The sequence below is a fragment of the Paraglaciecola sp. genome (genome assembly GCF_051252315.1).
Taxonomy (GTDB): Bacteria; Pseudomonadota; Gammaproteobacteria; order Enterobacterales; family Alteromonadaceae; genus Paraglaciecola.
The window spans coordinates 1-57,671 of sequence record NZ_JBPOFP010000004.1 but is presented as its reverse complement, the minus strand read 5'-3'; the positions used below and the strand labels follow the sequence as shown (position 1 = coordinate 57,671).

Below are 57,671 nucleotides of genomic sequence, written 5' to 3'. Positions count from 1 at the left end.
CCACCAGAGCAGGCTCAGTCTTTGATTGACGTATCTATTGGTTCAGTAGGAGTAGGGACAGGTTGGGTGGCTTACGAAAGTTTAAATCCAAATAATGACTTAACTGTAGCTGATAATGTTTTGTACCCTGATGCACAATTTATGTTGCCTCTGGCAGAGGAGAATATTGGTTTAGGCCAAGCTGTAAGTGTTGAAGATATTCAACCGGTTTATTTGCGAGACAAGGTGACGTGGAAGAAGTTACCAGGTAGAGAGTAGGGATTTTTTAAAGTACCTTTTGCCTCAGCAAAAGAAAACGGTTATAAAAGAACAGCGCAGAGGATGTGTAAAAATATGGCCTGAATATTAGACGGTCATAGTTTTTATAAGTATTAAGTTTACATCAAACAGGGAGTGAATATGTCAAACAGTTGGAAGTGCCCAAAATGTGATTGTAGAGATTACGAAACAGATACTATTGCGACTACAGGGAGTGGGTGGTCTAAAATATTTGATATGCAAAATCGTAAATTTACTGCAGTTATTTGCTCTAATTGTACTTACACCGAATTTTATCGCGGCAAAACCAGTACCTTAGGTAATGTATTCGACCTGTTCACCAATTAAAAACATTGGCTAGTACTTCTCTATTTGAGCCAAATTCAATTCCCCCATTAACGATGGGTTAAGCAGAAAGGAAGCATATGCGTTTACTAAACTTGGTATTGGTTACATTACTGTTGGCTGGTTGTGAGGACAAAGATAACCTTCCATTAACCAAATATGAATTATCTCCAAAGTTCTCCGATTTTAATTTAAGTGAAGATTATATCTATTGGGAAGTCAGGCGTGGAAATATGGCTGGCCAAGATGCGTCGGAAGATACCGTACAAATAAGATATGACGACGATATGTATATTAATCTCTCGGAGTATCAGTTGGAATTGTTAACTAATTCGGATACTAATAATGGCTTTAAAGGTGAGTGTCTTCCTTCTTACTGTCCAATTTATGGTGTCGGATTACTTGTAGACTCCGTATTTGTAATTGAATCTAAGGATGATCTATTAACGTTTCTGGGGTCTATTGATACACCAGCAGAACTCGCCCTTTGGTCGTCTGCTCAAGGGTACGAGTTGCTTAAATACGACATTACTGAGTATGGCTACAGAGCATTAGTATCTTGGGATAATAACTGTGGTAAAAAAGGAAAGGATTTAGTTGATGTTTATAGTGATGGGACCATTTCTTTAGTTAAAGAAATATCATCAGAAGATACTAACTACTGTGTATAACCTGACTTTATAATAACTTAAAAGGTGGCTGGTAAACTTTTACTCAGCCTCCCTTAAGGTTAAATAAATAAGCAAACAAATAAGTTATCCCAAAAAACGAATAACCCTTCCCCTTTTTATGTATGTTCTTGAGCTCAGCCAACACATATTGGAACGATTCTTGTATTTATTTCAGTTTTACGGCAATTTTTTGCCATGTAAAAGAATTTGTTTCACTCGTTTAAAGTTAAAGGAACGCGTTTTTGTCAATTGATTCGTTGTCGTCATCTGCCTTAAGAGCCTTAGATGTTGCTCGTACTCATCGGGATAAACCCCGTGAAGTTAAGCCTGTGGGTGACAAAAATGAACAGGTCTCTAGTTCTCAAGTTACCGTTATTCGCCCCGGCGATGAAGAAAGTTTAAAAAAAGCTGAAACTTTTCGTAAGCAACCCCACTCTCAATCCAATAAAAGCTTAAATGAACAGCAAGCTATTGCTGCATATGAAAGTATTGAAAAAGACCAACAACGTCAAAACATTCAATTGTTGTTAGGTGTTGATACATTCGTTTAAAAATCTTTTTCAGAATGTAATATTTACGTTACACCAAACACAATTGTTCAGTTATCATGTGATTAGAATCTTTATTGAAAGGGCGATTATGATTATCAGAGTATGTTTAATTTTTATGGCTTTGGGCCTTGCTGGTTGTGCGAGTTATCCTGAAAAACTACAAGTTACCGATCCTAATGTATTAGTCAGTTATCAAGATGCCGCTTCTAAAGCTGATCAGGTAAAAGGCCAAAGCATTCGATGGGGCGGGGCAATTGTTAAAGTTGAAAATAAAGAAAAATCGACCATGTTAGAAATGGTTTATTATCCTTTGACTAGTTATGGCAGACCACTTTCGTCAGATGAAAGCATGGGACGTTTTCGTATTCACGTTAATGGATTTATGGATCCTATGGTGTATCAAGTTGGCCGCTTAATGACATTTACTGGCGAGTTAACAGGAGTTGAAGAGGGGCTCGTTGGTGAACATAAATACGTATTTCCAAGTGCCAATGTTACAAACTACTACCTATGGAAAAAACTGCAAAGAATTGACATAAGCCGCGTAGACATTTGGCCCTATGATTATTGGTTTAATCATTACCCTAGACCTTTTTCTAGACGAGTGATTATTCGTAGCTCTAATGACTCAGGTAGACATCATTCTACAGGTTCATCTCGTCCGAGTGGTGTATCTTTGCCAAGTGGAGCAAGCACCTATCCTAAACCGGTCAGCAGTGCTAACGATATAAAATAGAAGACTGCAAAAAGATGCAGTTTCCGGCAACATTTTAGTGTAAAGCGGCAATTTATTGCCGCTTTTTTTGTGGGCTATCTGAATCATTAAAGGTGATACGTGCAACATGAATTTGAATGCCAACTAAGGCATTACACAATAAGGGGCATAGGGTTTGGCAATCCAAATAAACCTATGATACTGGCATTACATGGCTGGTTAGACAATGCGGCGAGTTTTGTACCTATAGCCGCGAACTTAGAAGATTTTTATGTATTAGCCATTGATATGACAGGTCATGGAAAGTCGCAGCATAGAAGTGCCGACGCTCATTATCATTTAGTCGATTTTGTACAAGATATCCATGAATTAGTGACGGTTCAAAATTGGTCGTCATTTATTCTAATGGGGCATTCTATGGGCGGTATTATTGCATCTTTATATGCCAGTGCTTTCCCATCAAAGATCCGAAAGTTAATTTGCATAGAGTCTTTTGGACCCATGACCAAGGAAGCTATGACGAGTGCTACACAACTCGAAGAGTCAATTATAAGTCGCTTGCAAATCCAGAGCACTCAATCTAAACCGATTAAAAGTGTAGACAAAACCATTAAGGCTAGAGCGCTAGTGGGGCATATGAGTATCGAGTCTGCAAGTTTATTGGTTAAACGAAATATTAAACAAAAAGATGGTTGTTTGGTGTTTAGTTCAGATAAACGTTTACGCACCTATTCATCTTTAAGAATGACGGAAGAGCAAGCGGAAGGGTTTATGCGACGTATCATTTGTCCAGTTTTAGTGATCAGCGGCAAACAAGGGTTTGATTTTGTTCAACAAGCAGTGACTAGCAGACAAGCATGGGTAACAGACGTTTTGCATATAAGCTGTGAAGGTCACCACCATTTACATATGGATAACTCTGCCATCGTTGCTCAACATGTTCATAGGTTTTTAATATATCAATGAGTTGTTAATAATTTGTTGATTTATCTTTTTTTATTCTTTAGGTATCATACTGGTCGGGCTAGTTGGTACTAGCATACAAAATATACAAATCTCTTTATAGCGAAAAGTGTGCTTGAGAGGTCTTGCCTGGAGGCACAGTGGAAAAAATTTGGTTAAAAAGCTACGACGAAAAGGTAGCGGCAGAAATAAACCCCGATCATTATTCTTCTTTGGTTGAAGTGTTAGAGCAGTCAGTCGCACAATTCTCTGATAAGACAAGTTACATCAATATGGGCAAAAGTATTACTTTTGCTGAATTAGATGAGTTAAGTAAAAACTTTGCTGCGTATCTGCAATCTTCAGGCTTTAAAGCAGGTGATGCAATAGCCATTATGATGCCTAATTTGATCCAATACCCTGTTGCTTTGTTTGGTATTTTGCGTGCAGGTATGACAGTGGTTAATGTCAATCCTCTATACACGGCAAGAGAACTAGAACATCAACTTAAAGACTCTAACGCTCAGGGTATTGTTATTGTTGATAATTTCGCCCATGTCTTAACAGAGGTGATTGGACAAACTCAGATCAAAAAAGTGGTACTCACTTCTTTAGGTGACATGTTATCGCCCGTTAAAAAAGTGTTGACTAACTTTGTAGTGAAACATGTGAAAAAGATTGTGCCAAGTTACCACTTACCTGATGCGGATTCGTTTTTAACCGCCCTTAAATTGGGTAGTAAACAGTCTTTTAACCGAGCAGAGGTAACAGGCGAAGATATCGCCTTTTTGCAATACACTGGTGGAACAACAGGGGTTTCAAAAGGAGCGATGTTAACCCATAGAAATATGTTGGCTAATCTAGAGCAAAACTCTCAGCTGTTATCCACAGTTATTGATGAAGGGCAGGATTTTGTTGTAACGGCTTTGCCTCTGTATCATATATTTGCTCTGCAAGTTAATTGTTTCACCTTTATTAAGTTTGGTTGTTCGAATCTTTTAATTACCAACCCTAGAGATATGCCTGGTTTTGTTGCCGAAATCGCAAAATATCCATTTACTATACTCATTGGCGTAAACACTTTATTTAATGGTTTACTCAATACACCAGGGTTCGACAAATTGAACTTTAAAAACATGAAGTTTGCTTTAGGTGGGGGAGCTGCTGTACAAAGGCCTGTTGCTGAAAAGTGGGCTGCCGTGACAGGACAAGTTTTATTAGAAGGGTATGGATTAACCGAGTGTTCGCCTGTCGTCACCGTTAACCCGCCTCAATTATCGGCATACAATGGTTCAATAGGTTTACCTGTGCCTTCTGTTGATATCAAACTTGTGGATGATGACGGCAATGAAGTAGCTTTGGGCGAAGCTGGAGAAATGTGGGTAAAAGGCCCTAACGTCATGAAAGGTTACTTAAATAGGCCTGAAGCTACAGCTGAAATAATCAAAGACGGTTGGTTAGCCACGGGTGATATTGCTAAATGTGATGAAGACGGGTATTTCTACTTAGTCGACCGTAAAAAAGATATGATTTTGGTATCTGGCTTCAATGTATTTCCAAATGAAATAGAAGAAGTGTTGGCTATGCACGCTGATATTGTAGAAGCCGCAGCTGTTGGAGTTCAACACGACGTTTCGGGCGAAGTGGTTAAGGTATTTGTCGTAACCTCTAATACCGCGCTGACAGAAAAAGATGTGATTGAACATTGTCGAACTCAATTGACAGGATACAAAGTACCTAAAAAAGTTGAATTTAGAGACGAGCTTCCTAAAAGTAATGTTGGTAAGATACTGCGTAGAGAATTAAGAGAGTAATTAAACTTACGAAGGTTTAACAAATTTCCCATCCCAAACTCTTTCGGTTTGGTATCATAGCCGGCTCTAGCCGGCTTTTTAATGTTTTGGATTTTCATGCAATATACTTTTATCACGGACAATCACGTTCTCAATGAGTTTTGTGCTCAAGCAAGTCAGGCTGAGGCCATTGCGGTAGACACTGAATTTGTCAGAACGCGCACTCTTTATCCTAAGTTAGGATTGATTCAAATATACGACGGCAAACAACTAGTATTAATTGACCCATTAAGCATCAGTGATTTTAATGCTTTAAAAGATTTATTAATTAACCCCAATGTCGTTAAGGTTTTACACTCTTGTTCCGAAGATTTAGAGACATTTTGGCATGCCTTTAATGTGATGCCCTCGCCGATATTTGATACGCAATTTGCTGCCAGTATTGTTGGCATGGGAACCTCTTTAGGTTATGCAAAGTTAGTAGAACAAATGTTGGGAATTACCGTTGATAAAGGTGAGTCTAGAACCGATTGGATAGCCCGTCCTTTGCGAAAAGAACAGTGTGTCTATGCGGCAAATGACGTCTTGTATTTATTCCAATTATACCCAGAACTTAAGACTAAAGTTGAGTGCCAGAATAAGTTACCTTGGGTATACTCAGAGATAGAGTTATTGTCTGCTAAAAAGAAAAATTCAATCCCACTTGAAGAGGTGTATTTAGGTTTAAAAAATAACTGGAAGTTAAGTGGTCGTTCAATATTAATTTTACGAAAACTTGCAGCCTGGCGTACGGCAACTGCCCGAAAAAGAGATATGGCGTTAAACTTTGTTGTGAGAGAAGAAAACCTCATCGAAATTGCTCGACAACAACCTTTAACAAAAAACGCACTGAATGCAATTCAAAGTATGAACCCTCACGAAATACGCATTCATGGTGATGTGTTAGTGGAAATAGTTAAAGAGTGCCAAGAGGTAACACCTAAACTGTTCCCACCTAGAGTAGAGCGGTTAAACGACTTTGAAGAAAATAAAAATACGGTGTCGGCAATACGTAAAATTTGCAGTCGAATTGCTGGAGAATATGAAATTCCAGTTGAGCTAGTGGGATCGAAAAAACAAATTAACCAAATTATAAAATGGTGTTGGTTTAAAAGTGACGAAACCCGCGCTTTAAACATGCAACCCGATTTGATCAGTGGTTGGCGTAAACCTTTATTTGAAGACGAGTTATTAAAAGTGAGTAGTTTGAAACTTTCAGAAGCCCTTGAAAAGGAGCCTAAATAAATGTTGTGTGCTGTTTATAAAAGTAGCAAAAAACAAGAAACCTATTTATATGTGCCTGGACGAGATGATTTTTCTAAGGTGCCTAAAGACTTATTGGCTACCTTCGGCACACCAGTATTTCTAATGATTATGCCCTTAAAAGAAGATCGTGAATTGGCTCGAGTTGATATTGATAAGTTACGTAGTGAATTGAAATTAAATGGGTTTTATTTACAACTACCACCACCACCGGAAGATTTGTTAAAACAACATCTTAAACAAATGAAAAGTAAATAATTGGAGCCGCTGTGAAACCGATTAAATGTTTGTGTTTTTTGGCTATTGTTTTTAGCAGCTCAGCATTAGCAAAAGTTAGTTTTAATGATTATGTACATAATTTGAAAGAAGAAGCATTAGCTAAAGGATATTCTCAAGCGTTTCTGGAGAATACATTCGCTTCGGTGAAACTACGTAAGAAGGTGGTTAAAGCAGACAAAAACCAACCTGAAACTAAGATGACGTTAGATAAATATCTAGCCACCCGTGTACCCGATTGGAAAGTCAGTAAAGCGGTTAAATTGTTAGAAGAAAACCGTCAAATTTTAGAACAGGTCGAAGAAACCTACGGTGTACAAAAACGTTTCATTGTTGCTTTGTGGGGGAATGAAAGTAACTTCGGAAGTATTCAGGGGAAACACCCTGTTATCTCTTCTTTAGTTTCTCTTGCCTATGATGGACGACGAGAAAAACTGTTTAAGAAGCAGCTATTTGCTGCTTTAGATATCTTGCAGCAGGGACATATTGAACAAGATAAGTTTTTAGGATCTTGGGCGGGTGCTATGGGCCAAAGTCAGTTTATGCCAACTTCTTTTCTTAATTATGCGGTTGATTTTGATGGGGACGGAAAAAAGGATATTTGGAACAATAAAGCCGATGTCTTTGCCTCCATTGCTAACTTTTTAAAATCAGAAGGTTGGAGTGACCAGCTAACTTGGGGGCGGCAGGTCAAAATTCCGACCGACTTTAACCTTAAATTAGCCAGTATAAAGCGGAATGCAATTAGACCAATTGATGATTGGCATCAATTAGGTATCACTCGCTATTCTGGTGAGGCATTACCTAAGGTTGATTTAAACGCTTCATTAATTGCGCCGGATGGTGCCAAAGGACGTATTTACCTTGTGTATGAAAACTTTCACACGTTAATGAAATGGAACAGGTCTAGTTATTTTGGTGTATCAGTCAGTTATTTGTCTGACAGAATAAAAAAGGGGAGTTAAGGATGACCACATATGTACATAGAGATATAAATGAACAAAAAGTTGATTTACCTGTGGGTAAAGTGGTCTGTGTAGGCCGTAACTATATGCTGCATATTAAAGAGTTAAATAATGAAGTGCCTGAGCAACCTTTACTCTTTATGAAGCCTTCTTCTGCTCTATGTGATGTCGCACAAGATATCAAGATCCCTAAACATTTAGGGGAGTGCCACAATGAATTAGAAGTGGCTGTGTTGTTGAAGACTAAACTCACTTGTGCATCTAATGAAGAAGTTCAAGCTGGTATTTGGGGAGTAGGATTAGGCTTAGATCTTACACTTAGGGATATTCAGAGTAAGCTCAAAGCTAAAGGCCAACCATGGGAACGAGCTAAAGCGTTTGACGATAGTTGCCCAATGTCTCAATTTATCCCATTCGATCAAATCGATGATTTAAGGGATATCAAGTTTAAATTGGTTGTGAATGGTGAAGTTAGACAAGATGGGAATACTGGAGATATGATGCTTTCTATAGTCGACTTGTTGGTTGAAATCACAAAGCAGTTTACCTTGTTACCAGGGGATATCGTGATGACAGGTACACCCAAAGGTGTGGCAGCATTAAACGTCAGTGAACAATTAAATCTAGAGCTTCCCCCTTTGCTGTCAATCAAGACGATAATTGTTTAATTAGACATACCCACAGTGAAAAACTACTCATTTACATATCAAGTTGACCAAGCAAATCAAATATTAATTTGCGAAGCAGAAGGTGAGCTAAATCAGCATGTTGATATGGAGTATATGTTTAAAAACATGGTCAAACTTGCTGGCAAAGAACGGATCCGTAACATTGTATTAGATGTCACTGCCTTACGAATTAATTGTACGAGCATTGAAATTTCCCATTTTTTAATGGACGTAGTTGAGCTCGACTTAATGGGCGACATTAAAATTGCTAGGATCACATCTGGTGAACAAAACAGTCAAAATATAATCGCTGAAATAGCCCGAAAATTGTCATTATCAATTAGAAACTTCGAAACTCGAAGTGAAGCGCTGATTTGGTTGTTATTCGATACTCCCCCTAAATAAGAAGAGCGAATCGTGGATAAATATTGGGAAACTAAGCCTCTAGAAGAAATGAATCAACAAGAATGGGAATCCTTGTGTGATGGTTGCGCTAAATGTTGTTTACATAAATTTATAGATGATGAAGCTGTAGTTGATGCTGCGCCCACAGATTACCTAGGTAAAGGTGAAAAAATACATTACACCAATATTGTATGTGGTTTATTAAATACTAAATCTTGTTCTTGTACTAAATATAACGAGCGTACCAAGTTAGTACCTGAGTGTGTGAAGTTAACCAAAGATAATTTACAAGAAATATTTTTCATGCCTGCTAGCTGCAGTTATAGGCGATTACATGAAGGAAGGGGGTTACCCAGTTGGCATCCATTACTGAATAAAGGGAAGAAGTCAGCAATGCACAAAAGTGGTATGTCGGTTAGAGGCAAGACAGTTTATGATCACGATGTAGAAATGGAAAATTTTGAAGACTATATTGCGCTTTGGCCAATGGAAGACATAGATTAGTAGAGGTTATGACAACCTCTACTATTATTTTAATTAGTTTAAAACTTTTTAGCTTTTAGCAACCTAGTCAGCACTACTAAAACAAACGTTGCGCTATAAGCTGCAAAAATAACTATCATCCATTGTGGCATGCTCATATCGAAAAATTGCCAATCTATATCACCACAATCTCCGCTCGCTTCAAAAATGGCTGGTAACCATTCATGTAATGGAGCCCAGCTAGGAAAGTTAGGTACTATTTCACAGCTAGCGAAAAAGGGATTAACAGCCGTTTGTATGTCTACATGTTCGATGGCGATTAGTAGTCCCCAGATAGAAGACACGCCCCAAAAAATATAAGCAATCAACCGAGTGAGTATGTTGTTCACTATTAGTGGTGGAATAGCTGAGAACAAAATACCGAAAATGGCTGTTCTTTGATAGATACACATGATGCATGGAGCAAGCTGCATACCATATTGGAAATACAGCGCAGCTAACTCAAGGCTTAGGCACGACCCAAAGAGAAGTGCCCATGCCGCCTTTTTTTCTACAAGGTTAGTTAACACCTATTTGTCACCTAGTGTGCTGCAGGTGCGGCGTCTGCTGCGCCTGTTACATGGTGTTCAATTAAGTGCATCTCGTATAACCATTCTGTAAGTTCGTATAGCCCTAAGTAGGTAGCTGCTAAGCCAACTAAAGTAAGTACGATTGTGTATGGCAAAGCCATATAAACCATAGTGCCATAAGACAATCTTAATAAAGGTGCAATGGCCGAGGTTAATAAGAATAAGAATGCGGCTTGACCGTTTGGAGTCGCGACACTTGGTAAGTTAGTTCCCGTATTGATTGCTACTGCTAACATGTCGAACTGATCACGAGTAATCGCACCGTTATTTAGAGCAGCAGTGACTTCGGTAATGTATACAGAACCTACAAATACATTATCACTGACCATAGAAAGTAACCCATTGGCCAGATAGAACATGACTAACTGGGTTTTACCTTCAAAGGTTAATACCCACGTAATAACAGGGGTAAATAAACCTTGGTCGATAATGACCGCAACTACGCCAAAAAATACACATAATAAAGCAGTAAATGGCAAGGCTTCTTCAAAAGCTTTACCTATAGAGTGTTCGTCAATTACGCCGCTCATACTGGTAGCTAGCACAATAATAGATAAGCCAATTAGGCCTACAGCAGCTAGATGACCAGCTAATCCAACAACTAACCAAAGTGCAATTAGTCCTTGAACGCCTAACTTAGCTTTGTCTTGAATCGTTAGGTTTGCCGTGGTGTAGGTATCGTAATCGGTTAATATTTCACGAACAACCGGTGGAATTTGAGCACCATAATTAAACAGCTTAAATTTTTCAACCACAAAGGTTGTGGCTAAACCGGCAAAAAATACTGGGATAGTTATAGGAGACATACGAATGAAAAACTCTACGAAATCCCAACCTGCTTTATCAGCAATGATTAGGTTTTGTGGTTCACCCACCATAGTCATTACGCCACCTAATGCAGTACCCACACCCGCGTGCATCATAAGATTACGTAAAAACGCTCTAAAATTTTCTAAATCATCACGACTTAAGTGGGGGACTTCTTCGTCTTGAGAATGATCGTGATCGGCATGGAAGTCTTTACCTGACGCGACCTTATGATAAATAGAATAAAAACCTAAACCAACTGTGATGATTACTGCTACAACTGTTAGTGCGTCTAAAAATGCAGATAATACTGCGCAAGCAGCTGCGAAAGCTATGGAGAGTGCTATTTTGTTCTTTAGTTTTAATAATAGTTTTGTGAACAAAAAGAGCAGAAGGTCTTTCATAAAGTAGATGCCAGCTACCATGAATACTAACAAGAGAATAACCTCTATATTAACCACCATCTCATGTTTCATATGTTCTGGGGTTGTCATGCCTATAAATAGGGCTTCCATCAGTAGTAATCCACCAGGCTGCAGGGGATAACACTTTAACGCCATTGCTAATGTAAAAATGAACTCTAAAACTAAAGCCCAACCAGCAACATACGGGTTAATAGCAAATAAAATCGGGTTAATAATAAGAAAAGCAATGATTGCTTGTTTGTACCAATTAGGTGCTTTTCCTAAAAAGTTTGCGGCCACGGCCTGGGGTAAAGACATCTGCATATGCAATTTTCCTTGCAACTATTATAATTGTTAAGATCTACAGGTAGCCAGTGTAAACAAAAATGGTTGTAAAATCCCGTAGTTACAAAATATTTAATAAATTATTTTACCTTTTTAATGCTTGTAATTGTGACAAATGAAAAGATTCGTTGTTCCAATCAAATGTCATCTGGTACAATCAGTTTCGAAAGTTGAGAATAAAAATTATAACGAAGTGAGTTGTTCATGATATATAAGGCCCAAAGTCCAGCAGGGTTCGCTGAAGAATATATAGTTGAATCAATTTGGAGTGGACGATTTCCACCCGGTACGATTTTGCCTGCTGAACGTGAGTTGTCAGAATTGATTGGTGTAACACGTACTACTTTGCGCGAAGTGTTGCAACGCTTAGCTCGTGATGGTTGGTTAACCATTCAACATGGTAAACCAACTAAAGTTAATAACTTTTGGGAGACCTCCGGTCTAAACATACTAGAAACCCTAGCCCGATTGGATGAAGATGGTATTTCTGAATTAGTTGACCACTTATTAGCTGCTAGAACTAATTTAAGCGCGGTTTATATTCGTGGTGCAATTCGCAACAACCAACAAGAATGTATTGACCAGTTAAATAAATATCGGGATATTTCAGAAGATCCTCAAGCATTTGCTGACTGTGATTATCAGCTGCACCATGATCTAGCTTTTGCTTCAGGTAATCCAGTATATGTTTTAATGATGAATGGATTTAGAGGTTTGTATTCACGTATTGGTGGATATTACTTTTCAACTCAAAAGTCTCGTGATTTAACCCGAGAATATTACAGTCAATTATTACAACTAGCCGAAAATGGTGATTATCAACAAGTTGCCATGACAATTCGTGATTACGGATTAGAAAGTGGTAAAATTTGGCAAGAAATGCGTGACGACATTCCTAAAGGTTTAGTCGACTAATTATTTTAATAAGACCATAAAGTTTACTTTGTGGTCTTACTCTTTATCTTATTTCTATCAATCCTTAAATCACCTAGATTCCATTCTTATCAAGCATTACGACTATGAATATTTACATCGTAAAATTGTGATTAAATCAAAAAATTTATCAAAATTTACCAGCACTTAGTTTATAGTGCTGGGCTGTTTACAATCTAATGATTTAGAATGGTGAAAAATGAAAAAATTATTTTTAGTGTTAATCTGTTTTTTAGGGGTATCTTCAATGGCAAATGCAAATCAAGAAAAAATTGCAGCAGGCGGTTTTGTTCATTCAGTTTATTTTTGGCTTAATAATCCAGAAAGTAAACAAGAGCGTGAAGCTTTCGAAAAACACTTAACCAAATTTATAAATGCCTCTAAATATGTCAAGACTAAGCATATTGGTACTAAAGCTAGTTCTCCTCGTGATGTAGTCGACAGTAGTTACGATTATTGTTTAATCGTGACATTTGCGAATAAAGAAGAGCAAGATAAATATCAATCTGAAGACGTGCATTTAACTTTTGTTAAGGATGCAGCTTACTTATGGAAAGATGTTGTGGTGTATGACTCTAACAGCATTCTTTAGTCCTTCACGTAAATGAAAGTGTGGCTGTTGATTTTTAGAAGTCCTATTCGTGTCATTAGGATTAAGAAAAATCAGGGCAAAATAAATCTTAAGCGTCAAATGGTGAGGGTGAAATTCGCCCTTCGCCAGGAGTCGGTAGAAACCAAAGATATGCTAATTATCTATCGAAAATATACAATGGGCCAAGCAACAAAAGAAGAAATGAGTGAAGCAAACGCTCAGTTTTTTGATGTTATTAAAGGTCTAGGTATTGGTGTTTTCGCGGTATTACCTTTCGCTCCAATTACTATCCCTATCGCGATAAAATTAGGTCGATTAGTCGGTGTTGAAATATTGCCCAGCGCATTTGTGGCGACAGATAAATCAACCGATGTTACACCTAAAGGAAAAACCGACTAAACAAGCACTTCGCTCACTGTAGTGTGCTTTATTTTTGTTTACATATATGATTAGATGAGTAGACAAAATTCGTCGGAACTTAGCGTTATGCATGGAAGGTATTGGTCATTTTCTATTAGAGTAGGGCTCTATTTACATTTTCATAAACCACCTAAACAATTAGACAAAAATACTTCCTACATATCGGCAACTCTATGAATAGTTTTTTATTAAAAATAATCAAAGTTTGTGGGATTAACCGATAACCCCAAACGAAGCTCTAATTCGATTAAGCTTACGGGCATAAAATAGTGTTTAAACACAGCGCTCAAGATAAAAAATAAGTGGTATTACATTTTGTTAGATAAAAAATTTAATTCGAATTACACCATAGCTGTAGACACTGTGGTCAAAGCAATTAGTGGTAAAGCCAGGGGGCAAAAATCTCTGTTTAAGCAAGCAGAAGAGTATTTTGAAAAAGAGCCCGAAAACCGGGCTAAGCTGCAAGATTTAAATGATCAAGTAGCGACGCTTCAGGCAGAATTAGATGCAACCCCACTGTTTAAATTTAAACCTAAGATAAAGTTATTAGAACTAGAGAAACTAGAAAAAGAACTCGAAAAAGAAAAATCACTTCAAAATAAAGCTAGATTGATTCGGTTACACAATGCCATTGATGTTTGCTTAAGATTACTCTCGTTAACTGAAGGCGGAGAGTTTGACGAAACCCAGTTGAAAAGTTCTAAATATTTAGCAACTATTTTATTGTTCTCTCCAGGAGAAGGTAAACGACTTGCCGAGTTACACCAATCTTTGAAACCTTCTTACCGAGCTGTGTTAAGTTTACGTTTATTAGATAAATTGTTAGCAGGAAAAGGGTTAAAAAACACACATATTTTGGGCCATTATGATGCTCAAACACGTTATGAAATAGGTAAGCCAGACAACGTAAACTTCACCCAATCAATTGCATTGCCAATAATGTTTGCTGCTATTTTTCAAGAAATTGGCTTGCTCCACCCTAAAGTCAGCGCAATTTTGGAAGGTCTTGAAGGTAACCTAGACAGATATCGAACTTTAGATAAAGCTGAACGTACTCAAGTTGCCAAATTTACCAATCAATATACCTTAGAGTATTTAGAGCAAGGTTTGGGTTTACAACAGGACATTGTTGGATCTACTCAAGATGTGAAAGCTTTTAAAGAAGCGGAAGAAAAACGAATTCAGTTTCAACTAACCTTAGTCAAAGACGCGAATTCAACTAAGTCGGGTACCAGCGAAATAATACGTATACCTCAAATATACACATCGATAATTTTTCCCACAAAAAGGGAATTTTCAAAAAGTACTTTGCCCAATGCGTCAGTGTTAATTGCTCAGTTAGCCAGTAAAAAGAAAATTAGTACACAAGTAGCCAATGCATTTATCAGTATTGTAGGTAAGTTCCCTATGGGATATGGCGTAGTCTATTTACCTCGAGATGCCAGAGGAATCGAACTTAATCACTATGAATATGCCCTAGTGGTGGGTCTTAACCCTGCTAAAGTCGATGAACCTAATTGTCGTTTGGTGAGTCGAAACTTACTTTTTTCAGAATATGGGAAAAATGAAGTGATTGAAGCCTCCCGTAATATGCATTACGAAAAAGCACGTAAAAAACTAGAAAGGATAGATCCCAAAAAGTTACTAGAAATCAGACAAACCTTAACGCATAAGTTTGATCCTAAAAAGGCGCAACAGCTCATTCCACTCTATTGGGAGGGGTATAATTATTTTATTGTCGAAGGTTATCAAAACCTTTGGAATCAAGTTATGCGAGAAGATTAAGCGGATCTAGCGTCATTTTTTAATCTGTTCAAATAAAAAGGCACCTGTTGGTGCCTTTTAAGTATGCTTCCAAACTAAAGGATTACTTTGCTTCTAATCCCATGCTGTAAAGAGTAAAACCATATATATCAGCGTACTGCTCAATAGTTTTGCTAATAGGCGTACCTGCACCGTGTCCAGCGTTGGTTTCAATACGGATTAAGGTTGGGTTTGAACCTGTGTGTTTGTCTTGTAGATGTGCTGCAAATTTAAATGAATGAGCAGGCACTACTCGGTCGTCATGATCACCTGTTGTAACTAAAGTTGCAGGATAATCTATATTTGGCTTCACATTGTGAACTGGCGAATAACCTAATAAATATTCAAACATTTCTTTGTTTTGTTCAGCGGTACCATAATCATATGCCCAACCGGCTCCAGCTGTGAAAGTGTGGTACCTCAACATATCTAAAACACCCACAGCAGGCAAAGCCACTTTAAACAACTCTGGTCGTTGCAACATGACGGCTCCAACTAATAAACCTCCATTTGAACCACCTCTAATCGCTAAGTAATCACTAGATGTGTATTTTTCTTGAGTTAGGTACTCAGCCGCTGCAATAAAGTCATCAAATACATTTTGTTTATTTAAAGTAATACCTGCCTTATGCCACTTTTTACCGTATTCACCGCCACCTCTTAAATTAGCTACAGCATACACTCCACCTTGTTCTAACCATGCTGCGGTAGTAGCACTAAAACTAGGTTTAAGGCTAATGTTAAACCCACCATAACCATATAAAATGGTTGGGTTTTTGCCATTTAATTCTAGACCTTTTTTAAAGGTTAACATCATGGGGATCTTAGTGCCGTCTTTAGAGGTGTAAAATACTTGTTTAGAGTCATAATCTTCAGCCGAAAATTTCACTTCTGATTTTCGATACTCTGTCGATACACCATCCTGTGTCGATAAACTGTAGATAGTTTTGGGGGTGTTGTAGTTGGTAAAAGTGTAATACAAAGACTGCTGTTTTTTATTGCCTTTAAAACCACTTGCCGTACCTACGCCTGGTAAGGTGATGGTTCTGATAACTTTGCCGGTTTTATCTAATTGTTGCACTTTAGAAACTGCGTCAACCATGTATTGTGCAAATATATAACCACCACCAGTAACAGCATTTAACACATTGTCAGTTTCAGGAATAAAGTCTTGCCAATTCTCTGGGCTAGGATTGTTAGCATCAACTTTAACTACTTTTTTATTTGGGGCATTAAGGTTAGTTTCAAACAATAAATCAGAGCCGTCGGAATCAAGTAAACTTGTGTCAGAATCGAAGTGGTCCAGTATTGTGACTAACTCACTATTGGCTTTGGTTAAATCTTGGATAAATAGTTTGTTGCCTGATGTCGATTTTGCCGCATCTATAATTAAATACTGATTGTCTTTGGTAACTTTAGTATTTACATATCGATACTTTTGTTGCTCTGTACCACCGAATACTAGTTTGTCGTTAGACTGTTCAGTTCCAAGCTCGTGATAATAAATTTTGTGTTGATCCGTTTTAGCTGATAATTCACTACCTTCAGGCTTGTCGTAACTTGCATAAAAGAAACCTTCATTTCTATACCAAGAAACGTCTGCAAATTTAATGTTCTTTATTTGGCTGGTAACTTCTTTTAAGGTTTCAGTGTTAATTGTGATGGCTGTGCGCCAGTCACTGCCACCTTCAGAAATCAGGTAGGTCAAAAGGCTACCATCACTAGAAAAGTATGTTTTTGAAAGTGAAGTAGTGCCATCTTCACTAAAGGTATTAGGGTTTAAAAATTGTTCTGGCTCAGCATCTTGTTTTTGACGATATAAAACAGACTGATTTTGCAAACCGTCATTTTTATAAAAGTAACTGTAATCACCTTCTACGAATGGTGCCGTTACTCTTTCGTAATCTAATAATTCTGCTAGTCGATTGGCTAATTTGTCCCGAAAAGGTATGTCTGCTAAATAATCGAAAGTGACTTTATTTTGTGCTTTTACCCATTGAGCAGTTTCATCACTCATATCATCTTCTAACCAACGATAAGGGTCTGTTACTTGAGTGCCAAAGTAAGTATCTACAGTCTCACCTTTGTGAGTTGAAGGGTAAACAAGGTTTGATTTTGTCATTGGATCACTTGATGGTTTTGTAGTTTGTTCTACTTGGCTTGAGTTACAGCCTGCAAAGGCTAACAACAAACTTAAGGCGAGTATTGGTCTTTTCATAATTCCCCGATGTTATATCTTATAATTTTTTGCGGCGCTATTTTTACAGAACATGACATTCTTGTATAGTGTTTCAATAATTAAATTTCGATCTTGGTTAAAGTAATTGAATTCATGCGTAAAAACATATCCCAAAAGTACGATTTCATCATAGTTGGCGCGGGGTCAGCGGGTTGTGCTTTAGCCAATAGGTTAACTGAAAACAGTCGTTTTGAAGTCTGTTTGATCGAAGCAGGAGGAAGGGATACCAATCCGTTAATTCATATTCCTTTTGGCTTGGCATTGTTGTCTAGATTTAAAAAGCTGAATTGGAATTATAATACGCAAACTCAATGTGAGTTAAACAACCGCAGTCTTTACTGGCCTAGAGGCAAAGTATTAGGTGGTTCCAGTTCGATTAATGCAATGTGTTATGTACGCGGTGTTCCTGAAGATTATGATCATTGGGATCAGCTAGGAGCAACAGGTTGGGATTGGCAGTCGGTATTACCCTATTTTAAAAAGTCAGAAAAATTTGCTGCGTATTTACATTCCTTGCATGGTTCTAAAGGATGTTTAGATGTACAAAAATTACGGCATACCAATGTTATGTCAGAGTCTTTTGTGCAAGCGGCCACAGAAGTTGGCTTAGGCATAACAAGTGACTTTAACCAAGCAGATCGTAATGGATTAGGCTATTACCATGTCACTCAACAAAATGGCCAAAGGTGTTCGGCAGCTAAGGCTTATTTAACGCCAGCAAAAACTCGTAAAAATTTAACACTTGTTACCCATGCTTTGGTAGAAAAAGTCCTTATCCAAAATGGAAAAACTCAAGGTGTTAAATTAACACTTGATGGTGAGTCAATAGAGTTAACCGCAACGAAAGAAGTCTTGTTAAGCGCTGGCGCCATCAATTCTCCCCAGCTATTAATGTTATCTGGCATTGGGCCTAAAAATCATCTTCAACAACATAATATTCCTGTGGAACATGAATTACCGGGGGTAGGTCAAAACTTACAAGATCACTTAGACATTATTATTCAACATAAGTGTAAAAGTCGCGATAGTTACGCCGTGATGCCGGCACTTATTCCAAGATATATTCGCGCGGCATTTAACTTTGTGTTTAACAAAAAAGATTTGTTAACTAGCAATATTGCTGAAGCCGGTGGGTTTGACACAACCCAATATGCAAAGGAAATTGCCGATATTCAATATCACTTTTTACCCGCTGTCATTAAGGATCATGGACGTGCTACTGCATGGGGATATGGTTTTAGTTTGCACGTATGTGATTTGTACCCTAAAAGCCGCGGCGAGATAAAATTAAACTCATCTAACCCTGCAAAACCGCCTTCCATTAACCCTAATTATTTAACTGATCCAGCTGATGTCAAAGTGTTAATTGCGGCAGTGCGTAAAGGCCGAAAAATATTAGCCGCGAGTACCTTTGACCAATATACATCAACAGAAGTGTTACCAGGCAATGAGACACAAACAGACGAAGAAATCATTGATTTCATTCGAAGCAAAGCTGAAAGTATTTATCACCCAATTGGTACTTGTAAAATGGGTGATGTGAATGACCATATGACAGTCGTTGACCCAGAACTAAAAGTGGTAGGCATTGACGGATTAAGAGTAGTTGATGCCTCAATTATGCCAAGCTTAATAGGTGGTAATACTAATGCTCCAACTATTATGATTGCCGAAAAATGTGCTGACTTAATTAAACAAGAACATGAAAAATAATGCTGAATTTCCGAAAATTTTTTGTGTCTTAAAGGGAAATTGAAGAAGAGATGTTTAATCTGCGAGTAGATGTGATTTATTAAATACCATGTTCAAAGTTATCCACTGAATGATACTATCAAAATTGTTGGTGTCCAAAACTAGGATGTAATATGAAGTCATTTGTTTCTTCCCTTTTGTTGATGTTTGTCTTGCTCTCATCAAATAATTCAATTGCAAAAGATCAGATTGCCCAAATAAAAGCTTTAGCAGATAAGTATTCTGAGGTTACCTTTACTTTTTCACAGCCTTACGCGTATTTCGAAGATATTAAGTTAAAACGGCATAATCTATTTCTCAAAAATTCGCTGGAGAGTTTTGCTACCTTAGCTAAAGTTGAAGATGAAATATTGCAGACTTTAAATCAAATAGATGTCAACAAGTTAGAAGAAAACCAAGCGCGAATATTCTATGCTAAGTTCAAAGAAAGCCTAGAAACGAGCGTCGAGCTTAGAGTTTGTAAATCAGAACTTTGGGATTTGAGCCATATGTTTGGTCCTCATTCAATACTTGATTTTTTAGTCAATGTGCAGCCTCTAGAAACAAAGCAGAACTTAGACGATGCACTTGAACGTTGGCAAGACGCTGCTTCCTATTACGATCAAGAAATTATTAATCTAAGCCTCGGTCTAAAACAAGGATACTCAGCGCCCAAAAGAGTGGTAAAACGACTCATTAGCCAATTAGACGGGTTAACCTCGTCACCGGTAGATGCGCATCCTTTCTTAAAATTAGCCAGCAGAACGGACGACCTAACCTTTAAAAGTGCATTTAAAGAAGTTTTAGATAAAGAGTTAATTCCAGCGATTAAACGTTACTCAAGTTTTCTTAATGATACTTATATCAAAGATGCACGCTCTGAGTTAGGAATACACGTTTTACCTAAAGGTAAAGCGTGTTACATGGCAAAATATCGGTATTACACAACGCTAAAACGAACGCCTCAACAGGTTTTTGACTTAGGTTTAAAGACGGTCAATGGCAATAAAGACAAAGTGATTGAGTTAGGTAAAAAGTATTATGACGTAGATTCGTTTTCTGGTGCGGTTAATAAAGCGAGTAATGATCCAAGTCAGAAGTTTTCATCCCCTGAAGAGATGCACCAGTTTTTTGAGTCTGTGGTTAAACGTTCAAAAATTAAGATAACCGACTACTTTCATAGATTGCCTTCCATTGAAATGGTGGTGGAGGCTATTCCAGAATATCAACGTGGGACAGGTAGAAGTGCACACTACATTTCCGGGACTGCTGACAGAACAGCCAAGTTTGCTTATGATCCAACGAATTACCAAAAGGAGAATTTTGCTTCTGGTGAGCGAGTATCTGTGCATGAAGGTTATCCAGGTCATCATTTGCAAATAGCATTGGTTCATGAGCAAGCTAAATTCCATGAAATTGAAGGGCTTTTTTCTAATTCTGCGTTTGCTGAAGGCTGGGCGAGATATGCTGAAATGCTTTCCGAAGAAGCTAACATTTATCAGTTTGATTCGACCAAAATATTAAGACGTGCGTGGCCTGCTCGAGGCATGGTGGCAGACACAGCGATGCATATGCTGGGCTGGAGTAATGAAAAAGTCTCCGCGTTTCTTAAAGATTCAGGTGCTTCATTTGCTAGAGATCCCGATACTATATTAGATCGAATGGCGGCTATGCCTGCTCAGTTAACTGCATACGATTCCGGTGCATTGGAAATTTTTGCCTTGAGAAAACTGATGCAAAGTAAGTTAGGCGAAAAGTTCGACATTAAAGATTTCCATGGGTTAATTCTAAAAAATGGCAATGTACCTTTGTCAGTTTTAAACGAACAGGTGATGGAATTTCTAATGGAAAAACGATCGTTATAGGCTAACTAAAATCATTTTGTTAGCAGTGTCGACGAATAAGAAAGGATTTGCATGGCTGAGCCCCTCAAAAATCAATATGGGTTAGAAATTCCCGAGAAAATAGCTGATATGACACTCAGTGTATTTTCAAAATTTGATAAACAAGGTTTTATTAAATGGATTAGCACTGACTATGATTCTTTGGAGTTGATGGATCGTGGGCGTAAAATTTCAGCGGCATTGAAGGTATTTTTGCCAGATAATTATCAGCAGGCCGTAAAGATATTATTAGACTCCGCAGAGCAAACTGTTGAGTTTGATGAAGGCAATAGCATTGCCTCATTTTTATTTATGCCTCACGTTAATTTTGTTGCAGAAAATGGATTAGATGATTTCGATACCTCAATGTTTGCCTTGTATATTTTGACTCAAAAATTTACTTCTGAGTTTGCCATTCGGCCTTTTATTCAAGGGTATCCAGAAAAAACACTTAAGTTACTCACTAAATGGACACAGGATCCGAATGAACATGTTCGAAGGTTAGTCTCTGAAGGGACTCGGCCACGTTTGCCGTGGGCATCTCGGCTACCAGAGTTTATAAAAGATCCCCAAGCTGTTATTGCATTGTTGGAATTATTAAAAGATGACCCCGCACTGTATGTCAGGCGTTCAGTGGCTAATAATCTAAATGATATTGGCAAAGACCATCCATGTTTATTGGCTGACATAGCCAAACGTTGGTTAAAGGAGGCGTCGCCAGAACGTACTTGGTTGGTAAAACATGCACTAAGAAGTGCAATTAAACGGGGCGAAAAAGGCGCGTTAGAGGCTTTGGGTTACGGCAAACCAGCAAATGTTCTGATCCAGAATGTGTCTGTGTCACCAGAAACAGCCAAGGTAGGAGGCGCCATTAACATTGTCTTTGATTTACAAAACCTTGCTAATTCAAAAGTAAATTTGATGGTAGATTTTGCTATTCATTTTGTTAAAGCAAATGGGTCTAGTGCAGCTAAGGTTTTTAAATTAAAAGCCTGCGAGCTCCAACCTCAAGCAGTGCAGTCATTTAGTAAAAAAGTATCGTTAAAACCTATGACCACTCGGACCTTGTACTCCGGAATACACAAAGTTGAAGTTATGATCAACGGACAGACCCATCCTTTGGCAGCGTTTAACTTAATTTGATTTAATTTAATTTAATTTAATTCGAATTCATCTCATCCCATTCATAAGAGTCAATTTGCCTTACATTCCCTAAAATAATAATGTCCTAAATTGTTGTTTTTATGTCTATCTGGTCATCTGGCTTTTAGGTAATATCCAAGTATGAATTCATTCTTACTTGGTTTACCTAATGACAATTCGTGTTGCCTTTTTCATCGCAGATGGGTTCCAGCCTCTCGACCTATTTGGCCCGCTAGACACTTTTACCGAAGCCAATACATTTTTAAAAGACAGTTACCAATGTGACATTGTTAGTTTTGAATCTGGGTTGATTAAAAGTGCTAATGGTCATTCGGTTATGGCGGATTTTTCTGTGGTTAATGTTCCAGAGCCAGATTATTTGGTGATTTGTGGTGGTTCTGGTATGCGCACTCTTAAACTCACAACCAAACAATTCATTGATTTAAAACAACTCGCAAACGTAGCTAAAAGAATTGTCAGCATTTGCACGGGTACTTTTATTCTTGCCCAATTATTTCCAAATACGCCTTTAACCGTCACCACTCATTGGCGTCATTGTGCTCAATTAAGTGAACAGTACCCCCAATGTGATGTGTTGCCCGATCCTCTATACATTTGCCATAAACATATTTACTCTTCAGCCGGCATATTATCAGGAGTTGATTTAAGCTTAGAGTTAGTCAGGCAAGACTTAGGAAATACTCTTGCTGCGTCTGTTGCGAAAGAATTAGTGGTGTATTTACAAAGAAAAGGAAGCCAAAAACAATTCTCTGATTTATTAAAAACTCAATCATCTGATAGTTTACGCTTAAATCCAGTGATTGAATGGATGCTGGATAACCTACAACAACCTATTAGTGTTACAGACATTGCGCAAAAACTCTGTGTCAGCGAAAGGCAAGTCTCTCGACTGTTTAAACAACATGTCAACTTAAGTCCAGCCCAATATTTAACCCAACTACGCATGTTCCAGGCTAGAGATTTGATTAGTCACGAGAATCGTTCTTTACAAGAAGTCTCTAGACTAGTGGGTTTTGCCAATTACGAAAGCTTTAGGCGCGCCTTTGAGCGTTATTTTGGTTTATCACCATCAACTTACAATCCATGAGTTATTACGTGGATTATTAACAACAAACTATAAGGAAATATCATGAAACCTTTATATTTATATCGTGCTAAATTAGCTAATAAGTTCGGCATTTTTACTTTGCTGAGTGTCATTTTGACACATCAGTGTTTCGCCCTCACTAATGAACAACAAACTGTGATTAAACAAGCTAGTGAAGGAGCGCCAGCACATATTACAGATAGTGCTAGTTTTATGATGTTTAGTCAGGGCGGGTTTGAATTGATTAAACAAGGTAATAATAACTTTACCTGTTTGGTGGTGAGTAACCCACAGGGTAGATATGAACCTTCTTGTTTTAATCAAGAAGCCATGCGTTCTGTTTTTCCTTCCTATGAATTGCAAATGCAGTATTTATATCAGGGGTTGTCTCATTCGAAAACAGTTAAGAAGTTGGCTGATGCATTTAAACAAGGTCAATTACCTAATGCGGAGCATGGATCTTTGGTTTACATGATGTCAAAACATAATAAATATTTTGATCCCCATCACGGTACACTTGGTGATTCACCTGTTCATCAAATGTATTTTTTCCCAAAGTTAGCAGACAATACCTTTTCTTTGGTTAAAGGCGGGCCGTTTTTGTGGCAAGGTTTTCCGCACCTTTCGGCCTTGATCGTTGTGGTTTCTAACTAGAGATAGAATTGAGTGTAATCTGACATTGGTTGTGTGTTATATTTAATTTAACCCCTTTAAATATAATTTTAACAAGCTCGCTCCTATATGAAAAATTTACCTAAACCCTACATTTTGTTTGTTTCTGTTGTGTGTATTTTGTTTACTTTTTCGGCTCATGCCAAAAAGCCAAATGTGCTACTTATTATGGCTGATGACCTTGGGTTTGAAGCCGTGGAAAGTTATGGTGGGCGCAGTTACCAAACGCCTAACATGACCCGTTTGGCAAACCAAGGTGTGCAGTTTAATCAAGCTTATGCCACACCTTTATGTTCACCCACTCGTGTGCAACTCATGACAGGAAAGTATAGCTACCGAACCTGGACTGGGTTTGGCTTGTTCAACCCTAAAGAGAAAACCTTCGGTCATTATATGCAAGAAGCTGGATACAACACGGCTATGGCTGGTAAGTGGCAGTTGCAAAGTTATGACCCGGTTGGGTTTCCTGGGGCGGAACATAGACGTGGTAAAGGCATGAGAGTTGAAAATGCTGGATTCGACGAGTATAGCTTATGGCATACGGCTCACACCGAAGACAAAGGGTCTCGTTACCCAGATCCTTATATTAATCAAAACGGAGAATTTATAAAACAGACTGATGGTCAATATGGCCCAGATATTTGGACCAATTTTTTGTCTGATTTTATGACCCGTAAAAAAGATGATAACAAGCCGTTCTTCGCCTATTACGCCATGTCTTTACCTCATTCTCCTTTTAATCCGACTCCTCACAGTAAAGAGTGGGGTGATCAAGCTAAAAAGTTTGACGAAGAAGAAAAGTACTTTGGCGACATGGTGGAATATGCTGACTTTGTATTAGGAAAGTTAGTGGATAAGGTGGATGAGTTAGGCATTCGCGAAGAAACCATTATTATTTTTTACAGTGATAATGGCACCCAATGGAATGTGATGTCAGATCTAAATGGCCGTTTAGTACAAGGTGGTAAAGCCATGATGACAGACTTAGGAACACGAGTTCCTATGTACGTTAGTTGGAAAGGTAAAACCCCAGAAGGTAAAATTAATTCTGATTTAATCGAATCCACCGACTTCTTACCGACTTTACTCGACATTGCTGAACAACCCGCTGTGGCAAAGCAAAATAATATGGACGGCATGAGCTTCTATTCACAAATTAAAGGTGAAAAGGGCGATACCCGTGATTGGGTGTATATGCATCACGATCCTCGTCCAGGTAAAGCCAAAGACCGTTTTTATCTGCAACGTTTTGCTCGAGATAAAAATTACAAACTGTATCAAGATGGTCGTATGTACCAGCCAGCAAAAGACTTGTATGAAGAACACGAAATTATGCCAGCAGACGATACACGTAAAACAGCAAAAGTACGTAAAGCGTTACAAGCAGTATTAGATAAACATAAAGATTATGCTGTGTACGATCCTCAGACTATGCCCAGAGAAGCCAAAAGAAAAGCGTTCCTTAACTATTACATGTTCGAAGATTTCACCGGGTGTGTGGTGATGGAAGCCGAAAGTATCGGTTTTGCTTTGGACGAGTCTTGGATAATACAAAACCTTATTCCAGGACATACTGGGGCAGGGTATTTACGTTCGTTACGTGACCAAACCGAAAAACCTGAAAAGGGCATTCTAGCCTTTAATATGAATACTTCTTCACAAGGTAAATGGTTTTTTGATGTGCGCCATCGTCATGATCACGCTGATGTGAATAAACAAAACGGATTTTGGATGAAGATTGGTAGCGGCCCTTGGAAGGCTTACTATTCTGCAGATAACAAAAAAGTTAAAGGCTGGGAGTTTGGTATTCGCCAAGACCACTCAACAGTGGTTAGTACCACGTTTAAGGCAGGAGCAAATCAGATAAAAATAGCGCCTATGTCCGACAACTTTAAGTTAGACCGAGTGGTGGCTTATCGTGAAAATCGACAAGGCTGTGCTAAGGATGTTGACACACCGCAAGTAGGTTATCATCCTTGGTTTGATGCCGCACACTTCGCAGAATAGTGTGAATTAAACATTTAAATTAGGTCGCTGTTAAGCGGCCTTTTTTGTATCCGATATACTTTTCTAAATGTGTTTATATAGTTAGGAGTTATACTGTCAAATAACCTTATATTAATCGTTGTAACTAAGAAGCCCGGCCCGAATGCCTGAAGTTAACCCACTAAAAATTAAAACATTTTCTACCCCAAAACAGCTTTGCCAATGGCTTAGTTTTAACCATGCCAGTGAAACTGAATTATGGGTGAAGATTTTTAAAAAGAACACAGTCATACAGAGTGTGACTTGGAATGAGTTAGTGATAGAGGTGTTATGTTGGGGTTGGATAGATGGACTTAAAAAGTCTTTGGATGACAGCGCTTATTTGCAACGTATTACGCCTAGAAAAGCTCGTAGTGGCTGGTCGAAAAGAAACACCCAACATGTTGAGCGTTTGATAAGCGAAGGGCGCATGCAAGAATCTGGTCTTAAACAGGTACAAGCTGCAAAAGCCGATGGACGCTGGGAAAGCGCTTATGTGGTAAGTGAAATGCAAGTGCCGCTTGATTTTGTCGAAGCCCTTAATAACCAACTACAAGCTAAACAGTTTTATCAATCGTTAAGTAAATCCAGTCGTTATGTGATCGCCCATGGTTTACTCAGTGCAAAAAAGCCTGAAACTAGGCAAAAGCGGTTCACTAAATATTTAGATATGTTGGTCAATCAACAAAAGCCGAAATAAAGTGGATGTAGAGGAATAATAAGAGCATAAATAACTATGAACACCATTTTAGTTACTGACATTTTTGGTAAAACCCCTGCTTTAATAGAGCTAGGTAAAGCATTAAACACCAGTATGATAGTTGATCCATATGACGGGATTGATATGGCTTTTAACAACGAAACTGAGGCATATACCTATTTTGTTGAAAAGGTGGGTTTTGAAAATTACCTAATAACCTTAACCAAAGCGGTCAAATCTGCTAGCTCCATCAACAAGTTGATTGGTTTTAGTATTGGCGCTGCGGCAATTTGGAAATTATCTGAAAACCCAGCAATAAAAAATGTAAATGGTGGGATTTGTTATTACGGCTCTCAAATTCGAAATTTAAAACAAGTGAATCCTTTATTTGAAGTGGACTTAATATTTCCCAAATGTGAGTCACATTTTGATGTAGATAAACTTAGGGCAGAGATAACCGGCAAACCAAATGTGAATATTGTGCAAACACAGTACTTACATGGTTTTATGAACCCTCTTTCAGACAATTTTAACGGGCTAGCTTATCAGCAGCAATTAGAGTGGCTTCAAATGAAAACTAATTATTAATTCAATGAGTTCTCGAACTTGTACTTTGTCTGAATGATTAATTTAAAAGTTAACAACCTAGATCTTTTCCAGCAAGATGTAACTCTACAGCTCGTTTAATAAACTCTGGAAGTTGAGTTTGTTGAACATTGATAGATTTACTCACTCTAATACAGCCTTTTCCGGTATTTAGGCCAGCCAATAATTCTCCGCTAGGATCAATTTTTTGAATATTGCCCACATACAAACCAACAAAATGTTTTTGTACATTGAGGTGAAATAAAGTCTGGTTATTTGACTTGGGGTTATTTAGCGAGTGATTATTTAACGAGTAGCTTAGCATCTTATATTCAATGCTTTCTTCGATGTTTGTAGCAAAGTCTAAAATCAGAGCGCGGATTGCTAATAGGGTACCTTTACGCCAATCTTGCTCTATTGTTTCTAAGTAGGCTGAAGGTGTAGTCACATCATATTGCATGGCTTAGCTCGTCATGTTTTGGGTAAACAGGTTCACAGCGCAATCGCACATTTCGTCTACGTGGGATTGGTCAGCGTATATTCCATCAATGAGTAGTCTAGCAATACCATGCATAGTTGCCCAAGTGACTTGGGCTAATCTCAAGGTATTTTCGTTATTTGGTAATAAGCCTTGTTGTTGCCATGTTTTGGTCATTTCAACTTGATAGTTAAAACTCGGGTATGCCACATTTTTTAATTCATCGGTAGCAGAGTTTTGTTTCCAAATGACTCTACCAAACATCAAATCATACAACTCTGGATTGTTAGCAGCATAATTTATATAACCTTTAAAGAAAGCTTGGTATTGCTGATTTAAGTTGATGTCGGTTCGTTTAAATATTTGTTCAGCATCTTGTTGCCAATGTATAAAGCCTTGTTCAGCAATCGCACATAAAAGCTGGTTCTTGTCTTTAAAGTGGTGGTAGGGCGCCGTGCGCGACACGCCGACTTTTTCTGCCAATTTTCGCAGTGACAAACCGTCTACTCCCACTTCTTTCAATAAATCATTAGCCGCAAGTAGCAGTGTGCTGCGTAAATCACCGTGGTGATAATTGGTTTTAATATTGTTGGCTTGTGTCATAAATAAATGCGTTAGCTTTTCTGACCTATAGTGATAGTACAAATTATTCATTGTAATCTTGACAGTGTCAAAATAAACTCTTATCTTGACACTGTCTAGTTTGAGTGGTGATAACTTTAAGAGGAAAAATAAGTGTCTAATCTTGAATATAATTTATTGGTTACCATGCAGGTGACAATCGAAAATCATATTGCACATATACAGCTAAATCGCCCGGATGCTTTAAACAGCATGATCCCTGAATTTTGGTCTGAATTGCCCGCTGTGGTGCAAAAAATTGATGACGAAGCCGAAGCGAGAGTCATTGTAATATCCGCACTCGGTAAACATTTTAGTGCCGGCATGGATTTATCTGTATTTGCCAGTATTGCTAAAAGTTTTCAAGGCGAGCCTGCCAGAAGAGCAGAGCAATTTCGCCGTTTAGTACTCGAATTACAAGCTAGTTTTAGCGCCTTAGAACACATAAGAATTCCGGTTTTAGTGGCAATGCAAGGCGGTGTGATTGGAGGAGCTGTTGATATGGTCAGTGCAGCCGATTGTCGCTATTGCACTAAAGATAGTTTTTTTACTATCAAAGAAACAGAGTTGGGAATGACTGCAGACGTAGGTACCTTGCAACGCCTACCTCATTTAATCTCTCAAGGTTTAGTTCGAGAATTAGCCTATACCGGTCGTAACTTACACAGTGACGAGGCCCTTGCTTGCGGCTTAGTGAACCAAGTTTTTGAAGACCAAGCCAGCATGTTATCAGCGGTGATGGCGATTGCAGAAAACATAGCGGCAAATTCACCAATGGCGGTATCGGGTTGTAAAGAAATGTTGAATTACAGCCGAGATCATAGTGTCTCAGACAGCTTAACCTATATGGCAACTTGGCAAAGTGGCATGTTTCAAATGCCAGATATTCAAGAAGCCATGGCAGCAGGCAAAGAACAACGAGTGCCTAAATTTACCAATTTACATAAAAAAAATACCGGGCTGTAAAACACATAGGAATATATTGATGACGTCAAATTCACACCCTTCTAATGCGGGTAACGCAGGATTTAGTAAATATCCGCATTTACTGGCACCACTGGATCTTGGTTTTACCCAGTTAAAAAATCGTGTATTGATGGGCTCAATGCACACCGGTTTGGAGGAAGCGCCGAATGGTCATGTGCGGATGGCTGCATATTTTGCCGAGCGTGCAAAAGGGGGAGTAGGTTTAATTGTAACTGGCGGGTTTGGTCCGAATAGTGAAGGTGCCACACATCCTAATACCCGTGGTGTGGATTCAGACGAAGCCGTTAGTCAACATCAAGTGATCACTCAGGCTGTGCATCAGTATGACACTAAAATTTGTATGCAAATTTTGCATACAGGGCGTTATGCTTATAATCCTCAGTTGGTAGCACCTTCAGCAATACAAGCGCCGATTAATCCATTTAAACCCAAAGCCTTAGACGCTCAAGGTATTGAAAAACAAATACAGGATTTTATTAATACTGCTCTACAGGCGCAAAAAGCCGGCTATGACGGTGTAGAAATTATGGGCTCAGAAGGTTATTTCTTAAATCAGTTTATTGCCGTACGCACCAATCAAAGAGATGATGAATGGGGCGGTGATTATCAAAATCGTATGCGGTTACCTGTAGAGATTGTGCGTAGAGTACGAGAGGCGGTAGGTACTGAGTTTGTTATCATTTACCGTCTTTCGATGTTGGATTTAGTTGAAGGCGGATCAACCGCTGAAGAGGTAATTGAACTAGGTAAGGCCATTGAAAAAGCGGGAGCCACAATTATTAATACCGGCATTGGCTGGCACGAAGCCCGGATCCCCACCATAGCCACTAAGGTTCCTCGCGCAGCCTTTACTTGGGTCACGGCTAAATTTAAACAAGCTTTGTCTGTGCCTGTTATCACTTCTAATCGAATAAATACGCCGCAAGTGGCTGAAAATGTATTGGCTCAAGGTGATGCCGATATGGTGTCTATGGCTAGGCCATTTTTAGCCGACCCTGATTTTGTCATAAAAGCGCAGCAAGATAGGGCAGATGAAATCAATACTTGTATTGGTTGTAATCAGGCATGCTTAGATCACGTATTTGCTGGAAAAATGACCAGTTGTTTGGTTAATCCAAGAGCATGTCACGAAACAGAGTTAAATATAACTCCAGCTGTCCAATCACAAAACATTGCTGTAGTAGGGGCGGGGCCAGCAGGTTTAGCTGCTGCGGTAACTGCCGCTGAGCGAGGGCACCAAGTTACTTTGTTTGACAGTGCCAGTGAGGTAGGTGGGCAATTTAACATTGCTAAACAAATTCCAGGAAAAGAGGAGTTTTACGAAACAATTCGATATTTTTCCCGTCAACTAGAAATCCACAATGTCACGATTAACCTAAATACACGGGTCGACACCGAATTGTTAAACAATGGTGATTTTGACCAAGTCATTATTGCAACTGGTATTAAACCTCGAACGCCAGAGATTAAAGGTATTCAACATGCCAAGGTATTAAGTTACCTAGATGTGATAATGCATAAAAAACCTGTCGGTAAAAAAGTGGCGATTATTGGGGCGGGAGGCATAGGTTTTGATGTGGCTGAGTTTTTGTCACATTCTGGCGAGTCTACCAGTCAAAACATCCCTGCTTTTATGCGGGAGTGGGGAATAGACATGACCTTGTCATCTCGCGGGGGGATTGAAGGTATTCAGGCTCAGCCTGCTCCTTCACCCAGAGAGATTTTTCTATTGCAACGTAAATCCAGCAAAGTCGGCGCAGGCCTAGGTAAAACTACCGGCTGGGCACATAGAGCTGGCTTACTCAAAAAAGGCGTGAAAATGTTAGCTGGTGTGGAGTATCAACAGATAGATGACAATGGTTTGCATATTCAAATAGACGGTGACTTACAAGCTTTAGATATAGACAATGTCATTGTTTGCGCTGGGCAAGATCCACTAAGAGAGTTGGTGCATGGTTTATCAAAACCTTATCACTTAATTGGTGGAGCTGACGAAGCGGGCGAGTTAGATGCCAAGCGAGCTATTGACCAAGGCACGAGAGTGGCAGCCCAGTTGTAAAATTGCTATAGGTTTTTATTAATTTAAAGCAAAGGATTGCTTGTTTTATTCTGCCCCTTCTAGTTTAAATATTTTTCTCCTGACAATTTCATTTGTGTTTTATCCATCTATGATTTTTTAGATATAAATTTGTATTTAGTTATATGAAAATTGTTAACAATTTATTTTCCTTTAGTTATCATGTTGAAACATTTTGTTGTTTGGTTTTCGCCATTAGAGTTGTCCTTCATGTACTTTTATAAAAATATTTTAATATGCCTTTCATGTTTTATCCTTTTTTCTGCTTGTGGAGGCGGCGGAGGGTCAACACCTGAGCCCCCTGTTGTAGTCGAAAAAGACTCTGACAACGACGGTGTTAAAGATAATGTAGACCAGTGTCCAACTGAAGTGGGTCCATCCACCAATAATGGCTGCCCAGAGCCAGCTCCAGAGCCAGAACCTGATGCTGATTCTGACGGCATTGTGGATGCAGACGATGATTGCCCAAATGAATCTGGTACCGCCGCTAATAACGGTTGCCCAGCACCCGCTACCACTGCCGACACAGACAAAGACGGTATTGCCGATGCTGTAGATGAGTGTATAGACGATAAAGGATATGAATCTTTTAATGGTTGTCCTACTCCTAAAGACTCTGATTTTGATGGCGTTGCAGATGTTGACGATCAATGTGTGGATGAAAAAGGCCTTCTCGATAACGCTGGATGTCCGGCTGATGCTCCAGAAGATGCTTTTTACGTCGCGTTAGATGGTAACGATGATAATAATGGTTCAAGTACGCAACCTTTTAAAACCTTTGCAAAAGCTATGACTGCTTTGTCAGCTGGCGATACCTTGGTGATTAAAGGCGGCAGATACTCAGAAAAGCTTGATATCACGGTTTCTGGAACGGAGTCATCTCCAGTTGTTGTAAAAGGGGCTAACGGAGAGAAAGTTCAAATAGCTGCTACTCAATATGTAAACAACTGGCAGTTGCATGACGGAAATATATATAAAGCTCAAGTAGAATTAACCTTAGGGGATAGTTTTAACCAAGTGTATTACGACGGAAATATTATGGATTTGGCTCGTTGGCCAAATAATGAAGATAATAACCGTCATACGGTTGACGCACACCCAATAACAGGCGGTGATGGTTCAACTATTAATGCCACAGGTTTACCAGATGATTTGGCTGGTGGTTATGTATGGTATTTAGGCGCTCATTCGGGTACCAGTTGGACTCGCCCAATCACTCAATACACCGCTGGCACAATTACTTATGAATCAATTGATGTAAACAGGTGGCCTTTTAACCCTCACAATCCAGGCTTACTCAGAAATGAAAACTATGGCCGTATATTTGTGTTTGGTCGTTTAAGTTTACTAGATCACGAAAGAGAATGGTTCTACGACAACAATACTCAGACACTTTATCTGTATGCCCCAGAAGGTGTTACGCCAGAAGATAATACCGTTGAAGTTGCCGTGCGAGAAAGTGCAGTTGAAGTCAATGCAAGTTACGTGAATGTGCAAGCTATTGAAACCTTTGGTGGAAGTGTCCGTTTAAATGGTAATTACAATACTCTGCAAGACTCTGTGGTTTTACATGGCTCTCAACGTTTAGATGAATTAGACAATAATAACGCTCAAGTCAATGATGGTGCAGTAGTAATCAATGGTCATCACGGGACTATTAGCGGTAATCGAATTGAGTATGGATCGAACAATGGAGTACGAGTGTTAGCTTGGGGGGGCCGTGGTGATGGTAGCTTGATAGAAAATAATTTTATCCGCTATTTTAACACTATGGGGATCCATTCTTCTGGTGTTCGTGCTGGTGGTGTAGGGGTGATAATTCAGAAAAATACTATTTCTCATGTTGGTCGAGATGGTATCTCTAATTTCGGCACTGATTGCGAAATTGCCTACAATGATGTGTCCCAGGGAATGTTGATTAACAACGATGGCGGCGTGTTTTATACAGTTGGTAATGACTTACCTAAAAATACCGAAATTCATCATAATTGGTTTCATGATTTTCACGGGCCAGAGTATGCAGATGGAAGAGCAGCAGGTATATATTTAGATAACGATAGTAAAGGTTATTTAGTTCACCATAACGTTGTGTGGAATATTACATGGACAGGTCTGCAACTAAACTGGGCGAACTTTGATAATTACATGTATCACAATACCCTTTGGAATCCAGGAGAAGCTATGGGTACTTGGGTAAATGGCCGAGATCAAGGCGATAATAGAGTGTGGAATAATTACTCTAGTGTTGGCGACTGGATACAAGATGCAGCTTTTGATTTAGAAGGCAATATTATTGATGAAAGCTCCCCCTTTATGGATGCTGAAGGCTTAAACTTTATGCCAAAACCCGATTCTGTGCTTATTGATCAAGGTATAGGTATTTCAGATTTTCCAAAAACAACTTCAGGATCAGCTGCCGATGTAGGCGCCTACGAAAGAGGTGGCGTACAATGGACTGCGGGTGTGAATGCTATCGAGGATGAAGAATAAAAACCTGACGGTTATTATTCTAAAATAAAGATATTAACGGTCTCTTATGAGACCGTTTTTTGTTTTTAGCAATTGATTCGCTTCTAAATTTTAAAGAGCTTAAACGACCAATGGAGTTCTTGACCGAGTTGTTTTGATGAAACGCATAAATCAGAGATTTAAGATTGAAATCAATCCAGTGGAAGACTAATGTGTATTTGACCTGTTTGTTTTTTGGTAAGTTTGCAAATGATTCATCGACTTTGTGTAGTTTTTCAAATATTTACTTTCTTAACATCATTGTTAATGCCGCGAATAGTTAATGCCAATACCATTACATTGAACGATATCGATTGGCCACCTTATTTGTTTCCAGAACAAAACAGCCAGTATGTTGGCATAGGTAAAGAGGTGCTGAATACTTGTTTGGCAGAGACAAATTACCAAATGACTTATGTCCCCCTTCCAATCAAACGTACACCTTTGTACATGAAGAATGGCCGTTTAGATGTCAGTATATTCAGTTATAAAAAGGAACGTGAAACCTTTCTTAGTTACGGTAAGGTTCCTATTTTCCGCACTGAGTACGGTTTTGCAGTGCGTGCTGACAGCGATATTAAAGTGAATTCATTGGATGATTTGGCACCTCACGTGATTGGCCTGCTAGCCGGTTTATCATACACCCCAGAATTGATGGCCATTATTGAAAAAAAGCGTCAATTAGGTGAAGTGACTGACGGGTATAGTATTAATTCTATGTTCGCTCAAATGTTAAGTCGCAATCCACGATTTGATATTATGGCCGATTCAAAAGATACGTTTTATTGGCGGGCTAAAACCTTAGGTCTCAGTGAAAAAATAGAGGTATTGGAGTATACGATTGCTTACAAAGAGTATTTTGTCACGGTATCAAATAGCTCTAAAAATATAGACAATATCCCCAAGTTCCTGACTAATATGGATTCTTGTATCACTCAATTGCATCAAACGGGCGAATACCAAAAAATACTCGACAACTATAGAGTTGTTAAAGCAGCCGAGTAAACTATTTAAAGTATTTTTATCATTGATGGTGTTATCAATATTAGTTTGATTTAATAGTCCACACTCTAACGTAATCTACAGTCATGCTAGGCGGAGCTTGATTGAATGATTTAGGATCAAAACCTTCAATGTGAGTTAGAGGATCAAGAGGAATAAAACCATTACATTTAAAATCTGTGTAAGGTTTTCTAAGGCCAAGGGATAGGGCAACTTGCATAGGTCGTTGTTTCCAATAGTTATTTTTAGCTCGGCCTACTTCTTTTTTATCCACATACCAGATGATTTCTTGTTCAGTTACTTTAGCACCATAAATATGGAACTGTTTACCTGGATCCTTAGTGAGTACATTGACGTTTTCTTGTTCATGATACTTGCCTGGTCTGCGCCAAGCTCGGCTTGTTGAGTTGGCTTTTGCATCCTTTTTAGTTAAGGCTGTATGTAAGTTATGGTCGGTAATGTTTTCGTTTCCCGGTTTAAAGTTTTGTCTTTGTTGCATTTCAACTACATCGATCTCACTGTATCTTACCGACCCTTCTTGTAATTGGTTGTCGTCAAAGTTGCTATACATCCAAAATGCTGGAGAAAACCCAGGAAACACCTTTGAGCCTAAAATACGAGCTTCGTAATAACCAGTAGTGCCAGCAGCGATACTTTGCAACATGGCTGATTTAAAATATAAGGATGAATTGGGAATAGATTGGCCTTGTGAACAGGCATTGCTGATATTTCGAGAGTGGGGGTTATACACCATCTGAATGACTAAATTGCCATCTTTAGTGCTAGCATTGTTGTCATTATCCCAACTCCAAGTTTGTACATGTTTGGGGTTTTTGATCCATTTGTCATAGTCAAGAAATGGCCCATTAAACTCATCGGAGCGACCTTTATCAATCAGCCAGGTTTCATCTTCGCTAGCATTTAAAGGTTGCACTGAGGCAAAGGTAGCAGAGGCTAATAGAATTAAGCCTGCACAGGCTGTTAGTTTAATTATGCAATGCATGTTTAATAGATTGTTCATTTAGCTTTTTACTGACGTGATAAAAGGTATAGTTAGCATATCACACAAACATGCCAAAAAAACAAACGTATGATGTTTGTGGTTTATCTGGATCTATTTTTAAATTTTTACGCTTTTATCAGTTTGGTTGATACGTTTTTGATACATAAAAGCAGCGGCTAACATAAACAATCCAATCCCAATCATCAGGGCTACCTTTTGCCATAATATGGCGTTTGCTGCATCGATTAAGCCTAACTTGGCTAAACCCAATGCCATGAAAGTTAATGCTAGTTTTGCAATGAATTTACTGTTTTTATGAGTAAAGAATAAGTAACTACCATGCAGTATTAGCCAAGGTGTTATTAACAAAGTTAATTTCCACTCGTTGAGTAAAAGCATGCCGCTGGCAGATAACAATACATGTAGCAGTGTATAGCCGGTTTTGTTGTGGTTAATTAACCATAAATCAAGTAGGTTTAAGCTGTGAGTCTTAAGCAAGAAGGTTAGAGGTATTACCATGCTTAAGGATAACCAAATGCTACTGCTAATAATATGTGCGCTGCCAGTAATAGCCATCAACAGCCAGGAAAGTAGAATACTACATATACTTAAGTATCCTAATATGCGGCGGTTTCTGAACAATATTTTGTTATGCTGCGCACTTAAGACCATTGCAAATATATAAACACTGGTCAAAATACCGGCCCAAACAAAACTTGTCCATTCCTGCATGTAGATAGCTATACAACCAGCCAGATAATATAAACCTATAGAGGCTATTTTTTTGTTTAAAAGCGGCGCATGTTGTTTATGGGTGTTAATCAAGAAATAGCTGAATATTCCTAACCCGATCAGGTTCGCAATGGAACAAATTAAAGCTTGGTGGTGATAATTATCTATGGTGAACGCAAGATTATAAACAGCGGCAATGGCAAATATTATGAGTGACTCGGTTCTGATAAATGCATGTTTGATTGCACGGCCTAACAGGTAAGCTATTGACGCAGAAGCCCAAAAAGCGATGGCCGAAAATTCGTTGTAGTGTTTAATTGCAGAAGGCAAAAAGGTTAGAGGTAAAACTAGGTAAAAGGTTAACCTGAGTGCTTCGGCTAGTTTTGCTAAATGTCCTGTTTGATTAGTTCGACGATAATACTCAGCAAATAACCAAGACTCTGCAAACACAAAAATCAAAGCAGCTTTGGCGTAATTAGGTAGGTCTCTAAAAGAGAGTGACTGCACTTCATTGATCCCTAAAATACAAATTCCGACGGCAACGGCACTTGCCAAATAAGTCACTATTTCTGAGGTTTTACATTGTGCTCTGTAGGTTTTGGTTAATAACCAAATTTGTAATGGTAAGACCGCTATTGCCATCCACACACCTAATTGAACCCAAAGTAGCGTTAAGATAAACAAACCTAACCAAACTGACTCTACAGGCCTGAGAGCGCGATGAAGTTGCTGCTCCCATTTCCACTGCCAATTAATGACATCTGCATAGTGGCTAAAGAGTTTTCTAGCTGCAAATATTATGGCGCCAATACTGGCTACCACTAGATTGCCTTTTAGGCTTGATAAGGCGGGGTCAGGGAAATAGGGGAATACTGCAAAAACGGCATGTAAAATCGCAAAAGCTAACAAGGCATAAGCTTCAATTCGCACAGATAGGTAGTTTTGTTTTAGGGCAAAATACAAAATAAATAAGCCTTCAACACCAATGGCAAATCCCCAGTAATCGGGGGCTAGGCTGCTTACAATCGCGACTAATAACCAAGTGCTCGCAAACAAGGAGTGTAAACTACAAGCGTGTGAACTAAGAGATAAACCATCTTGCTTTTTGGTCTTGAAAACTAAGTAACTACTTAATGCCCCATTCACAAAAGCAAAAAGCGGCACTAACCAAGTGATTGTTACTTCACTTTGGTAAAATACCCCAATACTGGCAAATAAGATCATCACCGATAAAGTGATGATGCTTTTTGAAATTTGATGGGTAGAGTTAAGAAAGCGACATAAGTAAAACAAAAATAGGCAGTAATACCCTTGAGAAAAATAGGCAATAAGTTGATTCACTGACATTGAAAGTAATAAAAATTCTAAACAGCTATAGGTGACAAAGACGCTAATAATACCCAGCCAAGGCCAGTTTTTATCATTGGCTTGGTACAAGCTGGCCATAATGATAAAACCTAAACCTAGTAAATAGAGGCTTGTGCCGGATGGGTCTAATTGAGATATAAGTGGAACTGCAGCCCCACCTATTACGGCGATAACACTTAATACTTTTGCATTAAACTTATTCGACAACCAAAAACAGGCTGCTGCTATGATTAAATAACCCGATAATACTGCCCAATCGGGTAATAATTGATAATAGCTGCCAGCCATATAAACCGTTACAAAATTGAGTAATAACCCCAAGCTAATAATGGCTGAAGATATTTCAGCATATTTGACTCTATTGGCTAAAAGTACACCGCCATATGTGACACCAATAGCAATAATAAATAATAATAACGATTTGCTTCCAGCGCCTAATTCTCCTACCAGCAGCTGTGCCAAATAACCAAAACCAGCGACTAAAAGGGTAATGCCGATTAGCATAAACACAAATATTGGGCCTTGCCCTTTAGCTTGATAATGCTGATATAGGCTAACTGCAGGAGAAATAAATTTTGTGAGGGGGGAAGAAAGGTTTATCAGGTGTTGGCTGAACTCTTTTAAAAGCGTCCTTGCAAAAGAAGGTTTGGATTCTGGTTTAGCTTTTTCTTGTTTGTCGGTTTGTATAAAAGTTGCTAATTGAACTTCTGGTTTTAGCTCCTGCTGCGAATAATTAGCCGACGGCTGCGTAGTTTGTGATTCTTCGCTTAATTCTACGTGCTCATGATGAGTTGAATCTGCATCGTTTTTAAGTGAAACAATTTTTTGCTCCAATTTATGCAAACGACTTGAAAACTCGACCCGAGTGAGTGCCAGTTCTCGTTGTAGCTCATCAATTTTTGAGTCCTTTGACGCCACTATTTATTCCCTTTCATCAACCATGCAATAAGTCTTAAGTATTTAATTTAACACAGACTTTTTTGTTTCTCTAGGAATCTGGAGGTTATTAAAATTAAGTGATATTCAAGTGCTGTGGTCATGTAGGTTAACTACTGGGAACGCTTACGTCAGCAGATACAGGTAAGTGTATATCCTTTTCTTACCTGTACCATTAAGATCATTTGCTAATTGTTACATTCAACTTTGTAAGGTAAATAGAGGTGTAACCCTCAAACCCAGAGTCAGTTCCGGCGATGACCCAAATTACCCCATTGTCATCGGACATAACGTTAATAGCTTGGCTAGTTTGAACTGTTTTCGCTGTGTAAGAAAAAGCATTTTCTGCCTCACAGTCAATACCGTTATTGATATCACCAACAGTTTGACCTTGGGTACCTGATTGAGATTGGTTTCCCAAATCGGTTGTGATCCTATACATGTCATTGTCTAGAGTATTCGAAGGTTGTGTGTCACTCACCCCTAGTTTTACGTAAACCGATTCACCGGGTGCACCACCGATTCCAAAACAATTTTGGGGCACGTCAGTTAAAAATTCTAATGCCAAAGAAACGGTATACATAGTATTGCTTTGTAATAAATCGATAGGTGCAGATATTGTCATTAACAAATCATCAGAGTGATTATTACCTGTCAATTTCCAACCCATTTTTTCTGCAAATGGTTCAGGTAGTGTTTGATGGCTTGCATCTAATTGATAAAATGCTTCTTCACCTTGAGGGTAGTCAGAAAATAGTGGCGTAAAGCCTCGATCTGATTGAGCAAAGTCAATTTCAATAGGTTGGCTAATGTCGCGGGTAAATTCATCATTGTTACACGAAAATAAGCTGGTGGTTGTTAAGGCTAAAAGGCTAAAAGTTTTGTATGTCATCGGTAATCTCAACGTCTTAATAAAATTATCGCAGGCAGTTTAACGAGTTAGTCACATAATTCTGTTACAGCTTGAGTTAAAACGTTACAGGATGTAATTAACCCTAACTCTGGATAAGCTGGGCCTCTCGATAACGCTCTTTTTGCCCCTAACTATGTTGGTTTTCCTAGCAATAGCTCGCTATTACGTACGAAAAACCGCCTTGTTAGGAACAAAAATTTCGTCATCGAATAATCTACTACTAATATCTAAAAGTATTTTTATAGATAAGCCCTTGAATTTTATTTAAAAATTTAAAGTGGAACGACGCTTCTTATCCAGACTTCGGGTTAATTATCAAGTAAATACCAAAAACTGAGTTAAAGTCACTAGAATATTTTCAAATAGCTGTTTTTACTTGATATGAGCAGCTATACTATGCGCCGCATTTGAAAGCGATATAGAAAAAGCAAAATGAGCGGCTCCATATGGGCTGTTCGATATTATAAATTTAAAGGATAAAAATGACTCCTATTACTAAATCTTTTCAGTATGGTCAGCATACTGTTACTCTTGAAACCGGCGTAATTGCTCGTCAAGCAACTGCTGCAGTCTTAGCAAGCATGGACGATACAACTGTATTAGTTTCTGTTGTTGGTAAAAAAGACACTAAGCCTGGTCAAGACTTCTTCCCATTAACGGTTAACTATCAAGAGCGTACATACGCTGCTGGTAAAATACCTGGTGGTTTTTTCAAACGTGAAGGCCGTCCTTCTGAGTACGAAACATTAACGTCTCGTTTGATTGACCGTCCAATTCGTCCATTGTTCCCAGATGGGTTCATGAACGAAGTACAAATTATTGTGACTGTTGTTTCTGCTAACCCAGAAATCCCAACTGACATTATTTCACTTATCGGTACGTCTGCCGCTCTTGCTGTTTCTGGTATGCCTTTTAATGGCCCAGTTGGGGCAGCTCGTGTTGGTTATACTGATGAGCAATATGTATTAAATACACGTACTTCTGAACTGGAAGCTAGCGAACTAGATTTAGTTGTTGCTGGTACTGAAGGTGCAGTATTGATGGTTGAATCTGAAGCAGACGTTTTGTCTGAAGAAGTGATGCTAGGTGCTGTTATGTACGGTCACGAGCAAATGCAAACTGTTATTACAGCAGTAAGCGAGTTTGCTGCAGAAGTGAACACACCTAAATGGGATTGGGTTGCTGAAGCAGAAAATACTGAACTTAAAGACAAAATCAAAGCATTAGCAGAAGCCGGTATCACAGAAGCGTATCAAATTTCTGACAAGATGGAGCGTAAAGACGCCATCACTGCTTTAACCAATAAAACGGTTGAAGAAATTACTGCTGCTGATGAAGCGCAAGATGCTAAAGAAGTATCTGAATTAGTTCACGAACTAGAAAGTGACGTAGTTCGTTCACGTATCTTAGCTGGTCAGCCACGTATTGATGGTCGTGATCCTGCGATGATCCGTGCACTTGACGTTGCTACTGGTTTGTTACCACGTACTCACGGTTCTGCTTTATTCACTCGTGGTGAAACTCAAGCAATCGTAGCTGCTACTTTAGGTACAGAGCGTGACGCACAGATGATTGATGGCTTAAATGGTAAAGAAGATAGCCGTTTCATGCTTCACTATAACTTCCCTCCATACTGTGTAGGTGAAACTGGTTTTGTTGGTTCTCCTAAGCGTCGTGAAATTGGTCATGGTCGTTTGGCTAAACGTGGTATTCAAGCGGTTATGCCGTCTGAAAAAGATTTCCCGTACGTTGTACGTGTAGTATCTGAAATCACAGAATCAAATGGTTCGTCTTCAATGGCATCTGTTTGTGGTACTTCTCTTGCGTTAATGGACGCGGGTGTACCAATTAAAGCTTCTGTTGCTGGTATTGCGATGGGCTTAGTGAAAAATGATGAAAACTTTGTTGTTCTTTCTGACATCCTTGGTGACGAAGATCACTTAGGTGACATGGACTTTAAAGTAGCCGGTACAACTGGCGGTATCACTGCACTACAAATGGATATCAAAATCGAAGGTATCACTAAAGAAATCATGCAAGTAGCGCTTAAGCAAGCTAAAGAAGCGCGTTTACATATTCTAGGTGTAATGGACCAAGCGATTTCTGGTCACCGTGAAGAAATGTCTGAATTTGCTCCACGTATTTATACAATGAAAGTAGAAACTGACAAAATCCGTGACGTAATTGGTAAAGGTGGTGCGATGATCCGTGCTATCACTGAAGAATCAGAATGTAATATCGAAATCGAAGATGACGGTACTATCAAAATCTTCGCCACTGAATTAGCTAAAGCTGAAATTGCTATTGCTAAGATTGAGCAAGTGACTGCTGAAGTAGAAGCGGGTAAAACTTACTCTGGTAAAGTGACTCGTATCGTAGATTTTGGTGCTTTCGTTGAAATTTTACCTGGCAAAGAAGGCCTAGTTCATATTTCACAAATCGCTCACGAACGAGTTAACAAGGTTTCTGACCATCTTGAAGAAGGTCAAATCTTAGACGTTAAAGTGGTAGAAATTGACCGTCAAAACCGTGTTCGTTTAAGCATTAAAGATTTAATCGAAAAGCCGGCTGCTGAAGCGCCAGCTGAAGGTAACGAATAATCGTTATTTGATATAATTGTTTAAAATCAAAAGGAGCCGAAAGGCTCCTTTTTTATTGCTCGGTGTTTTTCATATTGTTGATTTTACAAGGTGAACTTCACTGATGTTTGTAAGTAGCTTGAATCAAGATCTAAACCGATATCATTGACAACATATTTACCAAACTCAACACCAAATAACATATTGGGGCTGTATTGCTTGATTAAGTTAACGGCGTAATGAGAACGGTCATGTCCCAATATATCAGTTTCACCGTTACCGTAAAAAATTGTGCTGCGATATTCATTACTCCACACTCTTCTGTAACCTACATACCAGGCGGTGGTTTGTTCTGCTTTGGTTTCTTGGGTTATTGGATCAATAACGATATCTGTGGCTAATGTTATTCCTGCATAACGACCAGACTCCCCTAAAGTAACCTGAAAACGAATATCATCTTTACCGACAGAATTAATCCTACCAGATAGGCTTACGGCTGTAGCGGTAGCATCAATACCACCTTGGTCAACTTTTCTTAACAAACCCGCTACGCTGGCTTGGCCCCAATCACCGCTAAAATTGTATCTGGCAACTAAATCTGGGATTTTACTATCTGGATCATTATTCGCCCCAATCACACCCACATTACCAGACGCCCCATTTCCATCACTGTCTCCAAAAGTTTGAGAATTTTCGAGAGCAAATTGCCAATTACCCGTGGAATAACGAACTTGAACTTGTCGAATAAACCCTTCTGCAACCATAGGCCCCCCAAAATCTAAAGATTCAACTAAGGCTGCAAGAGGCATGAAAGTGGACCAGGTTTGCCCAATTAACCAGTTCTTATTTTTCACAAATGCGTGGCGTAAACGAGGGTTTACCGAATTACTGATAATTTCGTTGCCCCCACCGCCGTATAAATCCATTTCAATAAAACCAGTCCAATCACCATGAATATAAGAAACATTGAATCGACTTTCTTTTATATTTAGCCCAAGCTTTGATGTATCTGCAGCCCCAGGATTATTGCCTATCCAATAATCTTGGTAATTCAAATCTCCGTTAACGTATCTGGCATCCGCTTTTAGGTAACCTCCAAACTTTATTTTATCCCCGTTTTTGAAGTCCAATTCAAATGCGTCTGCATACGCTGATGAGCTCATAATATTCATGCCTATTGCCAATACACCAAGCGCAGCGGTTTTCTTTATTATGCTATTCATGTGTTGCTCCTATGTTTTGAAACTGAGCAAACTATGAATCAAAATTATAAAGTTACATATAAGCTATTGGTCTATCAGCCCATGGTCTATAAGACCAATGTCTCATTCCACAGTTTTCAATTGCGCGTAAATTGTATCTATATAGATACAATAGTTGGAGATGACCTATGACCCATTCAATTTACCCTGTTTCTGAACAGGCAAAAAAACATGCACTTATCAGTAAAGATCAATACCTTGAGATGTATCAACAATCTATAGACTCCCCAGACGAGTTTTGGGCCGAACAGGCTAAAACACTAGATTGGTTTAGGTTTCCTAAAAAAATTAAAAATACTTCATTTGATAAACAAGAAGCACAAATTAAGTGGTTTGAAGATGGACAACTCAATGTTTCTTACAATTGTATCGACAGACATCTTGCCCAACACGCTAATGAAAACGCTATCGTGTGGGAAAGCGATTGTGGTACACAAAGCACCAATATCACCTACCAGAACTTGCATGACGAAGTTTGTAAGATAGCGAATGGCATGAAAAAACTTGGCGTTCAAAAGGGAGACCGCGTGGCAATATATATGCCTATGATCCCCCAAGCAGCGTTTGCAATGTTAGCCTGCGCTAGACTTGGCGCGACACATTCTATTATTTTTGCAGGTTTTTCACCCAATGCTATTGCAGACCGAGTTAACGACTGCGGTGCTAAAATAGTCATTACCGCTGATGAAGCGCTCAGAGCTGGAAAACCAATCCCTTTAAAAGCGAATGTTGACGAGGCATTATTGGATAATCGATGCCCTAGTGTTGAACAAGTTATCGTATGGCAGCATACCCAAGCTAACGTGAATATGGGCAATATTGATTGCACTTGGCAAGATTTAATAAGTGATTGCAGTAGTCATTGTTCACCAGAAGTGATGGACGCGGAAGACCCCTTATTTATTCTTTATACCTCAGGCTCTACAGGCACACCCAAAGGTGTGGTCCACACCACGGGTGGTTACCTTTTATATACGGCAATAACCCACAAATATGTATTTGACTATCAGCCAGGAGAAGTTTACTGGTGCGCCGCAGATGTAGGCTGGATAACAGGCCATAGCTATATGGTGTATGGTCCGCTAGCCAATCGTGCCACTACCTTATTATTTGAAGGGGTTCCCACGTATCCAGATGTTAGACGGATATGCCAAATTGTTGATAAACATCAAGTCAGCATTTTGTATACCGCACCAACTGCAATTCGTGCTTTGATGGCTCATGGTGATTTTGCTGCATCAGACACTCACGGTAAGTCTTTACGTTTATTGGGCTCGGTGGGTGAACCTATCAATCCTGAGGCTTGGGGCTGGTATTATAATGTGATTGGCCGAGGTCGTTGCCCAATCGTGGATACTTGGTGGCAAACTGAAACTGGTGGTTTGATGATCTCTCCCTTGCCAGGTGTGACAGATTTAAAACCGGGCTCAGCGACGTTTCCTTTATTTGGGGTTGTCCCGGCTTTGGTTGATAGCGAAGGCGTTGAATTAGAAGGGCCGGCAGAAGGAAATTTAATCATAAAAGATAGCTGGCCTGCACAAGCTCGTACCATCTATAAAGATCATGAGCGTTTTATTCAAACCTATTTAAGCACCTACGATAATGCTTATTTTACCGGTGATGGTGCAAAAAGAGACGAAGATGGCTATTACTGGATAACGGGCAGAGTGGATGATGTGTTAAATGTGTCAGGGCATCGTTTAGGCACCGCTGAAATTGAAAGTGCGCTGGTATCACATTCATCAATTGCAGAAGCCGCAGTAGTTGGATTTTCACATGATATTAAAGGCCAAGCAATTTATGTTTATGTCACACCGGTCGACGGCATTGAGCCCAGTGACAAGCTTACCGCTGAGGTGCGTGCATGGGTGCGAAAAGAGCTCAGCCCTATTGCCACACCTGACTTAATTCAGTGGACCACAGGATTACCGAAGACACGTTCAGGAAAGATCATGCGACGTATATTACGTAAAATTGCTGCCAACGAATATGCTCAGTTAGGTGATACATCAACCTTGGCTGATCCGTCTGTTGTGGATAGTTTGATAGAAAATAGGCTAAACGTATAATTTGGGATTAAACGCTTTTTATAATTTACCTTTGTTTTTGAGAGCAATTGCAAATCAATCGTAAATTGTTAGACTAAATTTTCTATAGTAGGAAGAGACAATGCTGACAATATTGCTTGCTGATGATCACCCCATGTATCGAGACGCCCTAAGAGGGGCGTTAATGCTTAATATCGAAGATTTAACCTTACTCGAAGCCAGCGATTTGCATGAGACCGTTAATGCACTGCAAGAGAACGATATCGATCTACTGCTGTTTGATTTGCATATGCCTGGAAGTACCGATTTATTTGGTTTAATTCATATTCGCAAATTGTTTCCAGAAATACCCGTGGCGGTAGTTTCGGGGATTGAAGATGTAGGCATTGTGTCTAAGGTGATGAATGCCGGAGCATTGGGTTTTATTCCTAAAACCACCCGAGCGAGTGAAGTGGCAGAAGCTGTCGCCAGCATATTAGAAGGGGAGGTGTGGGTACCAGAAAAAATGCCTTCTGATGTAACTGACTTTGATGAAGCTTTTGCCAAACTCGCTGAGTCAGTTTCTAGCCTCACTCCTGCTCAATATAAAGTTCTGTGTTTTATGCGTGACGGTTTGCTAAACAAACAAATCGCCTATGAACTAGACATTGCTGTTGCTACGGTAAAAGCTCATGTCACTGCAGTATTTAAAAAGCTGGGGATCAACAATCGAACTCAAGCCGTACTGATTGCTTCGCAGTTAGAGTTAGAACAGCCGCCAAGCAAGTGACGTGAGTTTGGGGGGCTTCTTTAAACTCAAGGTTTATTCTTTAGGCTTACCGTTTGTTCTTCAAACTTACCGCTTGTTCTTCAAGCTTAAGAGCAGCGCCCTTAGCTTAGCCGGTTTTATGGGTTTACTTAGATAACCTATGGTTGTCGCAGCGCATTGCTTCTTTATCTCTTCATCTTGACTCGCTGTGACTAAAGCTGCGGGGATTTCCTTACCGGCTTGTGTTCTAAGCTGACTAATTAATTCAAGGCCATTAATTCCGTTGCCAAGGTGGTAGTCAACCAACAATACATCAGGTTGATTTTGGTCGAATTTTTGTTGCGCCTCGTCAGCGCTGCTAGCCTGAAAACATATTAATTTCCATTTATTGAGTAAGGTCTGCATTGCGTCTAGATTCTCTATCTTGTCATCTACGCACAAAACCTCTAGGCCCGCTAATCCGGTGTAAGTTTTAGCCAGTACTTCAGGCTCAGGGGAAAGGGCAGGTACCATGGCTAGCGTAAGAGTAAAACAACTGCCCCTACGCAACTCTGATTTCATGGTTAAGGGACTTCCGAGTTTCTCAGACAATCGAGAAACCACGCCTAGTCCTAAACCGGCACCGCGCTGCTTACTTCCGTCAACACGGTAGAAATCTCCAAAAATATGCTGTTGTTCGGTTTCTGATATGCCAACCCCAGTATCCCAAACTTGTATCACGACCGAATTTTGGCGAGCTCTAACGGATAATAAAATTCCACCGGTATCAGTATACTTAACCGCGTTGGACAACAGGTTTTGCACAATTCGGTATAGATAGGTTTTGTCAGTGTCCACCCATACATCGGCAATTCTTGAGCTGAATTTAAGGCCTTTACTTTGTGCCTGCATGGAAAACTCATGTATAAGTGGAGACAGTATTTTGATAACGGAATGTGGCCCTTTAACAGGCTTTAAGTCTCCTTGATCTAAGCGTGCAATGTCTAATAGCGTTGCTATCAGTGCCTCACTTGAAGAGACACTTTCTCCAAGTTTATTAATCATATTTCGCACATCGTCTTGCATGGAGACTTCATCGAGGGCCGATAAATATAGCTTTGCCGCGTTTAGAGGTTGCAATATATCGTGGCTAGCTAAGGCCAAAAAGCGCGTCTTATCGGCATTGGCTCTTTCAGCATTTTGACGAGCATTAATTAGCTCCTGCTCTAACTCAACGCGACGAGCAATTTCATCATGAAGTTCAGCATTGATTGCTTGTACTTGTTCGCCGCGAATTTTGACTCTGTTTTCCAGATCAATATTGGCGTCTTTTAGTGCCTCTTGGATCTCAATATGTGAGGTAATATCACTAAAACTAGTCACAAAACCGCCGCCTGGTAGGGGATTTCCGACCATCTCAATCATCTTTCCATCACTTCGTTGCCGAACAAATTTATGAGCATGTCCTCGACTTAAATGTGCCAGTCGTTTTTTCACTAATGCATCAATTTCACCCAGACCACAATCACCGCGAGATGCATTGTATCGAACCATATTTTCAATCGGCATCCCTACTGCCACCATGTCTTTTGGATAGTTAAATAGTTCTAAATAACGTTTATTCCATGCCACCAAGTTCAGGTTCTTATCGATAACGCTGATCCCCTGATCTAGGCTCTCGATTGAAGTAAATAAAGCACCAGTATTAAATTTTATCGCTTGGGTGGAGTCATCAAAAAAATTAACGACTTCTTCAAATCCGAGTTTTTTGCCATTTAACACACTGTCGATTAGTGCTCTGGCGCTAGAGCCACCTAATACACCTCCTAGTGCCCGTTCGCAAAAAGCCACAAAGTCGGTATGTGGCGAGGTATCAGAGTGAACCGTCATGTCATGTTTTTGTTGGAAGTCATCAATCAATCCTTGGCAACGGGTATCGCCTAGGAAAGTAGAAAGTAATGTTATGAGGTCAGCAGTGGTCACCGAGGGAGAAGGCTTCTTAGGTTGGTTATGCAGGCTTTCCCGAGGGGCAACAAACGCTTGAGCCTGAATACGGTCAACTAATCTTTCTGTCGCGATATAAGAGAAAAACGTATAGGCAACAAAGTTAGCGACCAAACTAATCATGGCAACAAAGGATATGTTGTTGTTAGTTAATTGCGAATCTATGTTTCCTTCAAAAGCGGGTAACATCAACCACAAAATCCATACCACAATACCGCTTATCAAACCTGCATAAACACCATGGGCATGTCCTTTCTTCCAATACAAACCGCCAATAATAGAAGGCAGTAACTGAATAACCAAGGAGAAAGCAATCAAACCAATGGATGCCAGTGAGGAACTATTGGCCATCTGTTGATGATACAAGTAGGCCAACAATAATAGTCCTGCAATAACCCAGCGGCGGGTGATCAGAATGTTTTTACTGACATTTTGTTGGTGATACGAACTGTTATGTTTAGCTAATACCTTCGGCAAGATCACGTCATTGGTTAACATGGTACTAAGTGTTAACGTGGCCACAATTATCATAGCGGTAGCTGCAGATAAGCCCCCTACAAACACCAGCATTTGCACTAGCCCAGAGCCCGAAATTAAGGCCAGTTCAAGTACATAGGTATCCGGCTCAGCTGCCGTATTCGCTAATAGTGTTTGCCCCGCAACAGTGATGATTGGGATCGTTATGGCAATGAGCCCAAGATATAAAGGAAACATCCATCGCGCAGTTTTAAGGTGATCTAAATTTTGGTTATCAACAACGGCCACATGAAATTGTCTAGGCAAACAAATAACGGCCGCTCCAGCCATAATGGTTTGTGCAATGAATGGAAATGATTCAAATGTACTCAGGGATTCAGCAGTGCTAAATGATGCAAAAAGAGGCGCTGAACTGTTTGGGTACCACATAAAAAAGGCGACTATCGCTATGACTAACAGGGCGAATAATTTAATGCTTGATTCAAAAGCAATGGCCAGTATAAAGCCTCTTCGGTATTCAGTGACATCGGTTCTTTGGGTACCAAAATAGATGGAAAACAAAGCGATAAAAATAGTCGCCAGTAACACAATCGATTCACTGTCTTGTTGCTCTGATACCAACTGAAATGCAGAGCCAATAGCTTTTAATTGTAATGCCACATAGGGAATAGTGGCGAGTAGTGCAATGATGGTGACTAATAAGGCTACGGTTTGACGTTTACCGTAGCGGGACGAAATAAAATCAGCAATGGTCGTAATGTGTTGCTTTTTACTTACCAAGGTCAGTTTTTGAATAAAGCGAAAACCTAATAAATAAACCAATATTGGGCCAAGCAAAATGGGTAAGTATTGCCAGTTATTTCGACTCGCTTCACCTACAGCGCCAAAGAATGTCCAAGCGGTACAATAAATGGCAAGTGCAAGGGAGTAAATTGCTGGGTGAGAGGTTAATTTTTTGGCGAGCGGAGAATCGCTATCACCCCATCTTCCAAGCCAAAATAACCCACCTAAATATACTAATGCTAAGGCTACCCAACCTATCGCCATGCCTGCTCCCAATTTACTTGTAGAGGTTATTTTTAACCTGAGTTTAGGTTACATATTACTGAAGATTACTTTAGCACAGGTTATATGTAACTTTGAGAGTCTAAGACTATGGTCTTAATTTTGGGTTGAAAGGCATTCGCGGTGCTCACTAAGATTATTCACTTCGTTCACCGCCATCCATGGCTATTTTTCAAACCGCATCCTGCGGCTCGATTTACTTTTTACCAACAGCCGCAAAAAGTAAACAAAAAGGGCCGTGCTCCAACTAAGTTCTAATGCCTGCGCGACTTGCCTAACAAAGGTCGCAATGATTTGTTCCCTACAAGCATTACTCAAATAACATCCATGTTCTTTTCCCTTTGTTAGTCAGCGTTGCTCGGCGAACTTAGAGTCGCATGCCAATTACCCTAACGAATATTGGCGTGAATTGGGAACCCTTGAATGTGGGAAAGTGGCGATACCTGTAGGTTGGTCTTTAGGCCAACAATATGTGCTTAGTGCACAACGGCATTCGCACTGTTCGGTGAACTTTGAGTCGCGGTAAAGCAAAAGCACCTGCTTCGCACATAAGGTATTTTTGCTGAATTAATTACTTCTTGTCCAATAACAGCTGATCGGAGACCTTTTGGGGATTTCTACAAGTACCTTTTGCTTCACTTACGAAAAACGGATATAAAAGAAGAACCTAGTTGTTGTGTAAAAATATGACCTGAATAATGTCGTGTATAAACACGACGTTGTGACGTCTAATAAATTGTTAGTTTTTTAAAACTGGTTACCTCACTCTATCAAAAAAGGATGATTTGATGATAAATAAAATTACGACCTTATTCTTTGTTTTTACTTTTTCGGGTTGTGTTGTGATGCCTGAAACTGATAATAAGCAAAATTATCAATGTGGTTTATCTACTGATAAGAAAACGTTGAAAGTTGTTAATTTAATGGATGGTGATACTAGTTTTTATGAGTGGAATGATGAGATTTCTTCAATTATAACAATGCCAACTTCCGCCGTTGTATCTAGTGTTTACGTAGCAGTGAATAATATTTATCACTTTGGTGAAAAGCAGATAAAATGTGGTAACAAAAACTAACAAACGCATTAAGCCTGACTCCGCAAGCAGGCCGGTTTTTTGCAAAATACACGGCGCAAAAAAGCGGCCAACTTGCTCCGCTGTTTATGCGAAGCGTTATGTTTTTAAAGGATGAACAATGAAATCTAGGATAGTTTTAGCTTTATTGGGTTTAACTTTCGTAGGCTGTGTAGCGCCTCTAAAACCGACGTTTGATTACCAGAGCTCCAATACTAAATCAGATGAAGCAAAAAAGATTTATGACATTGCAGTGAAATGTTGGTCTAAAGATTTTTCACTGTTCCGAGACAGAGTTATTGTAGAAGACAAAGATTCTTCACTGCTGCAAGACCAAGTTGTTGTTGAAAGTAAAGACGAAACTGGAGTTACTGTAATCACTGCAAGGCGAGCCACTTCAGACATTGGATATCAAGCACCTTTTATCCGTATTCTTGTAAGTGAAACTGGAAACAACACCTCTGTTCATGTGGAAGAAGGTGACTATGCTGTTGCGGCCTATGAAAACCTAACTCAAGATGTTAAACGATGGAGCAGCGGCGTTCTCACATGCAGTAAAACATAAAAAACACAATAACTGGAAAACAACTCGCTGAAAAAAGCTCGTATTTTCCAGTTATATTAAGCGTTAGCAATTTTATATAGTTGCGTTGATTAAATGTATAAAGGAATTTTTACATGGACACTAAGCAATCAAGTAGATCTATATTAAGTTTTTTTATTCCATTCCTAATTGCCTACTTGGGTTCAAAAGGTATATTTTATTATTTTTCTTTTGAGTATTCCTTATTTTCTGACCCATTTGATATTCAAAAATTATTAATCGATTTTAGCGTTTTTATAGTGTTATTTTATGGCGGTACTATTTTGGTTAAGTACTTTATAGGCAGTAAAAATAAGCCTGCGTAATAAGGGCTAAAAAGCTTATAAAATTTCATTAGGGCCAAACGATGGCCCTCACTGGGCGCGAAAAAAACGCGAACCATTTATACAAGACGTTCAGCATTAGGTTTTCAGGAGGCTATTTGATTCGAAGCGTATTTAAGGAAGATGCAATATCTATTGCTGAAATCTACAATCATTACATATCAGAAACTATTATTACATTCGAAACAGAAGCGGTAAGCCCTGAAGATATGTTTGATCGTATATCTAAAATTCAGTCAGATGATTTGCCATGGTTAGTTGCTGAAAATGATTCAGGTAAAGTCATTGGTTATGCATACGCTAGTAAATGGAGAGAACGTTTTGCTTATCGTTTTTCAGTGGAAGTAACCGTATATTTATCTCCTAGTTACTCGGGTAAAGGTGTTGGAACACAACTATATGAAGCCTTATTCTCAGAGTTAAGACTTCGCTCAATTCACTCAGTGATTGGTGGTATTACATTGCCTAATCAGGCCAGTGTTGCTTTACATGAAAAATTTGGTTTAAAGAAGGCGGCTCACTTCAAAGAGGTCGGATATAAATTCAATCAGTGGTTAGATGTTGGTTATTGGCAAGGCGCATTAAAAGCCTGATAAGAATTTAAACAAGGACAAAAAAAGTTGGCATTTTGTTCACTACGTTTACTTATTTTTGCTTGTCAATTAGGTGTTAAATGCTATTAAACATTGGTGACCTGACCAAGCCTTGTTTATTGTGAGAATATTAACAGTCGACGTGGTACTTTATTAAAATCGGCAACATCTCCGTACATCGAGTTATTTAATAAAGGACCTATTATGAAATTTTCAACTAATGTCACTCGCTTTCTCTACACTTCGCTCATTTCTCTATCCCTATTAACTTTTACGAATGTAGTTTATGCAAATAACGTTGCCATTAACGTAATTGAGAATAACCTAAAAAGTAATATAAAGGTCAAAGGTGAAAGTGAGAAAAGTTCCTCAATAATAATGCTAATGAAACAATTGAATGTACCAGGCGTGAGTGTTGCGGTCATCCATAATGGAAAAATAGATTGGGCAAAAGGTTATGGTATTGCTAATGCTACAAGGTCTGTTGACACTAGTACTTTATTTCAAGCGGGTTCAATTAGTAAGCCAGTTGCAGCCCTTGCAGCACTGAAGTTGGTTGAGCAAGGTAAGCTAGATCTGGATGTGGATGTAAACCAATATCTAACAAATTGGAAGGTTGAGGGGGATTTGTTAACAAAAGAAAACCCCGTTACCTTACGTCATCTACTTACGCATACTAGCGGGCTTAGTGTTCATGGATTTCCTGGGTATGCAACAGGTAGTACAATACCAAGTACAACTGGTGTACTAAGTGGCAAAGGAAATACTGATAAAGTTGAAGTTAATCAGATTCCAGGCAGTAAATGGCGATATTCAGGTGGTGGTTATACTGTCATGCAAAAAATAGTAGAAGACGTCTCTGGAACTTCATTTTCTGAATATACTGATAATCAAATACTTAAACCCATGGGGATGATTCATAGCTCTTATAAGCACGCTTTACCGAATAGGTTAAAGATTCATACAAGTGCTGCTTATAACAGGAGTGGTGAAATGCACCCTGCAATTTACAATGATTATCCTGAAAAGGCGGCCGCAGGTTTATGGACTACTCCGTCAGATTTAGCAATTTACGTCATGCATATGCAAGCAATAATGTCAGGAAAGAAAGACGGAATACTGAAGAAAAAGACAGTAGAGGCCATGTTTACTAAACATAAAGGGAGTTGGGGTTTAGGACCAAAGGTTAGTGAAGTTAATAATGAATTAGTCTTTTCTCATGGTGGTAAAAATCTTGGTTTTACCAATGAATTTAAAGCTTTCGTGAATAAAGGCGACGGCATGATAGTGATGAGTAATGGTGATAATGGTGGTCTAATCAATAAACAGATTATGAGTGCTATTTCAGAATATTATGGGATGGGGACTCATTCGCCAAAAATCATAGATGCGTTACCTTTAACTATTGATGAACTCAAAGCTTTTACTGGGTTGTACAAAATGAGAACGGGTGAGAACGAGTTTAAATTGAAACTTAAAGTGATTGATGGGCAGTTGAAGATTAAAGCACAAAATGAAGTACAGTTTTCGCGTTTAGTCCCGACTAAAAGTATGACTTTTATTAATGTCGAGTCTGGAATGAATCCCTTCGAATTTCATAGGGATGATGCAGGTCATGTTAGTGGTTTATTGGTATCAAAAAGATTTAAATTTAGCAAAATAAATAACTAACCTGAAATCGGAATAAGAAGAGTCGCCTAAGTTCAGTTTTTATATAGAATTCATGCATTTATAAGTTGGCAACTACTTACGATTACTTTTAGATCACTCGATAACGAAATTTTTATCGTATAGCAAGGCGGCTTTTCGTGCGCAATAGCTGGCTATTGTTAGAAAATCCAACGCCGCTAGGCGCAAAAAGAGCGTTATTGAGAGGCTCGGCTTATCCCGAGCTCAGGTTAACTAACCTCGCCGCAAACACAATTGTAGCCAACCATTATTTTGTACTTATCGAGATTGCGTGAACGGAGTGAATAAAAAGCGAAACGCATGTTAACGAGCGTTAAGGCAATACTACTGGGTCGTCGTAGTAAACTCCGATATGTAACTTCCGCCTTTAATATTTAACACAAGTCTAAGTGTGTAACTTTGCCCTGTGTCACTAATGAGTTCTCTCAAATTAGTTTCAGCATGCCAATAATAGGGGCTTTGTATCATGCCTAATGGATAGGCGGTGGGGGTGTTATTTTTATCAACCAGAAATAGTGTGGCGTTGTCTAATGGAAAGGTTGAGTTGACTGTGGTTAAGTTGCTTTTATCAAACACATTCACTTTGAAGTCGCCGGCTTTCAAAATACATTCTTGATTGATTACGTCACAGTTTTCAACTGGAAGTAACTGGATCACTTTCGGCTTTTCGGCTTGGCCTTGGGCATAATAATCTGCCGCAATGTATCCAATAACAGCGAGGATTGGAGCCACCATAAATGCGGTTCTTGTATGTTTATTCATTATTTTTATCTTTGTCTTTATCTATATTAGCGCTTTTGTAATGTCTGATTATATCGAACTTAGTGAGTTTAAAAATAAAGGCTAAAGAGCACAACTCTTTAGCCTTTAATATTCAGTGGGCTAAGTTTAATGAAACAAGCTTAGTGGTCGCTAATTGCTGCTGTGCCACCAGGCGTTCGCATGTTTTCGACTAAGTCTTGAACCGCTTTAGGTGCAGGACCTGTAAACTGAAGCACAATAAAAGCTACGCCAAAGTTAACCAAAGCACCGACTACACCAAACGCATTAGGTGAAATGCCAAGGAACCAGTTTGCCCCCATATCACCTAAGAAGTCTGTACCTGGAATAAACATTATGCCTTTGTGTTGGAACACATAAAGCATAGTCACACCGATACCAGAACACATACCTGCAACTGCAGCAGTGCCACTCATTTTCTTAGAGAAAATACCCATCATGAGTGCAGGGAATATGGATGACGCTGCCAAACCAAAAGCTAGCGCCACCGTCCCTGCGGCAAATCCAGGCGGATTTAAACCGAGGTAACCGGAGACTAATATGGCCAGCGTCATGACTATACGCCCAGCCATCAACTCGTTCTTTTCAGACAAGTCTGGCGTTAATACCCCCTTCATTAAGTCATGAGAAATGGAAGATGAAATAGCTAACAGTAAACCTGCGGCGGTTGACAGGGCTGCTGCTAACCCTCCGGCTGCGACCAATGCAATCACCCAATTAGGTAAATTAGCAATGGCTGGATTAGCTAACACCATAATATCGCGATCCACTTTTACCATTTCATTGGTTGTTGTATCCGCTGAGTATTGGATTTTGCCGTCGCCATTTTTATCTTCAAACTGCAACAAACCAGTTTTTTCCCAGTCTTTAAACCACTGAGGACGCTCTGAATAGTCTAGATTTTGGCCTGCTGTAGGTTCAATTGTATTCATCAAGTTAAGGCGAGCCATGGCACCAACAGCTGGAGCAACGGTATACAATAAGGCGATGAAAACTAAAGCATAACCTGCCGAAGAACGAGCGGCTTTAGCAGAGGGAACCGTAAAGAAACGCATGATAACGTGGGGTAAACCAGCCGTGCCAATCATAAGCGACATGGTGTAAGCGAACATATCTAAGGAGCCATTCATATTGCTTGTGGTGTATTCTTTAAAGCCTAATTCGGTCACTACTAAGTCCAACTTATCAAGTAAGTAAACACCACTTCCATCAGCCAAGGTTGAACCTAGACCAAGTTGTGGAATGGGGTTACCGGTGAGTTGAAAAGAGATAAAGATTGCAGGAATGGTATAGGCAAAAATGAGTACACAGTACTGGGCTATTTGTGTATAGGTAATGCCCTTCATTCCACCAAGTACGGCGTAGAACCAAACAACGGCCATACCTATTCCCAAACCTAAACCGTAGTCAACTTCTAGGAAGCGAGAAAACGCTACGCCCACACCTTTCATTTGACCGATGATATAGGTTAGTGATGCAATGATTAAACACACAACCGCCACAATCCGAGCCGTTTTTGAATAATATCGATCAGAAATAAATTCAGGCACGGTGAATTTGCCGTGTTTACGCATATAAGGCGCAAGTAACATGGCGAGTAATACGTAACCACCGGTCCAACCCATTAGGAATACAGAACCGCCATATCCTAAAAACGCAATTAGTCCGGCCATTGAAATGAATGACGCTGCACTCATCCAATCGGCACCAATTGCCATGCCGTTTTGCATGGGGGTGACACCGCCTCCGGCGACATAAAAATCACTAGTTGATGCGGCTCGTGCCCACCAAGCTATAGCAAAATATAAAGTAAACGAACCAAAAACTGCTATGTAGGTATATAGTTTTAACTCATCCATTATGATTCACCCTCAGACTCGTATTTTTTATCGAGCTTGTTCATCTTATGGCTATACCAAAAAATTAACCCGACAAAAGTATAAATAGAACCCTGTTGCGCAAACCAGAATCCGAGTTTATATCCACCAAGACGAATTTCGTTCAGGGGTTCTACTAATAACAAGCCAAAGCCAAATGATACGATAAACCATATGACTAGGCATATTGATATTAAACGTAGGTTTTCCTGCCAATAGGTTGTCTTCTTTTCCATATTATTCTCCTAGCACAGCATGCTAATTTATTTATTACAGTCGCCATTTGTGGTTGTAATAACGTTATTTTCGAGAAAAAGTTTTTTTAGAAATGTCGGACAGTGTTCACATTACAAAAATGAAAATAACTATTAACAATTCATCTACAACTTTAACTGTTTGCAACACTAGCAAGCTTTTTTTTTGTCTCATATAACACCTTGGTCTTATACGGTGTTTTAGCTGTTGACTTAATGGCTCCGTCGCCCCAAATTAGCTACATACGAGTTAAAAATGCTTTTGAAAAAAATAATAATGGATCTTGATATGGATAAT

At 39.2% G+C, this 57,671-nt stretch carries 50 protein-coding genes (1 of these 50 running past the window's edge); 37 read left to right on the top strand and 13 right to left on the bottom strand.

What is annotated here, in order from left to right; all coding sequences use genetic code 11:
• The 13 genes from tsaB to ACSHXM_RS01350 form a co-directional block, all read left to right on the top strand.
• Positions 1–258: the 3' end of a tRNA (adenosine(37)-N6)-threonylcarbamoyltransferase complex dimerization subunit type 1 TsaB gene (gene tsaB / locus ACSHXM_RS01410; RefSeq protein WP_435686928.1), read on the top strand. The gene continues 429 nt to the left of window position 1, outside the view; only the last 258 of its 687 coding nucleotides appear in the window; its start codon lies off the left edge, out of view; its stop codon occupies positions 256–258.
• Between the two features lie 141 nt (positions 259–399).
• Entirely contained in the window at positions 400–606 is a 207-nt protein-coding gene (locus tag ACSHXM_RS01405) for a zinc ribbon domain-containing protein (RefSeq protein WP_435686927.1), read from the top strand.
• Between the two features lie 77 nt (positions 607–683).
• Positions 684–1,274, top strand: a complete 591-nt coding sequence (locus tag ACSHXM_RS01400; RefSeq protein ID WP_435686926.1) for a hypothetical protein — start codon at positions 684–686, stop codon at positions 1,272–1,274.
• Between the two features lie 242 nt (positions 1,275–1,516).
• Positions 1,517–1,825, top strand: a complete 309-nt coding sequence (locus ACSHXM_RS01395) for a hypothetical protein (protein WP_435686925.1) — start codon at positions 1,517–1,519, stop codon at positions 1,823–1,825.
• 88 nt (positions 1,826–1,913) lie between these two features.
• Positions 1,914–2,561, top strand: a complete 648-nt coding sequence (locus ACSHXM_RS01390) for a Slp family lipoprotein (RefSeq protein WP_435686924.1) — start codon at positions 1,914–1,916, stop codon at positions 2,559–2,561.
• Positions 2,562–2,660: 99 nt separating this feature from the next.
• A complete protein-coding gene (locus ACSHXM_RS01385) occupies positions 2,661–3,506 on the top strand; it encodes an alpha/beta fold hydrolase (RefSeq protein WP_435686923.1) in 846 nt (281 codons plus the stop codon).
• A 137-nt stretch (positions 3,507–3,643) separates the two neighbouring features.
• Complete coding sequence (gene fadD, locus ACSHXM_RS01380) at positions 3,644–5,296, top strand: long-chain-fatty-acid--CoA ligase FadD (RefSeq protein ID WP_435686922.1); 1,653 nt, start codon at positions 3,644–3,646, stop codon at positions 5,294–5,296.
• Positions 5,297–5,392: 96 nt separating this feature from the next.
• Positions 5,393–6,559, top strand: coding sequence for a ribonuclease D (rnd, locus tag ACSHXM_RS01375; protein WP_435686921.1), 1,167 nt, complete (start codon positions 5,393–5,395; stop codon positions 6,557–6,559).
• Positions 6,560–6,835 carry a YcgL domain-containing protein gene (locus ACSHXM_RS01370; RefSeq protein ID WP_435686920.1) on the top strand — a complete coding sequence of 92 codons (276 nt, stop codon included), beginning with the start codon at positions 6,560–6,562 and terminating at the stop codon, positions 6,833–6,835. It begins immediately after the preceding gene.
• Between the two features lie 20 nt (positions 6,836–6,855).
• Positions 6,856–7,818 carry a lytic murein transglycosylase gene (locus ACSHXM_RS01365; protein WP_435686955.1) on the top strand — a complete coding sequence of 321 codons (963 nt, stop codon included), beginning with the start codon at positions 6,856–6,858 and terminating at the stop codon, positions 7,816–7,818.
• A gap of 2 nt (positions 7,819–7,820) precedes the next feature.
• Positions 7,821–8,486, top strand: a complete 666-nt coding sequence (locus ACSHXM_RS01360; protein ID WP_435686919.1) for a fumarylacetoacetate hydrolase family protein — start codon at positions 7,821–7,823, stop codon at positions 8,484–8,486.
• 15 nt (positions 8,487–8,501) lie between these two features.
• Positions 8,502–8,891: a hypothetical protein gene (locus tag ACSHXM_RS01355; RefSeq protein ID WP_435686918.1), complete on the top strand. Its 390-nt coding sequence runs from the start codon at positions 8,502–8,504 to the stop codon at positions 8,889–8,891.
• A 9-nt stretch (positions 8,892–8,900) separates the two neighbouring features.
• Entirely contained in the window at positions 8,901–9,395 is a 495-nt protein-coding gene (locus tag ACSHXM_RS01350; RefSeq protein ID WP_435686954.1) for a YcgN family cysteine cluster protein, read from the top strand.
• Positions 9,396–9,433: 38 nt separating this feature from the next.
• On the opposite strand, the gene dsbB is transcribed toward ACSHXM_RS01350, so the two are convergent.
• Positions 9,434–9,943 carry a disulfide bond formation protein DsbB gene (gene dsbB / locus ACSHXM_RS01345; RefSeq protein WP_435686917.1) on the bottom strand — a complete coding sequence of 170 codons (510 nt, stop codon included), beginning with the start codon at positions 9,941–9,943 and terminating at the stop codon, positions 9,434–9,436.
• 11 nt (positions 9,944–9,954) lie between these two features.
• On the bottom strand, positions 9,955–11,538 hold the full coding sequence (gene nhaB, locus ACSHXM_RS01340) for a sodium/proton antiporter NhaB (RefSeq protein ID WP_435686916.1): 1,584 nt from the start codon (positions 11,536–11,538) through the stop codon (positions 9,955–9,957).
• A 225-nt stretch (positions 11,539–11,763) separates the two neighbouring features.
• Here nhaB and fadR point away from each other — a divergent pair, with 225 nt between their 5' ends.
• The 4 genes from fadR to ACSHXM_RS01320 all read left to right on the top strand — a co-directional run bounded on the left by fadR (position 11,764) and on the right by ACSHXM_RS01320 (position 15,289).
• Complete coding sequence (gene fadR, locus ACSHXM_RS01335) at positions 11,764–12,474, top strand: fatty acid metabolism transcriptional regulator FadR (RefSeq protein ID WP_435686915.1); 711 nt, start codon at positions 11,764–11,766, stop codon at positions 12,472–12,474.
• A gap of 217 nt (positions 12,475–12,691) precedes the next feature.
• Entirely contained in the window at positions 12,692–13,084 is a 393-nt protein-coding gene (locus ACSHXM_RS01330) for a Dabb family protein (protein WP_435686914.1), read from the top strand.
• Positions 13,085–13,102: 18 nt separating this feature from the next.
• Entirely contained in the window at positions 13,103–13,483 is a 381-nt protein-coding gene (locus ACSHXM_RS01325) for a hypothetical protein (RefSeq protein WP_435686953.1), read from the top strand.
• A 336-nt stretch (positions 13,484–13,819) separates the two neighbouring features.
• Positions 13,820–15,289, top strand: coding sequence for a hypothetical protein (locus ACSHXM_RS01320; protein WP_435686913.1), 1,470 nt, complete (start codon positions 13,820–13,822; stop codon positions 15,287–15,289).
• Positions 15,290–15,371: 82 nt separating this feature from the next.
• Here the strand turns inward: ACSHXM_RS01320 and ACSHXM_RS01315 are convergent, their stop codons facing one another.
• The gene (locus tag ACSHXM_RS01315) at positions 15,372–17,525 is read right to left on the bottom strand and encodes a prolyl oligopeptidase family serine peptidase (RefSeq protein ID WP_435686912.1); all 2,154 of its coding nucleotides are present in this window, start codon (positions 17,523–17,525) and stop codon (positions 15,372–15,374) included.
• Between the two features lie 114 nt (positions 17,526–17,639).
• Between ACSHXM_RS01315 and ACSHXM_RS01310 the strand changes: the two genes are divergently transcribed.
• The 8 genes from ACSHXM_RS01310 (at position 17,640) to ACSHXM_RS01275 (ending at position 27,396) form a co-directional block, all read left to right on the top strand.
• Positions 17,640–19,259 (top strand): GMC family oxidoreductase, encoded by a 1,620-nt coding sequence (locus tag ACSHXM_RS01310; RefSeq protein ID WP_435686911.1) that lies wholly within the window; start codon positions 17,640–17,642, stop codon positions 19,257–19,259.
• 152 nt (positions 19,260–19,411) lie between these two features.
• Complete coding sequence (locus tag ACSHXM_RS01305) at positions 19,412–21,142, top strand: DUF885 domain-containing protein (RefSeq protein ID WP_435686910.1); 1,731 nt, start codon at positions 19,412–19,414, stop codon at positions 21,140–21,142.
• A 51-nt stretch (positions 21,143–21,193) separates the two neighbouring features.
• Positions 21,194–22,303: a DNA alkylation repair protein gene (locus ACSHXM_RS01300; protein WP_435686909.1), complete on the top strand. Its 1,110-nt coding sequence runs from the start codon at positions 21,194–21,196 to the stop codon at positions 22,301–22,303.
• A gap of 169 nt (positions 22,304–22,472) precedes the next feature.
• Positions 22,473–23,411, top strand: coding sequence for a GlxA family transcriptional regulator (locus tag ACSHXM_RS01295; protein WP_435686908.1), 939 nt, complete (start codon positions 22,473–22,475; stop codon positions 23,409–23,411).
• A gap of 42 nt (positions 23,412–23,453) precedes the next feature.
• Positions 23,454–24,065 (top strand): chromate transporter, encoded by a 612-nt coding sequence (locus tag ACSHXM_RS01290; RefSeq protein WP_435686907.1) that lies wholly within the window; start codon positions 23,454–23,456, stop codon positions 24,063–24,065.
• 87 nt (positions 24,066–24,152) lie between these two features.
• Positions 24,153–26,090, top strand: a complete 1,938-nt coding sequence (locus ACSHXM_RS01285; RefSeq protein ID WP_435686906.1) for a sulfatase-like hydrolase/transferase — start codon at positions 24,153–24,155, stop codon at positions 26,088–26,090.
• Positions 26,091–26,232: 142 nt separating this feature from the next.
• The gene (locus tag ACSHXM_RS01280) at positions 26,233–26,808 is read left to right on the top strand and encodes a YdeI/OmpD-associated family protein (protein WP_435686905.1); all 576 of its coding nucleotides are present in this window, start codon (positions 26,233–26,235) and stop codon (positions 26,806–26,808) included.
• A gap of 36 nt (positions 26,809–26,844) precedes the next feature.
• The gene (locus ACSHXM_RS01275; RefSeq protein WP_435686904.1) at positions 26,845–27,396 is read left to right on the top strand and encodes a hypothetical protein; all 552 of its coding nucleotides are present in this window, start codon (positions 26,845–26,847) and stop codon (positions 27,394–27,396) included.
• 49 nt (positions 27,397–27,445) lie between these two features.
• Here the strand turns inward: ACSHXM_RS01275 and ACSHXM_RS01270 are convergent, their stop codons facing one another.
• A complete protein-coding gene (locus tag ACSHXM_RS01270) occupies positions 27,446–27,853 on the bottom strand; it encodes a DUF1801 domain-containing protein (protein WP_435686903.1) in 408 nt (135 codons plus the stop codon).
• A 3-nt stretch (positions 27,854–27,856) separates the two neighbouring features.
• A complete protein-coding gene (locus ACSHXM_RS01265) occupies positions 27,857–28,474 on the bottom strand; it encodes a TetR/AcrR family transcriptional regulator (RefSeq protein WP_435686952.1) in 618 nt (205 codons plus the stop codon).
• A 165-nt stretch (positions 28,475–28,639) separates the two neighbouring features.
• Here ACSHXM_RS01265 and ACSHXM_RS01260 point away from each other — a divergent pair, with 165 nt between their 5' ends.
• From ACSHXM_RS01260 to ACSHXM_RS01245, 4 genes are all read left to right on the top strand, one after another.
• On the top strand, positions 28,640–29,458 hold the full coding sequence (locus ACSHXM_RS01260) for a crotonase/enoyl-CoA hydratase family protein (protein ID WP_435686951.1): 819 nt from the start codon (positions 28,640–28,642) through the stop codon (positions 29,456–29,458).
• 19 nt (positions 29,459–29,477) lie between these two features.
• On the top strand, positions 29,478–31,538 hold the full coding sequence (locus ACSHXM_RS01255) for an FAD-dependent oxidoreductase (protein ID WP_435686902.1): 2,061 nt from the start codon (positions 29,478–29,480) through the stop codon (positions 31,536–31,538).
• Positions 31,539–31,766: 228 nt separating this feature from the next.
• The gene (locus ACSHXM_RS01250; protein ID WP_435686901.1) at positions 31,767–34,046 is read left to right on the top strand and encodes a right-handed parallel beta-helix repeat-containing protein; all 2,280 of its coding nucleotides are present in this window, start codon (positions 31,767–31,769) and stop codon (positions 34,044–34,046) included.
• 285 nt (positions 34,047–34,331) lie between these two features.
• Positions 34,332–35,069, top strand: coding sequence for a substrate-binding periplasmic protein (locus ACSHXM_RS01245; protein WP_435686900.1), 738 nt, complete (start codon positions 34,332–34,334; stop codon positions 35,067–35,069).
• A gap of 40 nt (positions 35,070–35,109) precedes the next feature.
• Here ACSHXM_RS01245 and ACSHXM_RS01240 read toward each other — a convergent pair whose 3' ends face one another.
• From ACSHXM_RS01240 to ACSHXM_RS01230, 3 genes are all read right to left on the bottom strand, one after another.
• Positions 35,110–36,087 (bottom strand): family 16 glycosylhydrolase, encoded by a 978-nt coding sequence (locus ACSHXM_RS01240; protein ID WP_435686899.1) that lies wholly within the window; start codon positions 36,085–36,087, stop codon positions 35,110–35,112.
• A gap of 99 nt (positions 36,088–36,186) precedes the next feature.
• Positions 36,187–39,087 carry a DUF2339 domain-containing protein gene (locus ACSHXM_RS01235; RefSeq protein WP_435686898.1) on the bottom strand — a complete coding sequence of 967 codons (2,901 nt, stop codon included), beginning with the start codon at positions 39,085–39,087 and terminating at the stop codon, positions 36,187–36,189.
• A gap of 199 nt (positions 39,088–39,286) precedes the next feature.
• Positions 39,287–39,997: a hypothetical protein gene (locus tag ACSHXM_RS01230; RefSeq protein ID WP_435686897.1), complete on the bottom strand. Its 711-nt coding sequence runs from the start codon at positions 39,995–39,997 to the stop codon at positions 39,287–39,289.
• Between the two features lie 503 nt (positions 39,998–40,500).
• Here ACSHXM_RS01230 and pnp point away from each other — a divergent pair.
• Positions 40,501–42,618: a polyribonucleotide nucleotidyltransferase gene (pnp, locus tag ACSHXM_RS01225; protein ID WP_435686896.1), complete on the top strand. Its 2,118-nt coding sequence runs from the start codon at positions 40,501–40,503 to the stop codon at positions 42,616–42,618.
• Between the two features lie 83 nt (positions 42,619–42,701).
• On the opposite strand, the gene ACSHXM_RS01220 is transcribed toward pnp, so the two are convergent.
• Entirely contained in the window at positions 42,702–43,820 is a 1,119-nt protein-coding gene (locus tag ACSHXM_RS01220; RefSeq protein WP_435686895.1) for a DcaP family trimeric outer membrane transporter, read from the bottom strand.
• Between the two features lie 167 nt (positions 43,821–43,987).
• Here ACSHXM_RS01220 and acs point away from each other — a divergent pair, with 167 nt between their 5' ends.
• Complete coding sequence (acs, locus tag ACSHXM_RS01215) at positions 43,988–45,928, top strand: acetate--CoA ligase (RefSeq protein WP_435686894.1); 1,941 nt, start codon at positions 43,988–43,990, stop codon at positions 45,926–45,928.
• A gap of 100 nt (positions 45,929–46,028) precedes the next feature.
• Positions 46,029–46,676 carry a response regulator transcription factor gene (locus ACSHXM_RS01210; RefSeq protein ID WP_435686893.1) on the top strand — a complete coding sequence of 216 codons (648 nt, stop codon included), beginning with the start codon at positions 46,029–46,031 and terminating at the stop codon, positions 46,674–46,676.
• 66 nt (positions 46,677–46,742) lie between these two features.
• Here ACSHXM_RS01210 and ACSHXM_RS01205 read toward each other — a convergent pair whose 3' ends face one another.
• Positions 46,743–50,162, bottom strand: a complete 3,420-nt coding sequence (locus ACSHXM_RS01205) for a PAS domain-containing hybrid sensor histidine kinase/response regulator (RefSeq protein ID WP_435686892.1) — start codon at positions 50,160–50,162, stop codon at positions 46,743–46,745.
• Between the two features lie 806 nt (positions 50,163–50,968).
• On the opposite strand from ACSHXM_RS01205, the gene ACSHXM_RS01200 reads away from it, so the two are divergent.
• From ACSHXM_RS01200 to ACSHXM_RS01180, 5 genes are all read left to right on the top strand, one after another.
• Entirely contained in the window at positions 50,969–51,256 is a 288-nt protein-coding gene (locus ACSHXM_RS01200; RefSeq protein ID WP_435686891.1) for a hypothetical protein, read from the top strand.
• 118 nt (positions 51,257–51,374) lie between these two features.
• Positions 51,375–51,818: a hypothetical protein gene (locus ACSHXM_RS01195; protein WP_435686890.1), complete on the top strand. Its 444-nt coding sequence runs from the start codon at positions 51,375–51,377 to the stop codon at positions 51,816–51,818.
• A 113-nt stretch (positions 51,819–51,931) separates the two neighbouring features.
• Positions 51,932–52,162, top strand: coding sequence for a hypothetical protein (locus ACSHXM_RS01190; protein ID WP_435686889.1), 231 nt, complete (start codon positions 51,932–51,934; stop codon positions 52,160–52,162).
• Positions 52,163–52,278: 116 nt separating this feature from the next.
• Positions 52,279–52,773: an arsinothricin resistance N-acetyltransferase ArsN1 family B gene (locus ACSHXM_RS01185; protein ID WP_435686888.1), complete on the top strand. Its 495-nt coding sequence runs from the start codon at positions 52,279–52,281 to the stop codon at positions 52,771–52,773.
• Between the two features lie 204 nt (positions 52,774–52,977).
• Positions 52,978–54,444 (top strand): serine hydrolase domain-containing protein, encoded by a 1,467-nt coding sequence (locus ACSHXM_RS01180; protein ID WP_435686887.1) that lies wholly within the window; start codon positions 52,978–52,980, stop codon positions 54,442–54,444.
• 342 nt (positions 54,445–54,786) lie between these two features.
• Here ACSHXM_RS01180 and ACSHXM_RS01175 read toward each other — a convergent pair whose 3' ends face one another.
• The 3 genes from ACSHXM_RS01175 to ACSHXM_RS01165 form a co-directional block, all read right to left on the bottom strand.
• Positions 54,787–55,224 carry a hypothetical protein gene (locus tag ACSHXM_RS01175; RefSeq protein WP_435686886.1) on the bottom strand — a complete coding sequence of 146 codons (438 nt, stop codon included), beginning with the start codon at positions 55,222–55,224 and terminating at the stop codon, positions 54,787–54,789.
• A 140-nt stretch (positions 55,225–55,364) separates the two neighbouring features.
• The gene (locus ACSHXM_RS01170; protein ID WP_435686885.1) at positions 55,365–57,101 is read right to left on the bottom strand and encodes a sodium:solute symporter family protein; all 1,737 of its coding nucleotides are present in this window, start codon (positions 57,099–57,101) and stop codon (positions 55,365–55,367) included.
• On the bottom strand, positions 57,101–57,355 hold the full coding sequence (locus ACSHXM_RS01165; protein WP_435686884.1) for a DUF4212 domain-containing protein: 255 nt from the start codon (positions 57,353–57,355) through the stop codon (positions 57,101–57,103). Before ACSHXM_RS01165 ends, ACSHXM_RS01170 begins: the two co-directional genes overlap by 1 nt.
• Positions 57,356–57,671 lie beyond the last annotated feature (316 nt).

What these genes read in the sequence shown, in the direction of transcription:
- ACSHXM_RS01405 (WP_435686927.1), top strand. Translation starts at nt 400, where the DNA reads ATGTCAAACAGTTGGAAGTGCCCAAAATGTGATTGTAGAGATTACGAA.
- ACSHXM_RS01400 (WP_435686926.1), top strand. Translation starts at nt 684, where the DNA reads ATGCGTTTACTAAACTTGGTATTGGTTACATTACTGTTGGCTGGTTGT.
- ACSHXM_RS01390 (WP_435686924.1), top strand. Translation starts at nt 1,914, where the DNA reads ATGATTATCAGAGTATGTTTAATTTTTATGGCTTTGGGCCTTGCTGGT.
- rnd (WP_435686921.1), top strand. Translation starts at nt 5,393, where the DNA reads ATGCAATATACTTTTATCACGGACAATCACGTTCTCAATGAGTTTTGT.
- ACSHXM_RS01370 (WP_435686920.1), top strand. Translation starts at nt 6,560, where the DNA reads ATGTTGTGTGCTGTTTATAAAAGTAGCAAAAAACAAGAAACCTATTTA.
- ACSHXM_RS01360 (WP_435686919.1), top strand. Translation starts at nt 7,821, where the DNA reads ATGACCACATATGTACATAGAGATATAAATGAACAAAAAGTTGATTTA.
- nhaB (WP_435686916.1), bottom strand. Translation starts at nt 11,538, where the DNA reads ATGCAGATGTCTTTACCCCAGGCCGTGGCCGCAAACTTTTTAGGAAAA.
- fadR (WP_435686915.1), top strand. Translation starts at nt 11,764, where the DNA reads ATGATATATAAGGCCCAAAGTCCAGCAGGGTTCGCTGAAGAATATATA.
- ACSHXM_RS01330 (WP_435686914.1), top strand. Translation starts at nt 12,692, where the DNA reads ATGAAAAAATTATTTTTAGTGTTAATCTGTTTTTTAGGGGTATCTTCA.
- ACSHXM_RS01315 (WP_435686912.1), bottom strand. Translation starts at nt 17,525, where the DNA reads ATGAAAAGACCAATACTCGCCTTAAGTTTGTTGTTAGCCTTTGCAGGC.
- ACSHXM_RS01310 (WP_435686911.1), top strand. Translation starts at nt 17,640, where the DNA reads ATGCGTAAAAACATATCCCAAAAGTACGATTTCATCATAGTTGGCGCG.
- ACSHXM_RS01305 (WP_435686910.1), top strand. Translation starts at nt 19,412, where the DNA reads ATGAAGTCATTTGTTTCTTCCCTTTTGTTGATGTTTGTCTTGCTCTCA.
- ACSHXM_RS01300 (WP_435686909.1), top strand. Translation starts at nt 21,194, where the DNA reads ATGGCTGAGCCCCTCAAAAATCAATATGGGTTAGAAATTCCCGAGAAA.
- ACSHXM_RS01295 (WP_435686908.1), top strand. Translation starts at nt 22,473, where the DNA reads ATGACAATTCGTGTTGCCTTTTTCATCGCAGATGGGTTCCAGCCTCTC.
- ACSHXM_RS01290 (WP_435686907.1), top strand. Translation starts at nt 23,454, where the DNA reads ATGAAACCTTTATATTTATATCGTGCTAAATTAGCTAATAAGTTCGGC.
- ACSHXM_RS01285 (WP_435686906.1), top strand. Translation starts at nt 24,153, where the DNA reads ATGAAAAATTTACCTAAACCCTACATTTTGTTTGTTTCTGTTGTGTGT.
- ACSHXM_RS01280 (WP_435686905.1), top strand. Translation starts at nt 26,233, where the DNA reads ATGCCTGAAGTTAACCCACTAAAAATTAAAACATTTTCTACCCCAAAA.
- ACSHXM_RS01275 (WP_435686904.1), top strand. Translation starts at nt 26,845, where the DNA reads ATGAACACCATTTTAGTTACTGACATTTTTGGTAAAACCCCTGCTTTA.
- ACSHXM_RS01270 (WP_435686903.1), bottom strand. Translation starts at nt 27,853, where the DNA reads ATGCAATATGATGTGACTACACCTTCAGCCTACTTAGAAACAATAGAG.
- ACSHXM_RS01265 (WP_435686952.1), bottom strand. Translation starts at nt 28,474, where the DNA reads ATGACACAAGCCAACAATATTAAAACCAATTATCACCACGGTGATTTA.
- ACSHXM_RS01260 (WP_435686951.1), top strand. Translation starts at nt 28,640, where the DNA reads ATGCAGGTGACAATCGAAAATCATATTGCACATATACAGCTAAATCGC.
- ACSHXM_RS01255 (WP_435686902.1), top strand. Translation starts at nt 29,478, where the DNA reads ATGACGTCAAATTCACACCCTTCTAATGCGGGTAACGCAGGATTTAGT.
- ACSHXM_RS01250 (WP_435686901.1), top strand. Translation starts at nt 31,767, where the DNA reads ATGTACTTTTATAAAAATATTTTAATATGCCTTTCATGTTTTATCCTT.
- ACSHXM_RS01245 (WP_435686900.1), top strand. Translation starts at nt 34,332, where the DNA reads ATGCCGCGAATAGTTAATGCCAATACCATTACATTGAACGATATCGAT.
- ACSHXM_RS01240 (WP_435686899.1), bottom strand. Translation starts at nt 36,087, where the DNA reads ATGAACAATCTATTAAACATGCATTGCATAATTAAACTAACAGCCTGT.
- ACSHXM_RS01230 (WP_435686897.1), bottom strand. Translation starts at nt 39,997, where the DNA reads ATGACATACAAAACTTTTAGCCTTTTAGCCTTAACAACCACCAGCTTA.
- pnp (WP_435686896.1), top strand. Translation starts at nt 40,501, where the DNA reads ATGACTCCTATTACTAAATCTTTTCAGTATGGTCAGCATACTGTTACT.
- ACSHXM_RS01220 (WP_435686895.1), bottom strand. Translation starts at nt 43,820, where the DNA reads ATGAATAGCATAATAAAGAAAACCGCTGCGCTTGGTGTATTGGCAATA.
- acs (WP_435686894.1), top strand. Translation starts at nt 43,988, where the DNA reads ATGACCCATTCAATTTACCCTGTTTCTGAACAGGCAAAAAAACATGCA.
- ACSHXM_RS01210 (WP_435686893.1), top strand. Translation starts at nt 46,029, where the DNA reads ATGCTGACAATATTGCTTGCTGATGATCACCCCATGTATCGAGACGCC.
- ACSHXM_RS01205 (WP_435686892.1), bottom strand. Translation starts at nt 50,162, where the DNA reads ATGGCGATAGGTTGGGTAGCCTTAGCATTAGTATATTTAGGTGGGTTA.
- ACSHXM_RS01200 (WP_435686891.1), top strand. Translation starts at nt 50,969, where the DNA reads ATGATAAATAAAATTACGACCTTATTCTTTGTTTTTACTTTTTCGGGT.
- ACSHXM_RS01195 (WP_435686890.1), top strand. Translation starts at nt 51,375, where the DNA reads ATGAAATCTAGGATAGTTTTAGCTTTATTGGGTTTAACTTTCGTAGGC.
- ACSHXM_RS01190 (WP_435686889.1), top strand. Translation starts at nt 51,932, where the DNA reads ATGGACACTAAGCAATCAAGTAGATCTATATTAAGTTTTTTTATTCCA.
- ACSHXM_RS01180 (WP_435686887.1), top strand. Translation starts at nt 52,978, where the DNA reads ATGAAATTTTCAACTAATGTCACTCGCTTTCTCTACACTTCGCTCATT.
- ACSHXM_RS01175 (WP_435686886.1), bottom strand. Translation starts at nt 55,224, where the DNA reads ATGAATAAACATACAAGAACCGCATTTATGGTGGCTCCAATCCTCGCT.
- ACSHXM_RS01170 (WP_435686885.1), bottom strand. Translation starts at nt 57,101, where the DNA reads ATGGATGAGTTAAAACTATATACCTACATAGCAGTTTTTGGTTCGTTT.
- ACSHXM_RS01165 (WP_435686884.1), bottom strand. Translation starts at nt 57,355, where the DNA reads ATGGAAAAGAAGACAACCTATTGGCAGGAAAACCTACGTTTAATATCA.